Here is a 56,389-nt window from a genome sequence, read left to right as displayed (position 1 = left end):
CTTCGCCTGATGCGCGACCGCCTGAACCAGATCTTCGCCGAGGCGACCGGCCAGCCGGTCGAGAAAATCGCCGCGGATACGGAGCGTGACTTCTGGCTGAACACCCAGGAGGCGATCGACTACGGCCTGCTGAACAAGGTCATCCGCAGCGTGGACGATCTGAACTGAGCCGAGGGGCGGCTCCGCCCGACGCTCAGGTTTTCCCGCCCCAGCCGCGCCGCTGGGGCTAATAAGGAAAATCTTCCCGGTCCGCCCGCCTCGCGGGGGACCGGATTTCCCTCCGGCCCCGCGAACGCGTGGAACTTTCCGGCCCCTCCTCCACTTCCAGAAAACCCGTCCGGCTGCCCTTTACGGGGATCACGGGGCGTTCCTTGTTGCCCTGCACCCGCGTCGCTAGATCGTGCCGCGAAGAACTGGAAGAGGCCCCATGACCATCGAAATCGCGCAGATGTACAAGAGCTTCGGCCGGACCGAGGTGCTGCGCGGGATCGACCTCACCGTCGCGAACGGAGAGCTTGTGGCCCTGCTCGGGCCCTCCGGCTCGGGCAAGACGACGCTGCTCAAGATCATCGCCGGGCTGGACTGGCCCGATCGCGGCGGCCTTGCCTTCGACGGGCAGGACTGGCTGCAACTCTCGCCGCAGGATCGCCGCATCGGCTTCGTGTTCCAGAACTATGCGCTGTTCCCGCAGATGACCGTGCGCGACAACATCGCATTCGGCTTGACGGTCCGCCCCCGCGGCGAACGGCCGGCCAAGGCGCAGATCGCCAGCCGCGTCAACGAACTGCTGGGCTTTCTACAGATCGACGCGCTTGGCGATCGCTACCCGGCACAGCTTTCCGGCGGCCAGCGACAGCGCGTCGCCCTTGGCCGGGCGCTGGCGATCGAGCCGACGGTGCTGCTGCTGGACGAGCCGTTCGGCGCGCTGGACGCCGCCGTGCGCCGCGACCTGCGCCGCTGGCTGCGGGGCGTGCATGACGCGATGGGCACGACGACGATCTTCGTGACCCACGATCAGGAAGAGGCGTTCGAGCTGGCCGACCGGGTGGTGGTGATGAACCACGGCCGGATCGAGCAGATCGGCAACGCCGCGACCATCCACGACGCGCCCGCCACGCCCTTCATCGCCGATTTCATGGGCGCGACCATCCACCTGCCCGTGGCGGTCCGCGAGGGCCGGATCGGCGGCGCGGGCATCGACGCGGCCCACCTTCCAACGGCAGACCTGCCCAATGGCCCCGCGCAGCTTTTCGTCCGCCCCGAGGATCTGCTGCCCATCCCCGACCCCTCCGGCCCGTGGTCCGTCTCGTCCGTCACCAACACCGGCTCGCAGCTGCGGCTGATCCTGTCGGACGCGTCCGGCACCGAGATTCCCGCCGACCTGCGCCGCCGCTCTCCCGGCGCGCAGGGGCTCACCCCCGGCGTCAGGGTGCATCTGCGCCCCGAGGCCGGCTCCGTCTTTCCCGCTGAAACCGTCTGAAAGGGATCATCATGAAACTGTCCGTCTTCAAGGCCGCCGCCGTGGCGCTGGTGCTGGGCGCCACCCCGGCCATGGCGCAGGACCGGCTGCTGAACGTCAGCTACGACATTGCCCGCGAGCTGTTCGAGGCCCTGAACCCCGTCTTCGTCGAGAAATGGAAGGCCGACACCGGCCGCGACGTCACCATCGAGCAGTCGCACGCAGGTTCCTCCAAGCAGGCCCGCTCGATCCTCGAAGGGCTGCCGGCGGATGTCGTGACCTTCAACCAGGAAACCGACGTGATGGCGCTGGCCGATGGCGGCATGGTGGCCGAGAACTGGCGCGAGGCGTTCCCCAACGGCGCCTCGCCCTGGTATTCGATGCCCGCCTTCCTCGTCCGCGAGGGCAACCCCAAGAATATTCAGGACTGGTCGGACCTCGCCCGCGACGATGTGCAGGCGGTGTTCCCCAACCCGCGCACCTCGGGCAACGGCCGCTACACCTATCTGGCCGCCTATGCCTACGGCCTGCGCGCCAATAACGGCGACGAGGCGGCGGCGCAGGACTTCGTGCGCGAGATCCTGTCCAACGTGCCGGTCTTCGACACCGGCGGCCGCGCCGCGACCCAGACCTTCGTCGAGCGGGACATCGGCGACGTGCTCATCACCTTCGAGGCCGAAACCCGCCAGATCGCCGCGCAATACGCCGATCGCGGGCTGGTGGCGATCACTCCGCCGGTCAGCCTGTTCGCCGCCTTCCCCGTCGCCGTGGTCGAGGAAAACACCGACCGCAACGGCACGACCGAACTGGCGAACGCCTATCTGAACTGGCTCTACTCGCCCGAGGCGCAGCGCATCCTGGCCGAAAGCCACAACCGCGTCATCGACGAGACCGTGAAAGCCGAGTTCGCAGGCGAGTTCCCCGAAGTCGAGCTGCTGACCGTCGAGGACGTGTTCGGCGGTTGGGAGCAGGTCATGGAACAGCACTTCGGCAGCGGCGGCATCCTCGACCAGGTGTTCGTCAACTGATGAGTGCCGCCGCCGCCCCCAGCGTCAGGGCGCGCCGCGTCCTTCCCGGCTTCCGGCTGACGCTGGGGACGACGGTGCTGTACCTGTCGGTCATCGTGCTGATCCCGATCATCGCCCTTGTGCTCAAGGGCGCCGGGATCGGTCCGGGGCGGTTCTGGGACATGGTGACGGCGCCGCGCACGCTGGCGTCGTTCCGCATCACCATCGTGGCGGCGGCCATCGCCACCACCATCAACGCCGTTTACGGGCTGCTGATGGCGTGGGTGCTGGTCCGCTACGAGTTTCCGGGCAAGCGGCTGCTGGACGCGCTGATGGACATTCCCTTCGCGCTGCCCACCGCCGTCGCCGGCCTGTCGCTGACCGCGCTCTATTCCGCGAACGGCTGGTTCGGCGCGCTGCTGGACCCGCTGGGGCTTCAGGTCGTCTATTCGCTGGGCGGGATCGTGCTGGCGATGAGCTTCACCTCGATTCCTTTCGTGGTCCGCGCCGTCCAGCCGGTGCTGGAGGAGCTGGACCCCGCCTATGAGCAGGCGGCCGCCACGCTGGGCGCGGGAAGCTGGACCACCTTCCGCCGCGTCGTCTTTCCCGCGATCATGCCGGCCTGGCTGGGCGGGGTGTCCACCTCCTTCGCCCGCTCGCTGGGCGAGTTCGGCGCAGTCGTGTTCATCGCGGGCAACCTGCCGTTCCAGACCGAGGTCGCGTCGCTGCTCGCCTATATCCGCATCGAGGAATACGACTACGAGGGCGCGGCGGCGATCGCGCTGGTGCTGATGGTGCTGGCGCTGGTGGTGCTGCTCGCCTCGAACATCGTCCAGTTCCGCGCGACCCGGCACGGGGGGCGTTCGCTGTGATGCGCCGCGTCCTCATCGGCACGGCGGCGCTGCTGTCGGCGGTCTTCATCGTGGTGCCGCTGGTCTATATCTTCGTGCAGGCGTTTTCCGCGGGCTGGGGCGCCTATGTCGCCAACATCCTCGACCCGAACACGCTGCACGCGATCTGGCTGACGACGCTGGTCGCGATCATCGTCGTGCCGGTGACGATCGCCTTCGGCATCGCCGCCTCGTGGCTGCTGTCGAAATTCGTCTTTCCCGGCCGCGGCCTGCTGACCACCGCCATCGAGCTGCCGTTCTCGATCTCGCCCATCATCGCCGGCATCTGCTATCTGCTGCTCTACGGGCGGCAGGGGCTGCTGGGCGGCTGGCTGTCGCAGAACGACATCACCATCCTGTTCGCGCTGCCCGGCATCATCATGGTGACGATGTTCGTGACCACCCCCTTCGTGGTGCGCGAGGTGCTGCCGCTGATGCAGGCGCAAGGCCCCGATCAGGAACAGGCCGCCGTCACGCTGGGCGCGGGCGGCTGGCAGGTGTTCCGCCGCGTGACCCTGCCCAACATCCGCTGGGCGCTGCTTTACGGCGCGGTGCTGTGCACGGCGCGTGCGGTGGGCGAGTTCGGCGGCGTCGCCATCGTCTCGGGCAGCATCCGCGGCAAGACCAACACCCTGCCGCTGCATGTCGAACTGCTGTTCAACGACCTGAACGTGGTCGGGGCCTTCGCCGCCTCGACCGTGCTGACGATGATTGCGCTGGTGGTGCTGATCGTGAAGACCGTGCTGGAGCGGCGCGGCTGACAGATTGCCGCGCCCCGCATCATTTCGACAGGATTTCCACCCTCTCCACCTGCCTTGGGCGCAGTTTGCCGATTGAGCAAGCGGGGTCGCTGCGCTATCGCGTCACCGGATAATGCGAAGAAAGGGCCAGAATGCCGCATCTCGACGAACGACTCGAAACCATCCTGGCTGACGTGACCCGCCGCAACGCCGGCGAGCCGGAATTCCACCAGGCCGTCCGCGAGGTGCTGGAAAGCCTCGGTCGCGTGGTCGCCAAGCGGCCCGAATATGCAGACGAGGCGCTGATCGAGCGCATCTGCGAGCCCGAGCGGCAGATCATCTTCCGCGTGCCGTGGATCGACGACGACAACAAGGTCCAGATCAACCGGGCCTTCCGGGTCCAGTTCAACAGCGCCCTCGGCCCCTACAAGGGCGGCATCCGCTTTCACCCGTCGGTCAATGTCGGGATCATCAAGTTCCTCGGCTTCGAGCAGACCTTCAAGAACGCCCTGACCGGAATGCCCATCGGCGGCGCCAAGGGCGGCTCGGACTTCGATCCCAAGGGCCGTTCGGACCGCGAGATCATGCGCTTCTGCCAGTCGTTCATGACCGAGCTGTGGCGCCATATCGGCGAATACACCGACGTTCCCGCCGGTGACATCGGCGTGGGCGGGCGCGAGATCGGCTACATGTTCGGCCATTACAAGCGCCTGACCAACCGCTACGAAGCCGGGGTGCTGACCGGCAAGGGCCTCAGCTACGGCGGCTCGCGCGCGCGCAAGGAAGCGACCGGCTACGGCAACACCTATTTCATCGAGGCGATGCTGGCCACGCGCGGGCAATCCTATGACGGCAAGCGGGTGGTCGTGTCCGGCTCGGGCAACGTGGCGGTCTATACGATGGAAAAAGTGCAGGAACTCGGCGGAATCATCGTCGGCTGCTCGGATTCCAACGGCTACGTCTTCGACGAGAACGGCATCGACCTCGATCTGGTCAAGGAGATCAAGGAAGTCCGGCGCGAGCGGATCTCGGAATATGCCCGCGCCAAGGGCACCGGGGCGCATTACGTCTGCGGCGGGTCGATCTGGGATCTGCCCTGCGACGTCGCCATGCCGTCCGCGACGCAGAACGAGCTGACCGGCCGCGACGCACGGACGCTGGTCAAGAACGGTGTGGTCGCCGTGGGCGAGGGCGCGAACATGCCCACCACCCCCGAGGCGATCCGCATCTTCCAGGAGGCGGGCATCCTGTTCGCGCCGGGCAAGGCCGCCAACGCGGGCGGCGTCGCCACCTCGGCGCTGGAGATGCAGCAGAACGCCAGCCGCGACAGCTGGACCTTCGAGCAGACCGAGGAGCGGCTCGCCGCGATCATGCGCAACATCCACGACACCTGCGCAGAAACCGCCGAGGAATACGGCGCGCCGGGCGACTACGTTCTGGGCGCCAACATCGCGGGTTTCGTGCGCGTGGCCGATGCGATGCGCTCGCTCGGGGTGATCTGAGCCCTTCGGCTGGGCAGGCGGTCAACGCCAGCCCAGCCCCGGCGCGACATGCTGGATGATCGATTCCAGGATATGGGCGTTATACTCCACGCCCAGCTGGTTCGGGATGGTCAGCAGCAGCGTGTCGGCCTCGCGGATGGCCTCGTCTTGTGCCAGTTGCTCGATCAGTACGTCCGGCTCGGCGGCATAGCTGCGGCCGAAGACCGAGCGGGTGTTGTCGATGACGCCGATCTGGTCGTGCTCGTCGGTCTGCCTGCCGAAAAACCGCCGATCGGTGTCGTTCACGATCGGGAAGATACTGCGGCTGACCGACGCGCGCGGAGCCCATGAGTGGCCGGCCGCTTTCCACGCCTCGCGAAAGGCGCGGATCTGCCGGGCCTGCTGCACATGCAGCGGCTCGCCCGACTCGTCGGTCTTCAGCGTCGAGCTTTGCAGATGCATCCCCAGCTCCGCCGCCCGGATGGCGGTTGCGTCCGACGCCGCCCCCCACCAGATCCGCCGCCGCAGCCCGTCCGAGAACGGCTCCAGCCGCAGAAGGCCGGGCGGGTTCGGGAACATCGGGTTGGGCGACGGTCTGGCGAAGCCTGCACCGTCCAGAAGTTCAAGGAACTGTGCGGTGCGGCGGCGGGCCATGTCGGCATCGCTCTCGCCCGGTTCCGGGGTATGGCCGAAATAGCGCCAGCCATCCTCGACCTGCTCGGGCGAGCCGCGGCTGAGCCCCAGTTGCAGCCGCCCCTGCGAGATCAGGTCCGCCGCCCCGGCATCCTCGGCCATGTAGAAGGGGTTCTCGTAGCGCATGTCGATGACGCCGGTGCCGATCTCGATCCGTCGTGTGCGGGCCCCGATGGCGGCCAGCAGCGGAAACGGCGAGGCATGCTGGCGGGCGAAGTGGTGGACGCGGAAATAAGCGCCGTCGATGCCGATGTCCTCGGCGGCTTCGGCCAGTTCGATGGATTGCAGCAGGTTGTCGCCCGCGCTGCGGGTCATCGACTGCGGCGAGGGCGTCCAGTGGCCGAACGACAGGAAGCCGATCTTCTTCATGCGAGGTTCCTTTCAGCGTTCGGGCCGATGAAGGAGGGAACGGCCCGCGCCCACAAGAGTTTCCTCAGACAAATGCGTGACGTAGCGAAAGCGACGCGGTAGTCTTGGCGGACAGCGCCGTCGGGCCAGCATAAGGAAGCCAACTCGATGCCCAAGATCCTTCCCCATATTCTTGCGGGCTTCGTCCTGCTCGCCAGCCCGGCCTTCGCGCAGACCGCGACCGCGCCGGTCCAGATTCCCACCGCAAACGATCCCGCGCCGCCGCCGGCCGATCCGGTGACCGGGATCGTGCCGCCGCAGACGCCTCCCGGTCCGGTGACCGTCACCGAGCAGGGGGTATCCTCGACCGCCGGGGATACCGGGACGCCCGCCCCGGCCCAGCCCGATCCCGCCCTGATGGAGCCGGCCCAGACGACGACCCCCGCGACCACGCAGGAGGCGCTCGCCACGCCCACCGAAACCGATCCCGAAGCCGCCGCTGCCGACGTCGGCCCGCAGGAAGGCGCGGCACAGACCGCCAGCCCGGCGGAGACGGCACCGGAAGGCGAGGCGCAAGCCGCGACCGAGCCGACCCAGGGAACGGAGGCGCAGCCCGGCACCGCCCCCGCCGCCGGAACTGCGGCTCCGACGACCGCACCGGCAGCCGCCGCCACGGCCGATGCGCCGGCCACTGAGCCGGCGCAGCCCGATCCCGCGGCGCTTGCCGCGGCTCAGCAAGAGGCGGCGCGTGCCTTTGCCCAGACCTTGCAGGCCAAGTCCCAGGCCGGGGTGCCGCTGGCGCCGGAAGAGGTGACCGCCATCGCGGAGCAGCCTGCGATCACGCCGGTCTATGCGGCCCGCGTGCCCGAGGGCGATCCCGCCTCGGCGCAATCGCTCGAACCCCCGGCGGGTCAGGTGGAGGTGGTCGAGCCGGGCGACAGCGACAGCGTCGCCACTCCCGCGACCGCGCCGAAGCCGCCGGTTCCCGATGGGACCGCGCCCGGCAACGAAGGCTCGTCCGGCTGGTCCGGTGGACTGGGCGGCTCGTTCATCGGCACGAACCCCGCGGGTGCGCTGCCCGCCTCGAAGACCTGGCAGCCGCCGACCGCGCGCGGCCTGGACCTGCTCGGCTAAGTGCGAGGGGGCGGCAGGACCGCCCCTTTCCCGTCGCTGGCAAGAGGGGTGGCGGAGGAGAATGGGAGTCGAACCCACCCGGGACAGGCGCGCTGCCCCAACCGGATTTGAAGTCCGGCCGCCCCACCAGGGACGATTCTCCTCCCCGGTCCGGGGTCAGCCGGCGAACATGTCCGCCCGATGTGGATTGATACGCCGCAGATCGCCCCGCCGCAATGTTACGCCCTGCCGGTCGAAGAAGTCGAGAATCTCGATCGCGACCTTGCGCCCGTTCTGAACCCGGTCGCGGAATGCGGCCGCCGTCACCCAGCCATCCGGCGCGGCGGCCTGAACATCGGCGATGATCCCCACCATCTCGGCTGTCGTGGACCGCAGGAAGAAGTGATCGGGCCGGATCTGGTCGATCCGCCCCTGCCGCGCCGCCATCCGCAGGACGCGGCGCACATCGCCCTCGTCCTCGCCCATCTCGCTCGCGAAATCCCGCACGCGCGGCGGGCGGAAGCGGTCCTTGCCGGCAAGACGGGGCAGGATCCGGGCCAGCAGCGCCTCATCCTCGGGCGACAGCTTCGCCTCGTGCCCCGGCAGGCGCAGGAAGCCGCCCTCGGCCACGACCGCGCCCGTGCGGGCCCGCGCGGCCAGGAAGGCGTCGAAGCCGGGCTTCGGCAGGCGCGGCGTCAGGGCCAGCCGCAGCCGCTCGCGCCCCAGCCCCTGCATCGCGGGGTTCTGCTCGTGGAAATCCTGGAGCGTGGCATCCAGCCCCGCATCCAGCCCGCGCAGCGTTGCTTGGGCCAGCGCCAGCGTCGCGCTGCCGGTGCTCAGCGTCGCGACCCCGGCGGCAAGCCGCGTTGCGGCCTCCGCGGGCAGCGCCCGGTCGCGCGCGAAGCTGTCCAGATCGACGAACCACGGCGGCAGCTCCAGCAGCGCGGCCAGCGCCTCGGACGGCTCGCCGTGGCCCTGCGCGGCAATGACGGCCAGCCGCTCAGGCGTCCTACGGCGGCGGGCCGGGGCGCGGAGGTCGCGAAAATCGCCGCCGCCGATGGTGCGCCGGGCCGAGACGTCGCGCAGGATGAAACGTTCCCCCACGACCGCCGCGATGGGGCGTTCCAGCACCAGCTGCACCGGCCCCGCCGCGCCGGGATGCAGCGCATCGGCCAGCGGAACGATCCGCGCGCCCACCTCGACCGCGCCGACATGCAGCCGGGCCGGGAACCACGTCGTCAGCGGCTTCGGCTCGGACGGCAGGGCGTGAAGCTGCGCGTCGATCCGGTCGGTCGGGGCGTGGAGCGTCGGATCGCCCAGCACGTCGCCGCGATGGATGCTCTCGCGGCTGATCTGCTCGCCCGAAAGGTTCACCGCGCAGCGTTGCCCGGCAAGGCCGACCTGCGCAGGCCGGTTCTGCGCGTGGATCGCCCGCACCCGCCCCGAAAGGCCCGAGGGCGAGACCGTCACCTGGTCGCCCACCGCGACCTGCCCGGTCTGAACGGTTCCGGTCATGACCGTTCCCGCGCCCTTCAGCGTGAAGCTGCGGTCGATCGCCATGCGGAACTGCCCCGCCGCGCTGCGGGCCGCGGTCGCGGCTTCCTCGGACGACAGCGCCGCGCGCAGCGCCGCAATGCCTTCGCCGGTCAGCGCCGAAACCGGGATCACCTCCGCCCCGGCAAGGGCCGTCGGGGCGAGCAGGGCGGCGATCTGCGCCGTCACCTCGGCCCGGCGGTTGGGCCCGGCAAGGTCGGCTTTGGTCAGTGCAACGATGCCCCGGTGGATGCCGAGCAGGTTCAGAATCGCCAGATGCTCGCGCGTCTGCGGCATGATCCCGTCATCGGCGGCCACGACGAGCAGCGCGAGGTCGATCCCGCCGGCGCCCGCAAGCATGGTATGAACGAACCGCTCGTGCCCCGGCACGTCCACGAAACCGGTGACGCTACCACTGCCGAGATCGGCATAGGCGAAGCCCAGCTCGATGGTGATCCCGCGCGTCTTCTCCTCGGCCAGCCGGTCCGCATCGACGCCGGTCAGGGCGCGGACCAGCGCGGTCTTGCCGTGGTCGATATGACCGGCGGTCCCGACGATCATGGATGCGACAGGCTGCCCAGCAGCGCCCCGTCATTCGGCAGGCAGCGCAGGTCGAGGATCAGCGCGCCGTCACGGATGCGTCCGATCACCGGAACGGGCAGGGCGCGCAGCCGCGCCGCCAGCCGTTCGGGCGCGTCGCCCCCCTGTCCCGAGATCGCCAGCCCCGCCGAAGGCAGCGTCTCGACCGGCAACGCGCCGGAGCCGATCTGACTCGCGCAGTCGATCACCTGCACGGTGTAATCCGGCAGCATGGCCGCGACCGGCGCGAGCAGCCGCGCCGCCTGCGCGGCGATGTCGTCGCGGCTGCGGGTCAGCATGCGCAGGGTCGGCAGCCGCTCGGTGAGCCGGTCGGGGTCGCGGTAAAGCCGCAGCGTCGCCTCGATGGCGGCAAGGCGGATCTTGTCCAGCCGCAGCGCGCGTTTCAACGGGTTGCGGTTGATCCGGGCGATCAGATCGGCGCGGCCGACGATGAAGCCCGCCTGCGGCCCGCCCAGCAGCTTGTCGCCCGAGAAGGTGACGATGTCCGCCCCCTCGGCCACGGCCTGCCGGACGGTCGGCTCTGCCGGAAGGCCCCAGCGGGTCATGTCCACCAGCGTGCCCGAGCCGAGGTCGTTCATCAGCGGCACACCCGCGTCAGTGGCAATCGCCGCAAGCTCGGGCGCGGAGACCGCAGCGGTGAAGCCCTCGATCCGGTAGTTCGACGGATGCACCTTCATCATCAGTCCGGTGCGGTCGGTGACGGCGCCCCGGTAGTCGCGCGGATGGGTGCGGTTGGTGGTCCCGACCTCGACCAGCCGGACTCCGGCGCGGGCCATGATGTCGGGGATGCGGAAGGCGCCGCCGATCTCGACCAGTTCGCCGCGCGAGACGACGGCTTCGCGCCCCTCGGCCAGCGCGTTCAGCACCAGCAGCACGGCGGCGGCGTTGTTGTTGACGACCGTGGCGGCTTCGGCCCCGGTCAGTTCGCAGATCAGTGCCCGCACATGGTCGTCACGCTCGCCGCGCGCGCCGGTCGTCAGGTCGTATTCCAGCGCGGCGGGGTGGCGCATCGCCTCGGCCGCCGCCTCGATGGCCGCTTCGGCCAGCAGGGCGCGGCCGAGATTGGTGTGCAGGACGGTGCCGGTGAGGTTCAGGACCGGGCGCAAGGCGCTTTCACTCCCCGCCTCCAACTGGCGCGCAGCGGCGGCGACCAGCGTGTCGGCATCGGGCACCTCGCCGCCATCCTTCGCCGCCGTTCGCGCCGCCGCCAGCGCCTGGCGCAGGGCATCGGTCGCCGTAACCCGGCCGAAGCGCTCGGCCAGCGCCGCACCGGGCCCGGCCAGCAGGCGATCCACCGAGGGCAGATCCCGCAGCGCGCGCATCAGTAGCCGATGAGAAACGGATTGAGCCCGCCGCGCCGCCACTTGCCGCTCTTCATCAGCGCGTCGAGCCCAAGGCTCGCGACGTCATCCGCAATCGGGTCCAGCGCGGGGTTTTTGGTTTGCAGCACCTGCTTGACCCAGGACTCGCATTCGTCGCAGGTCTCGGCCTGCACCGTGGCGCTGCCGCTGCCGTCATCGACGGACTGGAAGCCGATGCCCTTGGTCGAGCCGCAGCAGAGGCACTTCACGCGCACCTCGTTCCACAGCGTCTGGCAGCAGGAGCAGGCGGCATAGCGGGTGCCCTCGGCCCCCTGAATACCCGTCACGACCGAAGAGGACGGACGCCCGCCGCAGGCAGGGCAGACGCCGGTGCGGATCGCCACCAGATGATCGGCGTTCAGTGTGGCGGCGAGACGCGCCAGATGGACCTGAACGGCGGCGGCCACGAACAGATGCGGCGCGGCGCTGTCTTCGGGGATTGTGTCGTCCAGCGCGTTGCCGAGCAGCCAACGCCGGTCCTCGCCCTTGGCGGCGGTCACGGCCTCCAGCGCGAGGCGGGCAGGGGCGGGCATCTCGATCCCGGCGGCTTCGCGGCAGAGCGCGTCGAGGGTCGCGCCAAGGGCGGGATCGTCGATCAGCTCGTGCCGGTCGATGGGCGGCATGCGGGAGGAGCGGGCAAGCTGGATGCGGGCCTGCGGCAGCGGTTCGGGCGTGGGCAGATCCGCGACCAGTCGGGCCTGAATGCGCGAAAGCTCCGCCAGAAAGCGCAGATAGGGGCCGAGGTTCGAGCCGTCGGCCAGCACGTCGAAGCGGGTGGTGCGGTCCGTGAACAGCCGGTCGGGTTTCGGCAGAATGGCAAGCGGCGGCGTCGGAACGCCGCCGATCATGTCGGGTCTGGGCTGCTGGTCCTGCGTCATCTTCCCCTCTGGCCGGGCCGGAACGGCCACGAGGGGTTACTTTGCAGTATCGCTTCCCTGGCGTCCAGCCAGCTCGCGCAGCCACTTGCGGTGGTGCCGCCAAGCCCAGCCGCCGCTGACCGTGCCGCGGGTCATCGCCGACAGGGTGCCGCGGGTCCAGAGCGCCGCGAAGATGTGCAGGATCAGCGTCAGCATGATGAGCACGGCCGAGATCGAGTGCACCCAGATCGCGATGCGGCGGGTTTCCACCGACACGAGATCGGGGAAGAACTGGTACCACATCATCACGCCCGAGACGATCAGGATCACGATCAGGAAGAACATCGCCCAGAACACCGTCTTCTGGCCGAAGTTGTATTTCCCGAGTTCCGGCAGGTTGTGCTCCTGCCCCTTGACGAGGTCGTCGAGGTTCCTGAGCCAGACGAGATCCTCGCGCCGCAGAATGTTCAGCCGGACAAGCTGGACGAACAGCAGCATGAAGCTGAAGAACAGCCCGATCCCGATGAACGGGTGGACCCAGCGCGTCGCCTGACCGCCGCCGAACAGGCCGGTCAGCCAAAACAGCGACGGGGTGAACAGGGCAAAACCCGACAGCGCCAGCAGGATCAGCGTGGCCGCGGTGAACCAGTGGTTCAGGCGTGTCCATCCGGCATAGCGGCGGACCGTGACGGGGTCCCGGGCGACGATCTTGTCGCCCGGCTCCGAATAGTATCGTCCCGCCATCAGGCCTGCTCCCTTCCCGATGCCGCCGGATCAGCCGCACGGTCGACCATGTCCTCGGCCCGCTGCTCATCCTCGGGGGCCACTTCGCTGCGGCTGAACAGGCCCATGACGACGCTGCCGACCGCGGCAAGCCCGATCGCGGCAAGGCCGACGGTCTTGGTCGGACCTTTCCAGTTCTGGACCACCCCGGCGATCTTCGGATCTTCCGGCAGATCGTTGTAGATGCCCGGCTTGTCGGCGTGATGCAGCACATACATCACATGCGTGCCGTTCACCCCCTGCGGGTCGTAAAGCCCCGCATTCTCGTAGCCGCGCGACTTCAGATCCTCGATCCGCTCTTCGGCATAGGTCTTCATGTCGTCCTTGGTGCCGAACACGATCGCCTGCGTGGGGCAGGCTTTCGCGCAGGCCGGACCCTGACCCACCGCAACCCGGTCGGAACACAGCGTGCATTTATAGACGGTGTGGTCCACCTGGCTGAGCCGCGGGATGTCGAACGGACAGCCCGAGATGCAGTAGCCGCAGCCGATGCAGTTCTCGTGGATGAAATCCACGATGCCGTTGGAATACTGCACGATTGCGCCGGGGGCCGGGCAGGCCGTGAGGCAGCCCGGATCGGCGCAATGCATGCAGCCATCCTTGCGGATCAGCCATTCGAAGTCGCCCGTCTCCGGGTTGTCGTATTCGGCGAACCGCATCAGCGTGAACATGTCGGGAGTCAGGTCGAGGGGGTTTTCATAGATCCCCACGTTGACCCCGATATCGGGATGCGTGTCGTTCCATTCGACGCAGGCCGTCTGGCACGCCTTGCAGCCGATGCATTTGCTGACGTCGATCAGCTTGGCGACGGCGGGCAGGGCGACCGGGTTCTCGGCCACCGGCCCGCCGGCCGATGACCTGACGACGTTATGCTGGCCCAGGTTGCCCTGGACCGGCTGCACCGGCGGGTTGGCCACGGCGGTGCGAGGGCTTTCATTCGCTCCGAGAGTCACGACACGGCCTCCCCAACTGCGGGTTCGATATTGACGAGGAAGGCCTTGAACTCCGGCGTTTCCACGTTGGCGTCACCGACGAACGGCGTGAGGGTGTTCGGCCCCCAGCCCTTCTTGGCGGCGCCGACAAAGCCCCAGTGCAGCGGGATGCCGATCACGTGGACGGTCTTGCCGTCGCAGATCATCGGCTTGATCCGCTTGGTGACCAGCGCCTTGGCCCAGACCTCGCCGCGCTTCGACCAGACGCGGACGCGTCCGCCCCGTTCAATGCCCTTCTCGGCGGCCAGCTGCTCGCTGATTTCCACGAAGAACTCCGGCTGCATCGCGGCGTTCACCACGTTGTGTTTGGTCCAGTAGTGGAAATGCTCGGTCAGCCGGTAGCTGGTGGCGACGAACGGGAACTCGGCGCTGTCGCCCAGCCGGGCCACGTCGCTGTCGAAGAACCGCGCCACCGGGTTGCCCCGCATGTTCGGGTTGAACACGTTGGCGACCGGGCTTTCGAACGGCTCCATGTGGGTCGGGAACGGCCCGTCGCGCATCATCCCCCGCGTGAACAGCCGCGAGGATCCTTCGGGGTTCATGATGAACGGCATCACCTCTTCCGGCCGTGCGGTCGGCGAGATGTCGGGCACGTCGTAGCCTTCCCAGCGCTCGCCGTTCCACCAGAGCAGCGGGCGCGTCTCGTCCCACGGGTTGCCCTGAAGATCGGCCGAGGCCCGGTTGTAGAGGATGCGCCGGTTGAGCGGCCAGCTCCACGCCCAGTTGCCGAAGGCGCCGGTATTGTCGCGATCGTTGTTGTCCCGGCGCGCCATGTTGTTGCCGTCCTCGTTCCACGAGCCGGAATAGATCCAGCACGCGCAGGCGGTCGATCCGTCGTCCCGCAGCTGCGAGAAGTTCAGCACCTGCTGCCCCGCCGACACGAGCGTCCGCGAAGGATCGTTCGGGTCGGTCAGGTCGGCCAGGGCCCTGCCGTTCATTTCCTTCGCGAGTTCCTCGGGCGTGGGCTCGTTCGGGTCGGCATAGTCCCAGGTCAGGTTGACGATCGGATCGGGGAACACCCCGCCTTCCGTCAGATACAGATCGCGCACCCGCAGGAAGATCTGCGCCATGATCCAGGTGTCGAGCTTCGCCTCGCCCGGAGGCTCGGCCCCCGGCCAGTGCCATTGCAGCCACCGGCCCGAGTTCACCAGCGCGCCTTCGTCCTCGGCAAAGCAGGACGAGGGAAGCTGGATCACCTCGGTCTGGATCGACGCGGTGTCCACCGCGTTGTAGTCGCCATGGTTTTCCCAGAAACGCGAGGTTTCGGTTTCCAGCGGGTCGATCGTCACCAGCATCTTCAGCTTGCTGAAGGCCTGCGTCGTCTTGTTGCGGTCAGGCGACGCGAGCAGCGGGTTGAAGCCCTGACAGAAATAGAGGTTGACCTTCCCCTGATCCATCAGCTCGTACATGCGCAGCATGTCGTAGGACGGCACGTCGAGCTTGGGCAGATAGTGGAATGCCCAGTCGTTCTCGGCCGTGGCGGCATCGCCCCACATGGACTTCATGAAGCTGACCATGAACTTGGGATAGTTCTGCCAATAGCTGGTCTGCCCCGGCCGCAGCGGCTTGAACGCCCGGCTTTTCATGTAGGAGGTCCAGTCGGGCTCCTGCTCCGTCGGGATGTTCAGGTATCCGGGGATCAGGTTCGACATCAGCCCGATATCGGTCAGGCCCTGGATGTTGGAATGCCCGCGCAGCGCGTTCATCCCGCCCCCGCGCACCCCGATATTGCCCAGGATCAGCTGCAGCATCGCCATGCCGCGGATGTTCTGGGCACCCTTGGAGTGCTGCGTCCAGCCGAGCGCATACATCGAGGTCATGGTCTTCGTGGGCGAAGAACATTCCCCGATCATCTCGGCGATGTGCAGGAACCGGTCGGCGGGCGTGCCGCAGACGCGTTCCACCATTTCCGGCGTATAGGCGTCCACATGGGCTTTCAGCAGGTTCCAGACGCAGCGCGGGTTTTCGAGCGTCGGATCGACCTGCGCGAACCCGTCGTCGCCGATGACGTAATCCCAGCTGGTCTTGTCGTAGTCCCGCTTTTCTTCGTCATATCCGGTGAACAGCCCGTCGCTCCACCCGAACTCGTCCTTCACGATGAGCGAGGCGTTCGTGTAGTTGCGGACATAGTCCCACTGCACCTTGTCGTTCTCGATCATGTAGCGGATCAGCGCCATGAGGAAGACGATGTCGGTGCCCGGACGGATCGGGGCGTAGTAGTCGGACACCGATGCCGTGCGCGTGAACCGGGGGTCCACGACGATCAGCTTGGCGCCGCGATGGTGCTTGGCCTCGGTCACCCATTTGAAGCCGCACGGATGCGCTTCGGCGGCGTTGCCGCCCATGACGATCACGAGGTCGGTGTTCTTGATGTCGGTCCAGGAGTTGGTCATCGCTCCACGGCCAAATGTCGGGCCCAAACTGGACACCGTGGGGCCGTGTCAGACGCGCGCCTGGTTGTCGAATCCTACAATTCCCATCGACCGGACGACCTTGTAGGTCAGCCAGGCCGTTTCGTTGGTGGTGGCCGATGCGGCAAGAAAGCCCATCGTCGTCCAGCGGTTCACCGGGACGCCCGTCTCGTTCAGCGACATGAAGTTCGCGTCGCGGTCGTCCTTGACCGCGCGGGCGATCTTGTCCAGCGCCTCGTCCCAGCTGATCGGCTCGAACTCGGCGGCGCCGGGGCGGCGGACGCGCGGCTCGGTCAGGCGCGTGGGGGCGTTGACGAAATCCTTGAGCGCCGAGCCTTTCGGGCACAGCGTGCCGCGGTTGGTCGGATGGTCGGCGTCGCCTTCGATGTGGAAGATGCGCTTCTTGCCCGTCTGCTCATCGACGCGCGAATACAGGATGACCCCGCAGGCGACAGAACAGTAAGGACAGGTGTTGCGTGCCTCGGTCGTGGCGGTCAGCTTGAAGTCGCGCACATGCGCAAGTTCCGCCGCCTCTGCCTCGCCGAAGCCAAGCGCTCCGAGCGAAGTTGCCGCGACACCCGCACCCGCCAGCCTCAGAAAGCCGCGGCGTGTGAGGTCGATGTTCATCCGATCCTCCTTTGCCTGTCGAATAGATAGGTCCATCCACCTTCAGGCGGATCGTGCCGCAAGTCAATGATCGTTGGGAATTGTGGACCGGGTCGCGGGGGTGGCCGGGAACGCCGGGCGGGTTCGGGTGTTGGGTTCCGGGGCGCGCGGAGTGTCAGCCATGTGGACGTCGCGGTGGACGAGACCGGGGATCGTGCTGGGCTTCGCCCTTGGCGGGTTCTTCGACGGCATCCTGTTGCATCAGATCCTGCAATGGCACCACTTGCTGAGCCTCGTTCCGGGAATCGGCGACCTGCGCTTGCAGGTGCTGTGGGACGGCTGGTTCCATGCGCTGATGTATGTGATCGCCGCGGCGGGGCTGTGCGGCTTGTGGCGCGCGCAGCGGCGCGGCGCCGCCCTGCCGGGGCGGCAGCTTTCCGGCGCGCTGCTGGTCGGATTCGGGCTGTGGCACATGACCGACGGCATTCTGTCGCACTGGCTGCTGGGCATCCACCGCATCCGGCTGGACAGTCCGAACCCGCTCGCCTGGGATCTGCTGTTCTTCATCGGCGCGGGGATCATGCCCGCGCTGGCCGGATGGCTGATGATCCGGGGCGGCGGCGCGCCACGGCTTCCGGCCCCTGCGGCGCTGGCGGTGCTGACGATCCTCACCGGCGGCATGGCCGCGTGGACGCTCCGCGCCCCGCCGGATCGGCCCTTCACCACGGTCGTCTTCCGCCCCGGCGCCTCGTCGCAACAGGTCATGGCGGCGCTGGTAGCGCAGGACGCCCGGCTGGTCTGGTCGGACACGGCAGGGGGCGTGATCGTGGTGGATGTCGCCCCCGCGGACCGCTGGGGGTTCTATGCCCGCGGCGCGCTTCTCGTCAGCGGCTCGGGCGTGCCGGCGGGCTGCATCGACTGGAGCAGGGCCTGAGCCGCCCGGTTGACAATCCGGGTGGATCGGCCCTCCCTAGTTCGGAAAGCACGAGGAATGACCCGATGAACGCACCCGAGCTGCGCCTTTCGCAGCTTTCCCACGGCGGCGGCTGCGGCTGCAAGCTGGCCCCGGCGGTCCTGCGCGAGTTGCTGCACGGCCAGCCGGCCGGCCAGATGTTCCCGCAGCTTCTGGTCGGCAACGAGACCGCCGACGATGCCGCCGTCTGGCAGATCGACGACGAGACGGCGGTGATCGCCACCACGGATTTCTTCGTGCCGATGGTGGACGACCCCCACGCCTTCGGCCGCATCGCCGCGGCGAACGCGATCTCCGACATCTACGCGATGGGCGGCCGGCCGATCATGGCGCTGGCGATCCTCGGCATGCCGATCGACCGGCTTCCGGCCGAAACGATCCGCCAGGTGCTGCAGGGCGGCCAGTCGATCTGCGCCGAAGCCGGCATCCCCGTGGCCGGCGGCCATTCCATCGACTCGGTCGAGCCGATCTACGGCCTCGCGGTGATCGGGCTGGTCCATCCGGGCAAGATGCGGCGCAATGCCGATGCGCGGGTCGGGGATTCGCTGATCCTGACCAAGGGCCTCGGCGTCGGCCACTATTCCTCGGCCATCAAGAAGGGGGCGCTGGACGAGGCTGGAATCGCCGAGATGATCGCCTCGACCACGCTCCTCAACCGCATCGGCGTGGAACTGGCGGACGATCCGGCGGTCCACGCGATCACCGACGTGACCGGGTTCGGCATCCTCGGTCACGGGCTGGAGGTCGCGCGGGCCTCGAACGCGAAGCTGATGATCGAGGCGCGCGCCCTGCCGCGCCTGAGCCGCGCGGACGAGCTCGCGCAGGCGGGATTCGTCACCGGCGCCTCGATGCGCAACTGGGCCGCCTACGGCCACGAGGTGACACTGCCCGAGGGCTGCCCCGACTGGCAGCGGGCGCTGCTCTGCGATCCGCAGACCTCGGGCGGGCTGCTGGTGTCGGTAGCCCCCGAGGAAGCCGACGCCTGGGTGCAGCGCATCCGCGACGGGGGTTATCCGCTGGCGAGTATCGTTGGCCGGGTGGAGGAAGGCAGCGGCGTCACCATCGTCTGAACCGCCGCGCCCGCGTCGCCGTCCAGTGGGTATTTGGGCCAGAAAGAAGCCCCGGTGTGCAGACCGCACCTCCGGGGCGACTTCGCGGCTGTCTTCTTTCTGGTGTAAATACCCATGCGGCAGTCCCGCCGGGCGAGACCGGGCCGGTGAGGGCGCGTCAGTCCTTCGCGCGCTCGACGTAGCTGTTGTCTTCGGTGTTGATGACGATGCGCGTGCCCACGCCGATATGCGGCGGCACCATCACGCGCAGGCCGTTATCCACCGTCGCCGGCTTGTAGGACGAGGAGGCCGTCTGCCCCTTCACCACGGGTTCGGTCTCGGTGATCTCGACGGTGATCTTCTGCGGCAGTTCCATCGCGATCGGAACGCCGTTGTAGATCTGCAGGAAGACCCGCATGCCTTCCTGAAGATAGGCCTTCTGATCGCCGATCATGTCGGCCGAGGCGACGACCTGATCGTAGCTTTCCGGCTCCATGAAGTGGTAGCCCTCGCCGTCCTCGTAGAGGAAGTCGTAGCTGCGTTCGTCCACATGCGCGCGTTCGACCTGCTCGGTCGTGCGCCAGCGTTCGCTGACCTTGGTGCCGTCGGAGATGCGGCGCATGTCCACCTGGGTCACGGGCGTGCCCTTGCCGGGGTGGAAGTTCTGGGCGGTCAGCACGACATACAGTCTGTCGTCGATCTCGACCACGTTGCCCTTGCGGAGGCTGGAGGCGATGACTTTCACGGGCGACTTTCTTGCGATCTGGGGATACGTGGCATAATCGGCGCCTTTCCTAGCGCAGCTTGACGGAAATCGCCAGAGATGACTGAAACCCCCTGGTGGGACGCCGCCCGTCATGCCGACCGCCGCCCGCTGCTGCTGGCGCGGGGCCGTATCCGGCGGCGGATCGAGGGCTGGCTGGACGATCAGGGCTTCACGCTGGTCGATCCCGCCGCGCTGGCGATCAGTCCGGGGAACGAGGCGCATCTGCACGGTTTTTCCACCGAGGCCATCGGCAATGACGGGCTGGCGCGGCGTATGTATCTGCACACCTCGCCGGAATTTGCGATGAAGAAGCTGCTGGCGGCCGGGGAAACCCGCATCGCCGCCTTCGCCCATGTCTGGCGCAACCGCGAGCGCGGGCCGCTGCACAGCCCCGAGTTCACCATGCTGGAATGGTATCGGACGGGCGAGCCCTATGACGTGCTGATCGGCGATTGCATGGCGTTCCTGCGGCTGGCGGCGGAAGAAGCGGGGGCGGCGGAAGAAGCGGGGGCGGCGGCGCTACGCTTCCGGGCGGCCACCTGCGATCCCTTTGCCGAACCCGAGCGGCTGTCGGTGGCGGATGCCTTCATGCGCCACGCCGGCATTGACTTGCTGGCGACGGTCGGAACGGACGGCGGCACTGACCGGGACGGGCTTGCGGCTCAACTCGCCGCGTCCGGCATCCGCCATGCCCCGGATGACACCTGGTCCGACCTGATGAGCCGGGTGCTCGTCGAGCGGGTCGAGCCGCATCTCGGCCATGGCCGCGCCACGGTGCTGGACCGCTACCCCGCGCCCGAGGCGGCGCTTGCCCGTCGGGCGGCAGACGATCCGCGCGTGGCCGAGCGGTTCGAGCTTTACGCCTGCGGGGTGGAACTGGCGAACGGCTTCGGCGAGCTCACCAACCCCGCCGAGCAGCGCCGCCGCTTCACGGCCGAGATGGACGAGAAGCAGCGCGTCCATGGCGAGCGCTATCCGGTGGACGAGGATTTCCTTGCCGCGCTGGCCCATATGCCGCCCGCCAGCGGGATCGCGCTGGGTTTCGACCGGCTGGTGATGCTGGCGACCGGCGCGCCCCGGATCGACGACGTGATGTGGACGCCGGTGCCCTGAACGGCCCGTCCACCGCCCCGTTCCGAGCATCCTCACCAGCAGACGCCCCGGCCCATTTCCGGGACAACGGCTGACGGCTTTTCGACCGCCGCCCGCCGCGCTAGAACCGGCGCATGATCGATTATCCCGAACTCGCCGCCCGCATCCGCTCGCTCACCCACGGCGAGACCGACGAGGTCGCGCTGATGGCGACGCTCGCCTGCGAGATCCATCACGCCGACGAGCGCTTCGACTGGACCGGCTTCTACCGCGTCACCGCGCCCGCGCTGCTGAAGATCGGCCCCTATCAGGGCGGGCACGGCTGTCTGGTGATCCCGTTCTCGCGCGGGGTCTGCGGGGCGGCGGCGCGCACCGGGCGGACGCAGCTTGTCCCCCATGTGGACGCATTTCCGGGGCATATCGCCTGCGCCAGCTCGACGAGGTCCGAACTGGTGATCCCCGTCTTCGGCGCGGAGCGCAGGCTGATCGGGGTGCTGGACATCGACAGCAATCGGCCCGACGCTTTCACTGCGGGCGACGCCGCGGCGCTGGAGGCGATTCTGGCCGAGGTCTTCGCCGCCTGCTGACCCGGCGCCATCACGAGCGAGGTTCGCCATGACCCTGACCGCCCAATGCCTCTGCGGCGCGATCCTCGCCACCATCGGGGAAACCTTGCGCCAGCCGACCGCCTGCCATTGCGGTCAGTGCCGGCGCTGGTCGGGCCATGCGTGGGCTTCGGTGTCGGTTCCGCAGGACCGGATCGCCGTCGAGGGAGAGGAGAACCTGCGCTGGTTCCGTTCCTCGGACTCCGCGCAACGGGGGTTCTGCGGTGTCTGCGGCTCGTCCCTGTTCTGGAAAGGCGACGACGGGGACAAGATCGAGATCGCCGCCGGCGCCATCGCCAACCCGACCGGGCTGCGGCTGGAAAGCCATATCTACGTTGCCGACAAGGGCGACTACTACGACATCGCCGATGGTCTTCCGCAATATCCACAGAGTTCCGCCACATGATCTGGGAAACGCTCGCCAATATCCCCGCCGCCCAGCTTCTCGCCTTCGTGACGGCCGGGCTGGTGCTGAATGTCGCGCCGGGGCAGGACGTGTTCTTCGCCAGCGCCTGCGGGGTGCAGGGCGGCCCTCGGGCCGGGGCGCTCGCGGGCGTCGGGGTGGGCCTGGGCGTGGTGTTCCACGTCCTGCTGGCGACGGTGGGCCTTGGCGCGGTGATCGCCCCGCATCCCGAGGCGCTGCGCTTCGTCAAATGGGCCGGTGCGGCCTATCTGCTGTGGCTGGCGTGGAAAAGCTGGACCGCGCCGCCGCCGACCCCCGAGGCGCGGGCGAGCGTGCGGCCGTGGAACATCGTCCGGCGCGGGATGCTGTCGAACCTACTCAACCCCAAGCCGGTGCTGTTCCTGCTGGCCTTCCTGCCGCAGTTCACCAAGCTCGCCTATGGGCCGCTCTGGCAGCAGTTCCTCGGGCTGGGACTGATCTTTGCGTTCACCGGGACGCTGGTGACGATCGGCTATGGCGTGGTCGCCGGGCAGCTCGGGCATATGCTGGGGCGGCATCTGGGCATCCTCAACAAGCTCGCTGCGGTCATGTTCGGGGCGCTGGCCGTGCGGCTGGTTGCGCGCTGAAACCGTGAGCTTCGTCTATCGCCCGACCGAGGCGCAGCCGCGCATCATCCACGACGACGAGCAGATCCTGATCGTGGACAAGCCCGAGGGGCTGCTATCCGTGCCGGGCCGGGGCGAGGACCGCGCCGACTGCCTGATCTCGCGCCTGCGCGCGGCGTTCCCGACCGTGCTGCTGGTGCACCGGCTGGATCTGGACACCTCGGGCGTGATGGTCTTCGCGCTGACGCCCCACGCGCAGCGGCATCTGGGCCAGCAGTTCGAGCGGCGGCAGACCAAGAAATCCTACATCGCCCGGCTGGCGGGGCGGCTGGAGCCGAAAACGGGAACCGTGGACCTGCCGCTGATCGTGGACTGGCCCAACCGGCCCCGGCAGAAGGTGGACCACGATCAGGGCCGCCCGGCGCAGACCGACTGGCGCGTGGTCCGGGCGAGCGATCAGGAAACGCGGGTGCGGCTGTTCCCGCTGACCGGGCGCAGCCATCAGCTGCGGGTGCACATGGCGGCGCTGGGCCATCCGATCCTCGGCGATACGCTTTATGCGGAGGGTCCGGCAGCCGATCATCCCCGGCTGATGCTGCACGCGGAAACGCTGCGGCTGCGGCATCCCGACAGCAACGTCACGATGACGTTTTCCGCCCCCGCGCCGTTCTGAGCGGCGTTGCCAGCGCCGGGCTTCGGGTGCTGTAGTCCGGCTTTCAGCAGGCGAGGCGCTCATGCCGGTCATTCTTTCCCGTCGCGCGATGTTGCAGGGCGCAGCCGCCGCGCTGCTGCCCGTGGGCGCGGCCGCCCAGCCCATGCCGGACTGGGCCGAAACCGCAGCCGGGCTGGAGCAGCTTCACGCGCTGGTCGTGAACCGGGGCGGCAGCCAGCTTTTCGGCCGGGCGTTCCGCGGCCCGCCGCTGGACCGGCCGGTGAACGTCAAGTCGGTGTCCAAGACCATCCTCGCGCTGCTGACCGGCATCGCCATCGACAAGGGCATCCTCACCGGGACGGACCAGCTTGTGCTGCCGCTGTTGGGGCGCTCGCCGACAGGGGATGCTCGCAACGGCCTCACCGTCGGGCATCTGCTGTCGATGCAGACCGGCCTCGCCAGCACCTCGGGGGCGAATTACGGTGCCTGGGTCGCCAGCCGCGACTGGGTCGAAGCCGCGCTGTCCGAGCCCGAGGGCCAGCCCGGCGGGCGCTTCATCTATTCCACCGGCGGCTGGCACGTCCTTGGCGCGGCGCTGTCCCGCGCCAGCGGCGAAAGCCTGCTGGCGCTGGCGCGGGAATGGCTGGGAGAGCCGCTGGACATCCGGATCCCGCCCTGGGTGCAGGACCCGCAGGGCCGCTATCTCGGCGGCAACGAGATGGCGCTGAGCCCGCTGGCGCTGGCGCGGATCGGCGACATGGTGCTGGCCGGCGGGCAGATCGACGGGCGGCGCGTGGTCAGCACGGCATGGCTGCAAACCTCGTGGCAGTCTCGTGCGCGCTCGCCTTTCTCGGGCGATCAATATGGCTATGGCTGGTTCCTGACCCGCTTCGCCGGGCATCAGGCCGCTTACGCGCGCGGCTATGGCGGGCAGATGCTGGTGGTCATCCCCGACCTCGGCGCCAGCATCGCCATCACCTCGGACCCGACCGAGCCTGCCCGCTCCGAAGGGCATTTCGGCGATCTTCGGACGCTGGTGCAGGAGATCGCGGCAGGGCTCAAGCGGGAGTGAATCCCGCTGCTCTGGCCGTTCCGCGGGGTTTGTGGTTGAACAGGCCGCATTTCCCGGAAGGATTCCCGATGCACAGCCCCGCGCCGCTGAAAACGCTTGCCTTCGTGGTGGTCGCAACGACCGCGATCGTCTGCGGCGACACCGCCGGCAAGCTGCTGACGCAGGCCGGGGTGCAGCCGCTGTTCGTGGCGTGGTCGCGCTTCGCGCTGGCGGCGCTGGTGCTGGCGCCGCTGCTGCGCCCCTCGCGGGCAGAGTGGCGCAGCCTGCTCGACTGGCGGCTGATCCTGCGGGCGGCGCTGATCGTCGGCGGCATCTCGTCGATCCTGACGGCGCTGCGGACCGAGCCCATCGCCAACGTCTTCGGCGCGTTCTTCGTCGGCCCGATGGTGGCCTATCTGCTGTCGGCGCTGCTGCTGGGCGAGCGGATCACATGGGTCCGCACCGCGATGCTGGTGCTGGGCTTCGCCGGCGTGCTGCTGGTGGTCCGGCCGGGCGCCGATGTCGGCGGCGGCATGATCTTCGCGCTGCTGGCCGGGACGCTGTATGGCGCCTATCTGACCGCGACGCGCTGGCTGGCGCCGGTCCACCGCTCGTCCTTTCTGCTGGTCTCGCAGCTGGTCATCGGCGGGGTGCTGTTGCTGCCCTTCGGGATCGTCTCGGTCCCGGCCGGGGCGGGCGCGGGCATCTGGGCGCTGGTCGTCGCAAGCTCGGCGGCGTCGGCCTTCGGCAACTACCTGCTGGTGGTGGTGAACCGGACGACGCCCGCCACCGTGTCCGCGCCGCTGATCTATTTCCAGCTCATCTCGGCCACGGTGATCGGGTTTCTCGTCTTCGGCGACTGGCCCGCGCCGGTCGCCTTCGCCGGGTTGGCGCTGATCTTCGCCTCTGGTATCGGCGGCCTCGCGCTCGCGCATCGGCGCGGCGGAGACGCGACACGCCCCCTACCATCCCGCCAGAAGCCTGCCTAAGGTTCCGCCATCTTCATTCCGGGCGGCGGGCACCAGATGGCTGAATTCAAGAAGATCCTGATCGCGAACCGTGGCGAGATCGCCATCCGCGTGCTGCGGGCGGCGAACGAACTCGGCAAGCGCACCGTCGCCGTCTACGCGGAAGAGGACAAGCTGGGCCTGCACCGCTTCAAGGCCGACGAGGCGTATTGCATCGGTCAGGGCCTCGGCCCCGTCGCGGCCTATCTGTCGATCCCCGAGATCATCCGGGTGGCGAAGGAATCCGGCGCCGATGCGGTCCATCCGGGCTATGGCCTCCTGTCCGAGAACCCCGATTTCGTCGATGCCTGCCGCGAGGCCGGGATCACCTTCATCGGCCCGCGCGCCGAGACGATGCGCGCTTTGGGCGACAAGGCCAGCGCCCGGCGCGTGGCCATCGCGGCGGGCGTGCCGGTCATCCCCGCGACCGAGGTGCTGGGAGAGGACTTCGACCTGATCCGCGCCCAGGCCGCCGAGGTCGGCTATCCGCTGATGCTGAAGGCCTCATGGGGCGGCGGCGGGCGCGGGATGCGGCCCATCAACTCGGAAGACGAGCTGGCCGCCAAGGTCCGCGAGGGAAGGCGCGAGGCCGAGGCGGCCTTCGGCAATGGCGAGGGCTATCTGGAAAAGATGATCCTGCGCGCACGCCATGTCGAGGTGCAGCTGCTGGGCGACAACCACGGCGGGCTCTATCACCTTTATGAGCGCGACTGCACCGTGCAGCGGCGCAACCAGAAGGTCGTCGAGCGCGCCCCGGCGCCCTATCTGACGCCCGAGCAGCGGGCCGAGGTCTGCGCGCTGGCGCTGAAGATCGGGCAGGCGGTCGGCTATCAGAACGCCGGCACGGTCGAGTTCCTGATGGATATGGACTCGGACCGGTTCTACTTCATCGAGGTGAACCCCCGTGTTCAGGTCGAGCATACCGTGACCGAGGAGGTCACCGGCATCGACATCGTGCAGAGCCAGATCCTGATCGCCGAAGGTGCGACCCTGGCCAAGGCCACCGGCACCCCCCGGCAGGAGGAGGTCCCCCTTCAGGGCCACGCGCTGCAATGCCGGGTCACGACCGAGGATCCGCTGAACAACTTCATCCCCGATTACGGCCGCATTACCGCCTATCGCTCGGCCACCGGGAACGGCATCCGGCTGGACGGCGGCACGGCTTACGCGGGCGGGGTCATCACCCGCTATTACGATTCGCTGCTGGTGAAGGTGACGGCCCACGCGCAGACGCCGGAAAAGGCGATCGCGCGGATGGACCGGGCCTTGCGCGAGTTCCGGGTGCGGGGCGTTTCGACGAATATCGACTTCGTCATCAACTTGCTCAAGCACCCGACCTTCCTGAACGACACCTACACGACCAAGTTCATCGACACGACGCCGGACCTCTTCACCTTCGGCAAGCGCCGCGATCGGGCGACGCGGATTCTGACCTATCTCGCCGACATCAGCGTGAACGGCCACCCGGAGACCGCCGGCCGCCCGCTGCCCCCCGCGCAGGCCCGCCCGCCGGTCCCGCCCGCGCCGAAGGCCGATCCCGCCCCCGGCACCCGGCAGATGCTGGAGGAGAAGGGCCCGCAGGCGGTGGCCGACTGGATGGCGGCGCAGACGCGGCTGCTTGTCACCGACACCACCATGCGGGACGGGCACCAGTCGCTGCTGGCGACGCGGATGCGGTCGATCGACATGATCCGGGTCGCGCCGACCTATGCCGCGAACCTGCCGCAGCTTTTCAGCGTCGAATGCTGGGGCGGGGCGACCTTCGACGTGGCTTACCGCTTCCTGCAGGAATGCCCGTGGCAGCGGCTGCGCGACATCCGCGCGGCGATGCCGAACATCATGACGCAGATGCTGCTGCGGGCCTCGAACGGGGTCGGCTACACCAACTATCCCGACAATGTGGTGCAGTCCTTCGTGGGCCAGGCGGCGAAATCCGGCGTGGATGTGTTCCGGGTCTTCGACAGCCTGAACTGGGTCGAGAACATGCGCGTCGCCATGGACGCGGTGATCGAGTCGGGCAAGATCTGCGAGGGCGCGGTCTGCTATACCGGCGACATGCTGGACCCGGACAGGGCCAAGTATGACCTGAAATACTACATCCGCACCGCGAAGGAGCTTCGGGACGCGGGGGCGCATGTGCTCGGCCTCAAGGACATGGCCGGGCTGCTGAAGCCCGCGGCGGCGGGGGCGCTGGTCCGGGCGCTGAAGGACGAGGTCGGCCTGCCGATCCATCTGCACACGCACGACACCTCGGGGATGGGCGGGGCGACGATCCTTGCCGCCGCGAGCGCGGGGGTCGATGCCGTGGACTGCGCGATGGATGCGCTGTCGGGCAATACCTCGCAGCCGACGCTGGGCAGCGTGGTCGAGGCGCTGGCGCGGAGCGAGCGGGACACCGGCCTCGCCATCGCCGCGATCCGCGAAATCAGCAATTACTGGGAACGGGTGCGCGAAAACTACGCCGCCTTTGAATCCGGCATGCAGGCCCCCGCGTCCGAGGTCTATCTGCACGAGATGCCGGGCGGCCAGTTCACCAACCTCAAGTCGCAGGCCCGCAGCATGGGGCTGGAGGATCGCTGGCACGAGGTGGCGCAGGCCTATGCCGACGTGAACCGGATGTTCGGGGATATCGTCAAGGTCACGCCGTCGTCCAAGGTCGTGGGCGACATGGCGCTGATGATGGTGGCGCAGGGACTGACGCCCGCGCAGGTGACGGACCCGGCGGTCGAGGTCAGCTTCCCCGATTCCGTCTTGGACATGATGCGCGGCAATCTCGGCCAGCCCCCCGGCGGCTGGCCCGAGGCGTTGCAGCGCAAGGTGCTGAAGGGCGAGCCGCCGATCACGGACCGGCCCGGCGCGCATCTGGAGCCGGTGGACATCGAGGCGGCCCGCGCGAAGCTTTCCGACGAGCTGGAAGGCCGCCGCGTCGATGACGAGGACCTGAACGGCTATCTGATGTATCCCAAGGTCTTCCTCGACTACATGGGCCGGCACCGCACCTATGGCCCGGTCCGCACCCTGCCGACCCGCAACTTCTTCTACGGGATGGAGCCGGGCGACGAGATCACCGCCGAGATCGGTCCCGGCAAGACGCTGGAAATCCGCCTTCAGGCCATCGGCGACACCGACGAGGCGGGCGAGGTCAAGGTGTTCTTCGACCTGAACGGCCAGCCCCGCATCATCCGGGTGCCGAACCGCAAGGCCCGCTCGGCCACCGCCGCGCGGCCCAAGGCGGATGCGGGCAATCCCGACCATGTCGGCGCGCCGATGCCGGGCGTCGTCGCCTCGGTCGCCGTGACGGCGGGGCAGGGGGTGCGGCAGGGAGATTTGCTGCTGACAATCGAGGCGATGAAGATGGAAACCGGCATCCACGCCGACCGCGATGGCACCGTGAAGGCCCTTCACGTCACGCCGGGGGCGCAGATCGACGCCAAGGACCTGATGGTCGAAATCGGGTGAGGGGCTGAATCGGCGGGGCGGTGAAGCCTTTTTACCGCGCGGCGCGTTGGGGGGCGAAACAGACAGGACGCCCTCTCATGCTTCAGATCAGAACGCTTGCCGTGATCCTCGCCTCTGCCGCCGCCGCGACCGCCGCGGCGCGGGCGCTGATGACCCGCACCCCGGTCGGAGTCCAGCCCGTCACCGGCTTCGACGTGAACCGCTACATGGGCGACTGGTTCGAGATCGCCCGCCTGAACCACCGCTTCGAGCGCGGGCTGAGCCACGTCTCGGCCAGCTACAGCCTGAATGACGATGGCACGGTGAAGGTGGTCAACCGGGGCCGGAAGGCCGGGCAGTGGAAGGACATCAAGGGCACCGCGCGTTTTCAGGGCGAACCGGACGTTGCCAGCCTTGCGGTCACGTTCTTCCCCGGATTTCCGGGCGGCTATCACGTGTTCGAGCTGTCGCCGGATTACCGCTGGGCGATGATCGCGGGGCCGAACCGGGGCTATCTGTGGATTCTCTCGCGCGGGAAGACGATGGACGAGGCGACGTATCAGCGGCTCGTCGGGATCGCCCGCGACAAAGGCTATGACGTGGACGGGCTGATCCGCGTCGATCACGGCTGACGGCCTACCAGGCACCCCGGTCGCGCTCCTGATGGGCCCAGAGGAAGCCGACGAAGATCCCCTTGATGAGCCGCAGCAGCGCCAGCGTGATGATGGTGGTGACCCCGCACAGCACCAGCATCAGCGTCAGCGGGTCGGACCGGAACAGCAGCCAGCCGAAGCCGATCAGCGGGATCAGCAGCAGCATGACGATGGTGATGGTGAAGAACGCCGGCCCGTCGGCCGAGCGGAACTCGCCCAGCCTCTCGCCGCAGTTCTCGCACCGGTCCACGACCTTCAGATAACCCGTGAAGACCCGCCCCTCGCCGCAATTGGGGCAGCGGTTCGCGAGGCCGCGCAGCACGGCGGACTTCAGGTCTCGTGCGGGTTGGCTCATGGTCGCGGCCTTTCATGTTCAAGATAGCGGCAGGCGCTGGTCCTTTCGCCCCGGCCTCCATGCGCGGGGCGCGTCAGCGTCGATAGTTGGCCTTTGGCCCGGCGAAGAACCAGGCAATGAGACCCAGCACCGGGAGGATGACGACGATGGCGATCCACAGCAGTTTCCTGCCGCCGGTCGCGTCCGAGTTGATGATCGACGCGATCGCCCACACGTCGAGGGCAAAGACGATCAGGCCGAACAGGCCGCCGAAGAAACTCATGGCAGGGACTCCGGTAAGGGTTCCCTGTTCAACCGGCGGGCGGGATGGCGGTTCCGCCCGGCGCTACAGCACGTAGCGCGACAGGTCCGCCGACCGGGCCAGATCGCCGAGCTGCGATTCGACGAAGGCCGCATCGACGCGCACCTGATCGCCGCCCTTGTCGGGGGCGGTGAAGGACAGTTCCTCGAACACCCGCTCCATCACGGTGTAAAGCCGCCGTGCGCCGATATTCTCGATCGAGGCGTTCACCTCGGCGGCGATCCGGGCCAGCGCCTTGATGCCGTTCTCGGTGAAGGTGACGTCCACCCCCTCGGTCCCCATCAGCGCCGCGTATTGCCGGGTCAGCGCGTTGTCGGGTTCGGACAGGATGCGGACGAAGTCGTCCTCGGTCAGGGCCTTCAGCTCGACCCGGATCGGCAACCGGCCCTGAAGCTCGGGCAGCAGGTCGCTGGGCTTGGCCACGTGGAACGCGCCCGAGGCGATGAAGAGCACGTGGTCGGTGCGGACCGGGCCGTATTTCGTGCTGACGGTCGTGCCCTCGATCAGCGGCAGCAGGTCGCGCTGCACCCCTTCCCGGCTGACCTCGCCGCCGCGGTTGTCGGAGCGGGCGCAGACCTTGTCGATCTCGTCGATGAAGACGATGCCGGACTGTTCCACCGCCGAGATGGCGGCGGCGCGGATCGCCTCGTCGTCCAGCAGCTTGTCGGCTTCCTCGGCGAGCAGCAGGTCGTGGCTGTCGCGCACGGTGGTCTTGCGCCGCACCTTGCGCCCGCCGAATGCCTTCATCAGCCCCGACAGGTCCATCATCCCGCCCATGCCCGGCTGGCCCGGAATCTCCATCCCCAGCGGGTTCGAGTTGTCCTGCACCTCGATCTCGATCACCGTGTCATCCAGCTCGCCGCGCTTCAGCTTGCCGCGGAACATCTCGCGCGTCTGCTCGCGGGCCTGATCTCCGGCCAGCGCGGCGATAACGCGGTCCTCGGCGGCGGCGCGGGCGCGGGCGCGGACCTCGCCGCGCATCCGCTCGCGCGTGTCCACGATGGCGCTGTCCACGAGGTCGCGGATGATCTGTTCCACGTCGCGGCCGACATAGCCGACCTCGGTGAACTTGGTCGCCTCGACCTTGACGAACGGCGCGTTGGCGAGCTTGGCGAGGCGCCGGCTGATCTCGGTCTTGCCGACGCCGGTCGGGCCGATCATCAGGATGTTCTTGGGATAGACCTCGTCGCGCAGGTCATCGGCAAGCTGCTGGCGCCGCCAGCGGTTGCGCATGGCGACGGCGACGGCGCGCTTGGCATCGTCCTGGCCGATGATGAAACGGTCCAGCTCGCTGACGATTTCGCGGGGGGTGAGGTCGGTCATGTCTCGCTCTCTCGGTAATGGCGCATCAGCAGGCAGTCCGGGGTCCGGCCGGGATGCTCGAGGTCCGGGCGGAAGGCGATCTCAGCCATCGATGGTTTCCACGGTCAGGTTGCCGTTGGTGTAGACGCAGATGTCCGCCGCGATCGCCATGGCGCGGCGCGCGACGGTTTCGGCGTCGAGCTCCGTCTCCATCAGCCCCCGTGCGGCGGCGAGCGCGAAGTTCCCGCCCGAGCCGATGGCGGCCACGTCATGCTCCGGCTCCAGCACGTCGCCGGCGCCGGTCACGACATAGACCTGCGCGCCGTCGGTGACGATCAGCATCGCTTCCAGGTTGCGGAGGTATTTGTCCGTGCGCCAGTCCTTCGCCAGCTCGACGCAGGCGCGCTGCAACTGGCCGGGGGCGGATTCGAGCTTCTTCTCCAGCCGCTCCAGCAGGGTGAAGGCGTCGGCGGTCGAGCCGGCGAAGCCCACCACCACGTCGCGCCCGCCGGGCGACAGGCGGCGCACCTTGCGGGCCGTGCCCTTCATCACCGTCTGCCCGACGCTCACCTGCCCGTCGCCCGCAACCACCACGCGGCCGCCGCGGCGCACCGCGAGGATGGTGGTGCCGTGCCAGCCGGGAAACCTGTCGTCAGCCATGAAAACCTCCGTGTTGGGGTCCAGATAGGCGCGGCCCCGGCCTTCCGCAACTGCGCTGGCGGGGCTAGCTTGCGCGCCATGACGGCCCGTCACCTGCGCATCTACCTGGAAGATCCGATGCTTGCGGATTCGCGGGCCGGGCGGTTCAATTTCATGAACGTGCTGGCGGCGGCGGTGCGCGAGGCGGGCTGGACGGTCGAGTTCCTGCCCACCGGCCCCATGGCCCGCGCGGCCGCGCCGCTGCGGGGCGGCTACGCGCTGTTTCACATGGAGCAACCGACCCACGACCGCGCCCTGACCTTCCGCCGCGCCTATCACTATCCGTTCTGGTCCATCGAGCCGGTGGCCGAACGCTGGCGCTTCGCAGTGGCGCAGGCGCGGTTCGATCCCGATGAGGTGCAGGCCGGGCAGGCGGCGTCCTTCGCCGATCGCCTGCGCGCACGCGTGCTGCCCGGCCCCGCGCCGGCGCGGGGCGAAATCGTGCTGGTGCCGCTGCAAGGCCATATCCGCCGCCGCCGGTCCTTTCAGACGATGAGCCCGCTGGACATGCTGGACCGCGTCTGCGCCACCGGCCGTCCGGTCGTGGCAACACTGCACCCGCGCGAACGGCTGGACTATGCCGACCATGCCGCGCTGGAGCGGCTGGCCGGACGGCACCCGAACCTGATCATCGGCGGCGACACGGCGGCGATCCTGAGGGATTGCGCCTTCGTCGCCACACAGAACAGTTCGGTCGCCTTCGACGGCTATTTGCTCGGCAAGCCCGCCGTGCTGTTCGGACAGATCGACTTCCACCACATCGCGCTGAACGTTGCAGAGCTCGGCGCCGAGGCGGCGCTCGCCGCCGCGCCGGATCACGCGCCGGATTTCGACCGCTACCTGTTCTGGTTCCTGCAGATGCAGGCGATCAACGCCACCCGCCCGGACGCGCCGGACCGCATCCGCGCGGCCATGAGAAAGGGCGGCTGGCCGATCTGACCGCCGCCCTTTCGTCGCAATCCGAAGGGATCAGACGTTCTCGTCGATCCAGGCCTTCAGCGAGGCTTTCGGCGCCGCGCCGGTCTTGTTCGACACGACCTGCCCGTCCTTGAACAGGAACAGCGCCGGGATGCCGCGCACGCCAAGCTGGGCGGGGGCGTCGGGGTTCTCGTCCACATTGACCTTCACGATCTTCACCTTCCCGGCATATTCGTCGGAAAGCTCTTCCAGCGCCGGGCCGATCTGGCGGCAGGGGCCGCACCATTCGGCCCAAAAATCGACGATGACGGGGGTGTCGGACTGGCGCACGACGCTGTCGAAATCGGCGTCGGAGGCTTTCAGCGTTGCCATGGGGGGCTCCTGTCTTGGAATGGGATGTTGCCCAACAGCTATGGACCGGCCCCCGCGGGGTCAAGACCGCCAGCCCGGCGCAAGGCCCCATCCAGCAGCGGCGCGGGCAGGTCCATGAGCGAGCGGGTGCGGGTCCACAGCACCGCCGCCTCGATCCGCCGCCCCGGATAGATCAGCGCCAGCGCGGCGCGATAGGCGGCCATCTGGCGCAGGATGCCATCCGGGACGTCCTCGGGGCGGGCGGGCACCTGCGCGTTCGACTTGTAGTCGATGGCGAGCACCCGGTCCGGCTGCACCACCAGCCGGTCGATCGTCCCGGCCAGGGGACCGATGCCGGGCAGGTCGGCGGCCAGCGGCACCTCGCGCAGCACGGTCGCGCCTGCGGGGGTGACGACGGCGGCCAGATCCTCTGCGCCGATGATCGCGCCCGCCTCGTCCAGCAGCGCGGCGAGCGCCTGGTTGTCCGGCAACCCGCCCTCGGCCCCGGCGAGCGCCGCCCGCGCGACCGAGGGCCAGGTGGCAGGATCGCGTCCCGGCAGTTCCTCCAGCAGCAGATGCAGCCGCGTTCCGGCCAGCATCGCGGCCTGCCGGTCGGCGTCGTCCATCGACCCCAGCGCCTTCGCCCCGCCAAGCGCCGTCGCCGCCACCCGCGCGGCGGGGCGGTCGGGCTTCGCGGGCGTGGCCGTCGCCCAGCCGGGCAGGGCGGGCGGCTCGGCCCTGGGCTTGCCCTCACTGGCAACCGCCACCGCGGGCCAGTCGCCGAAGGACAGCCGCCGCGCGGTGCCGACGCCGTCGATCTCCACGTCGGCCGAGGCCAGCCCCTCGGCCCGCCCCATCCCCGTGTCCATCATCGCGTGCCAGCTGTCGTCGCCGATGCCGGTATTCCCGGCCGCCGCCACGATCAGCCAGCTTTCCGCCCGCGTCAGCGCCACATAGAGCAGGCGCCGGTTCTCCTCCTCGCGCCGCTCGGCCTCGGCGCCGATCCAGTCCGCGACGAATTCCGGCCGTTCGTCCTTGCGCCCGCGCCAGATGGCGGGCGGCCCTTCGGGCGGCGTCAGCGCGGCGGAATCGTCGCGAGGGGAGCGCTTGGCCGTGTCGGGCAGGATCACGATCGGGCTTTCCAGCCCCTTAGAGCCGTGAACCGTCATCACCCGGATCAGCCCCTCGCCCTCGCCCGCCGCGCCCGGCTGGCGGCGCACCTCGGCGTCGTCCTCGGCCAGCCAGACGAGGAAGCCGGTGAGCGAGGGCACCTCGGCCTGCTCGTAGGTCAGCGCCTGCGACATCAGCGCGTCGATCCCGTCCTCGGCCTCGTGCCCCAGCCGGGCGATCAGCCGCATACGCCCGCCGTGGCGGATCAGCAGCCGCGCCATCAGATCATGCGGGCGCAGGAAATCGGCCTGCCCCTGCAGGTCGGCCAGCAGATCGACGGCGGCGCGGTGTTCCGGCGCATCCCGCAGCGCGGGCCAGAGCCGCCCCTTGCGCGGCGCGGCGAGGCGGTAAAGCTGATCCTCGGTCAGCCCGAACAGCGGCGAGCGCAGGGCGGTCGCCAGCGACAGGTCATCCTCGGGCGTCGCCAGGAAGGACAGCACGGCGCGGATGTCGCGCACGGCCATCTCGGCGGCCAGCTTCAGCCGGTCGGCCCCCGCGACCGGCAGGCCATGCGCCTTGAGCGCCCGGATCAGTTCGGGGAACAGTGCGCTGCGCCGCTGGACGAGGATCAGGATGTCGCCCGCGCGGATCGGGCGAACCCTGGCCTCGCGCACCGCAAAGATCGGCTGCCCGCGCATCGCCGCGATCTGCCGCGCGACCGCTTCGGCCAGCACGGTTTCCGCCGAGTTCGGCGCGGGCGCATCGACCGGCGCGCGCCAGTCGCCCGGTTCGGCCTTTTCGGGCTGTGGCACGGCGGGCCACAGATCGACGCGGCCCGGCAGATCGCGCTGGAAGGGGATATGGTGCGGCGACACGCCCAGACCCCGCGCCGCATCGCCCGAAAACACCGCATCCACCACCGACAGGATCGCGGGCGAGGACCGGAACGAATGCTCCAGCGCCGCCCGCTGCATCGGTGGGTCCAGCACCGAGAACGCCGCCTCGAACCCCTCGCGCCGCTTCTCGAACACGGCGATGTCGGCCCCCTGGAAGGAATAGATCGACTGCTTGGGATCGCCCACCACGAACAGCGTCCGCTGGTCGCCCCGCGCCCCCGCGCCGGCCGTGAATTCGTCCGTCAGCCGCTGGATCACCTGCCACTGGCCGGGCGAGGTGTCCTGCGCCTCGTCCACGAGGATATGGTCGATGCCGCCATCCAGCCGGAACAGCACCCATTGCGCCATCGTGGAATCCGACAGCAGCCGCGCGGTGCGGGTGATGAGGTCGTCGAAATCCAGCCAGCCATGCGCCTGCTTGGCGGATTCGTAGCGGGCGCAGAAGTCGTGCCCGAAGTCCTGCAACGCCAGCGTGCGGCGGGCGTGTTCCAGCGCGATCCGCGTGGTCCGGGTGGATTCGACACGGCCCATCAGGTCGATGAGGTCGTCCATCAGGTCGGCGCAGTGGCCCTTTTGCAGCGCCTTCGTCGGGAACGAATCGATCTTGGCCGTGAACGGCTCCTTCGCGCTGCTGCCGGTCAGAAGCGTGGCTTCCAGAATCGCGATCTCGGCCAGTCCGGGCGAATCCCAGCGCCCCGCTTCCAGCTTCTTCGCGGCCTTCAGGTCGTTCGCGCTGCTCCCCAGCAGATGCGGGATCATCGCCGCGATCACGGTGCAGTCGCCATCCGGGAACACCCGCGCCAGCAGGTCGTCGGCGCAGAAGCCGTCCGTCAGCCCCGCCTGCGTCCAGATCGTGTTCGAGCAGGGCGGGTGGTCGAAATCGCGTAGCCCGGCGAGGAAACGGTCCAGCCGGTCCTCGCTCAGCAGCATGGCGAGACCCGCAAGGCTGGCGACCCCGTCCTGCGCCATCGTCTCCAGTATCTCGGCCCGGAGGTTGGCGCCCGAGCGTTCGTCGAGTTCGGAAAACCCGTGCGGCACCCCGGCTTCCAGCGGAAAGCGGCGCAGGACGGCGGCGCAGAAGCTGTGGATGGTCTGGACCTTCAGCCCGCCCGGCGTCTCGATCGCCTGCGCGAACAGCCGCCGCGCCGCCCGCAGATCGGGGGCGATGACGCCGAGCTGGTGCAGTTCCTTCGTCAGCTCGGCATCGGGCAGCATCGCCCAGCCCCCCAGCCGCGACAGCAGCCGGTTCTGCATCTCGGACGCGGCGGCCTTGGTGTAGGTCAGGCACAGGATGCGTTCGGGGCGGGTGCCGTCCAGCAGCAGTCGCGCCACCCGGTCGGTCAGCACGCGCGTCTTGCCGGAGCCCGCGTTGGCGGTCAGCCAGGTCGAGCGTCCCGGATCGGCCGCCTTGCGCTGGGCGCGGGTGGCGTCGTCGATGCCGGCATCCGGCTTGCCCATGTCATCCATCGCCGCCGACCTTCTCTGGCTGCCCCGCATCGGCCAGCGTCCATTCGCCGTAGCGGGAAATCCCGTCGTAATCGCTCGCGTCCGTCCGGTTCTGCATCGCCGCGCGGGCGGTGAAGCCCTTGCCGCCGGCCAGATAGGCCGAGATCAGCGCCACGAAGCCGTCCCATGTCTCGGCGATCAGCTCGGGCGAGCAGTTGCGCGCCTTCGTCTCGCCTTCGCCGCCGAGCCGGATATAGCTCATGCCCGACACGTCGCGCTTGTCGCCAAGGGCACCGCGCTGGACCAGCGCCGCTTCCAGCGGCAACTGCTTGTCGAACTGCCTGATCTGCGGGTCGGTCGGCAGCGAGCCGGACTTGTAGTCATAGACATGCGCCGTGCCATCCTTGAGGTGGTCGATGCGGTCGGGTTTCGCCGTCAGGCGGAAGCCCAATCCGGCAATTTCATGGCTGTGCCGCTCCTCCATCACGGCCGGGGTGCCGTCCTTCAGCCGCGCATGCTCGTCGGCGGCCAGCCGGTCCGCGATCCGGGCGATCCGCGCCCGCCAGAACAGCCGCATGGCAGGCCAGGGCACGTCGCGGGCCAGCACCTTGTCGGTCGCGGCCAGCAGCCGCTCGCGCAGCATCTCGGGGCTTTCCAGCGGCGAGGGGAGCGGGCTCAGGAAGCTGCGCACGATCTCGTGCAGGACGTTGCCGCGCTCCGCCGCGTCGGGTTCTGGCCGCAGCGGGTCGAGCGCGCGCAGCCGCAGGATCTTGTCGGCATAGATCGCATAAGGATCGCGGATCAGCCGCGAGACGCCCGTGACCGACAGATCCTTCAGCGACCGCGGCGGCGGGATGGGCGAGGGGCGCGGCTGCGGCGGCACCGGTTCGGGCGGCGTGCGGAGCTGCCGGGCGAGGTCCAGCCAGACCTGTCCTCGGGCCAGCATTGCCGCCAGCGCCTCGGGGCCGTGCTGGTCGCCTGAAAGCCCCCGGATCAGGTTCACCAGCCGGTTGAGCCAGCGCGAGGGCACCGTTTCGGCTTCTGCATTGCGGCGGGCGCGGGTCAGGATCACTTGGGTAGCCGACAGTCCGATCTGGAAGTCGTGCGCGCCAAGGCCGATCCGCCGTTCCGGCAGGGTCAGCCCCGCCTGCGCCCGCATCTGCCGGCTGAGCCACGGATCGGGCGCCAGCGCCTGCGGCCACGCGCCCTCGTTGAGTCCGGCGAGAATGACGAGGCCCACCGCCTCGGTCCGCGCCTCGCGCGGGCCGCGGAACCGGATCAGCGAATGAGCGGCCACGTCCTGCCGCACCGCCTGCGCCTGCATCTGATCGGTCAGCAGGTCGGCGTAGTCGCGCGCCGTCGCCGCGGGTCCCAGCGGCGCGTGTTCGGCCATGTGGTCCATGACGGCGCGGGCAAGCTCGCCCGGCCGTTCGGCCCATAGTTCCGACGCCGCCGCGTCGCCCTGCGGCCCGGCGGCCAGGGCCTCGGCCAACGCGCGATGGTCGGCAAGCCTGCCCTCCAGCGGACGCGGCGCGCGGTCGGTGGCAAGCGGGGCCATCCGGTCCAGCATCGCGGCGACCCAGCCCGACCAGATCAGCCGGTCCGGGTCGGGTGCGTCGGTGCCGCGCCTGTTGCGCTCGCCCCATTTGAGCAGGCTGGCGCCATCGGGAAAGGCGGGCCCGTTGCGGCGCAGCTCAAGCTCCAGCTCGCGGGTCTGCAGCAGATGCCGGTTGCGCGGGATGACGGTGCTACCCGTGGCGGTCAGCGGATGCTTCAGGATCACCAGCAGCCGGTCGATCGTCAGCGGCTGCCCGAACAGCGCCGCGACATGGCGCAGGAACAGCCCCGCGGCGGTCAGCGGCAGCGGCTGGCCGGCGCTGTCGTCGGGGATCAGCCGCCAGCGGTCCAGCGCCGCCTGCACCCGCCGCGTCAGGCTGCGGTCCGAGGCGATCAGCGTCACCGGCTCGCCCCGCTCGACCGCGCCCCGGATCAGCAGGGCGATGGCGTCGGCCTCGTCGGCGGGCTGGTCGGCCTCGATCAGCGTCAGCCGCTCGGTGGCGGGAAGCAGATCGCCCAGCGAGGGCCCCTCCGCCACCCATTGGTCCGTGACCGGCGCGGGGCGGAGCGCGAGCGAGATCAGCCTTTCCCGCGCCGGGTCCGGCGCCGGCGCATCGGCCCACGGGCGCGGCATCCCGAACTGACGCACCAGCGGCGCGAAGCGGGCCTGCGGGTGGTCGTCGGCGGGCTCGGCCGTGTCCAGCCGGTCCCAGATCGCGGCGGGGGTTGCGAAATCGAAGCCCGGCACCACCACCGCGCCGTTCGGCAGCCCCGCGACCGCCTGCATGAACAGCCGCGTTCCCCCGTGCGAGCCGGTGGAGCCTGCGACGATCACCGGCCCGTCCGGCAGGTTGCGGCCCGCCGCCCAGCCAGCGGCCAGCCGCTCGGCGGCGCGGCGCTGGCGGGCTTCGCGGTCCACCGTCGGGCCGGAGAGGTGAAACCCCGCCGCGATCCGCAGGAAGGCCAGCGCGCGCTGCCAGTGGATCGCGTGGTCCCCCGTCTCGATCCGGTCCAGCGCGTCCGCGCCCAGCCCTTCGGACTGCATCTCGGCCATCAGGTCTGACAGCGAGGCGGCGAGTTCCGGCACGCTCTGACCGGGGCGGGCCTCGGGCGGCACCGCCTCAATCAGCCGCGCAAGCTGCATCCGGCGGGCGAGCGGGGCGGCAAGCGGCTTCTCGGCCCCCTCGGCGCCCAGATCGGCCAGCAGCCGCAGCCGGGGCAGCAGCAGCGGCCCGCGCACCTCGAACGCGGCGCGAAGTGCGGTCAGGGTGCGGCCGGAATTTGCGTAAATGGTGACGCGCGCCAGCGCCTCGGGCGGCTGGTCCGCCATCCGCGCCAGCAGGCCACCCGCGAAGGCGGAAGCGAAGTCGGCGCCGGGCGGGACGGCGTAGAGGCCCGAGAACTCAGCCATGGGCCAGCAGCGCCTCGGCCAAGGGGATGCAGTCGGGGCGGCCCACGTCGCACCAGCCGCCCGGATGGACGATGCCGTAGGCGCGCCCGTCCGCGATCAGCAGATTCCAGAGAAGGTTGAGCGAGAACACCTCGGCCTCGATCCCGGCCAGCCGGTCGGTGCGGATGATCTGCGCGCCGCCATAGACGAAATCGCCCTGCCGGGCGATCCGGCCCGCATGGTCCAGCGAGAAATCCCCGCCGCCGACCCGCCCATGCGCGGCGCCCACCGGCACCAGCATCAGCAGCGTGTCCATGCGCCCGCCGTCCCATGCCGCGCGCAGGGCCGCGACCGGGTTCGGCCCGGTCCAGACCACATCGGGGTTGAGCGTGATCACAGGCCCGTCCCCCAGCAGCGGCAGCGCCTTGCGCAGGCCGCCGCCGGTTTCCAGCAGGGCGGGCTCGTCCGAAATGGCGATGTCGCGCCCGTCCAGATGGGCGGCGATCTGCCCGCCCAGATGATGCGTGTTCACCACGATCCGCCGCGCGCCGCCCGCGCGGCCCAGATCCAGCGCCCGGTCCAGCAGGGTGCGGCCCGCGACGGGGATCAGCGGCTTGGGGGTCGTGTCGGTCAGGGGGGCCATCCGCGTCCCCTTTCCGGCGGCGAACAGCATCATGGCGTCGGGCTGGCGCATCGGGCACGGATCCTTTCGATGATGGCCTCGGACGGGCCGGGGATGCCGTCCAGCGCCGCCCGCAACGGTTCCAGCGCCGGGTGCGAGACGTCGCGCTGTATCGCGGCCCAGACGCGGGGCATGAAGTCGAGATAGCGGGGCTTGCCGTCCCGGATGCAGAGGCGGGTGAAGATGCCCATGATCCGCAAGCCCCGCTGCGCCCCCAGCAGCGCATAGGCGGCGGCGAAGCGGTCCGGGTCCGCCCCGGTCGCTGCCGCGTAGCGGGCGAGGCAGGCGGCCTCGGTCGCCGCGTCGATGTCGCGGCGAGCGTCCTGCAGCAGCGACACGAGATCGTAGGCCGGATGCACCGCCACCGCGTCCTGGAAATCCAGCAGGCCGAGGCTGCCATCGTCCAGCAGGACGATATTCTCGGCATGAAAGTCCCGTAGCCCGGTCACAGGCGGCGTGTCGGCGCAGAGCCGGTCCCACAGCGCGGCGATGGCGGGGGCGCCGCCCGCGCCGCCCTGCCGGCCTGTCGCCGGGACATACCAGTCGGCGAACAGCCCGACCTGCGCCGCCAGTTCCGGCCCGTCGAGCGGAGGGGCGAAGCCGGGCGGCGGATGCTGGCCCAGTCCGGCCAGCAGGTCGGTGATCCGCGCGTAAAGCGCGCCGGTCCGGTCAGGATCGTCCCGCAACACCCGCGCGATCAGCCGGTCGCCCAGATCTTCCATCAGCAGCAGCCCGTCGGCGATATCCTGCGCGAGGATCTCGGGCGCGTGAAGGCCGCGCGTCCGCAGCCAGTCGGTCATCGCGAGATAGCGCGGCACGCTGCCCGGCGGCGGGTCGTCCATCAGCACCGCGCGGCGCCCCACGTCCGACAGTCGGAAATAGCGGCGGGTCGAGGCATCGCCCGCCAGCGGGGCCAGCCGGGCCGTGGACCAGCCGGCGCCATGCAGGAAGGTAGCGATCTGCACGATCCGGGCGATGCTCGGCCATCGGGCCGGATCGCCGGCCAGCACGATTTCGCGGCGCTCCGACGCAGTCTCGCGCAGGGCGACGGTCAGCGCACCGGGCGGCGGCGCGCCCAGCCGGTCGGGCCATTCGATCAGCGTGATCGCGTCCGGCAGCGCCTCGTCGAGGCCAAGCTCGACCAGTTCCGAGGGGTCGGTCAGGCGGTAGAGATCGGCATGCCAGATCTCGGTGCCCGCCGCGTCGGCATAGGTCTGGACGATGGTGAAGGTCGGGCTGGGCACGTCCTCGGCCAGATCGCCCTGCCGGGCGCGGATCAGGGCGCGGGCGAAATGGGTCTTGCCGGCGCCCACCGGACCATCCAGCAACAGACAGTCGCCCGCTCGCAGGACGGCGGCGAGGGTCCGGGCGAGGCCAGCGGTCAGCGCCTCGTCGGCGTCGGGGATGCGGGCCAGGACGGGGTGGGCGGAGGGCATGGTCATCGGGGTGCAACCTAGCCGCTGGCCGCTGTCCGGGGAAGGGGCGGGCGCCCGAAGCGGTCGCTGGATTCCACGAAACGGTCGGACGCGGCTCACATGGGACGCCGTCCGGCCTGTCAGCCGCCGAGCGCCTGCCCCAGCGCCTTCGCCGCCGCGATGATCCGCGGCGACAGCGCCTCCATCCGCGCGGGGGTCAGCCGGGCCGAGGGGCCGGCGAGCGCGAGGGCGGCCACCGGATCGCCGAGGCCGCCGAAGACCGGTGCGGCGATCGCGGACAGCCCGGCGGCGGATTCGTCGATGTCGCGTGCGAAGCCCGTGTGGCGGATCGTCGCCAGGTCGGCGGTCAGGGCGCCCTGATCGGTCAGCGTCGCGTCGGTCAGCGTCGGCAGCGGCCCGCGGCCCAGCAGCGCCTGCACGCGGTGCAGCGGCAGATGGGCGATCAGCGCCTTGCCGGGGGCCGAGGCGTGCAGTGCGATGCGCGAGCCGTCGGGCAATTCGGCCCGGACCGGATGGTCCGGTGCGACGCACGCCACGATCAACGCCGCGTCGCCATCGGCCACGGCCAGCAGCGCCGTCTCTCCCGCTTCGGCCGCGAGGCCGCGCAGGATCGGCGCCGCCCGCTGGCCAAGCGAGCCGCGCCGCAGGAAGGCCGCGCCCAGCCGGAATGCCGCCGGTCCCACGGACCAGCGTTGTGTCGCCGGGTCCATCTCGGTCAGCCGCCGCGCAGCAAGTGTCGTCAGCAGGCGCAGCACGGTCGTCGCGGGCAGGCCGAGGCGGGCGGCGAGTTCGGCCCGCGTCAACCCGTCCGCATCCGCCAGCGCCAGCAGCACATCGGCGGCGCGGGCAACGACACGGGAGGTATCGGGTTCGGCGGGCTTGCTGATGCTCATCGGAGTCGGGCCATGGCGGGGGACTGGCGGACATGGAACTGGTTTCGCCTTGTGCAGGCGGTGAGCCAGTCGCTCGGGCAAGCTGGGGGCGGGTCGGGCGCGTGGCGCGGGCGGCAGATCACCCACTCAGGGTTTCGGGGCCCCGAGCAGTGGTGAGCGGATGCGCGCGTCAGCCGGTCCATCAGCGCCCCTCCTCCTGCGGCGTCGCCCAGCCCTTGACAGCGCGTGCCCGCCTTTTCCTCGCGCTCGTCCAGATCGCCCGGCAGGTCGATGGGATTGCCCTCCGCCGCCGCTTCGGCGGCAAGCTCGCGAGCTGTCTCGGCCAGCGCCTCTGCCGCGGTATGCACGGGCGGGTCGGCTTTCCGGGTCCGGGCCGTCCGGGCAGGCTTCGTCATGGCGGGTCCTCGGCAACTGAGGAGTGCAATCTTGGCCGGCGCGGCGGCGCGGTCAACTGGGCGCTCGTGCCAGGGAATGAGGCGGCGGCGCGCATGCAATGTGGCGCGCCGCCGCGTTTCTGTTCCCGTCTATCCTTCGGGGAAGAACACGAAGCGGATCACGAACAGGCCCGCCACGATCCAGGTGGCCGGATGCACCTCGCGCGCGCGGCCGGTCAGCAGCTTGATGACCGCGTAGCTGACGAAGCCGAAGGCGAGGCCGTTCGCGATCGAATAGGTGAACGGCATCGCGATGGCGGTCAGCACCGCGGGCGCGGCCTCGGTCGAATCGTCCCAGTGAACCTCGGCGAATTCGCGCAGCATCAGCGTCGCGACATAGAGCAGCGCGGGTGCCGTGGCGTGGGCGGGCACCGATCCGGCCAGCGGGGCGAGGAACATCGCCAGCAGGAACAGCACCGCGACCGTGAGCGCGGTCAGCCCCGTGCGTCCGCCCGCCTGCACGCCCGACGCGCTTTCGACATAGGCGGTGGTGGAGGACGTGCCCAGCATCGATCCCGCGACGATCGCCGTCGAATCCGCCATCAGCGCCCGGCTGAGGCCCTTGTTGGTGTGCTGCGGGCCCTCGATCAGCAGCCCGGCGCGCTTGGCGACGCCGATCAGCGTGCCGGTGGCGTCGAACACCTCGACCAGCACCAGCACCAGGATGACGTGGAACAGTCCGGTCTGCAGCGCGCCCAGCACGTCGAGCTGCATGAAGGTCGGCGCGATGGCCGGCGGGGCCGAGAAGATGCCGCCGAACTGGCTGACGCCCAGCAGGATCGAGGCGACCGTGATGACAAGGATGCCGATCAGGATCGCCCCCGGCACCTTCAGGTGATCCAGCGCCGCGATGATGAAGAACCCGGCGATGGTCAGCAGCGGCGCCGTCTGGGTCAGATCGCCGAGCGCGACGAAGGTGGCCGGGTTGGCGACGACGATGCCCGAGGATTTCAGCGCGATGATGGCAAGGAACATCCCGATCCCCGCGGCGATGGCGCTGCGCATCGAATGGGGAATCCCCTCGATCAGCCAGCGGCGGATGCCGGTGACGGACAGGATCAGGAAGATCACGCCGGAAATGAACACTGCGCCAAGCGCCTCCTGCCAGGAATAACCCAGCGCGCCGACCACGGTGAAGGCGAAGAAGGCGTTCAGCCCCATGCCGGGCGCCATCCCGATGGGCCAGTTCGCCCACAGCGCCATGATCAGCGAGCCGAGCGCCGCGGCAAGGCAGGTCGCCACGAAGACGGCGTTCCGGTCCATCCCCGTGGTCGAGAGGATGTCGGGGTTGACGAAGATGATGTAGGCCATCGTCAGGAAGGTGGTCAGCCCGGCGAGCAGTTCGACCCGCACGCTGGTGCCCTTTTCCCGCAGGCCGAAGTATTGTTCGAGCATTGTTGTCCCTCGGGCGGTTATTCCGCGCCGGTCAGCCTATGACAGGAAAGCCCTGCGAAACCATTAGCAAAGCCGAGCGACAGTTTCTCGATCATCGGAAATTTCCAAGAATGTCGCAAAGCTGCATCAGCATCGGGCACCCTTGGCGCGGCCCCGGCTTTTGCTAGTCTGCGCGCCAGCAGAAAGGATCGCCCATGCGTTACAGCCGCGACTTGCGCGGATACGGCCAGCACGCGCCCGACCCGAAATGGCCGGGCGGCGCGCGGATCGCCGTCCAGATCGTCGTCAACTATGAGGAGGGGGGCGAGAACAGCATCGAGCACGGCGACGCCGCCTCCGAGGCGTTCCTGTCGGAAATCACCGGCGCCCAGCCCTGGCCGGGCCAGCGGCACTGGAACATGGAATCGATCTACGACTACGGCGCCCGCGCCGGGTTCTGGCGGCTCTACCGGATGCTCGAAGGCATCCCCGTCACCTGCTACGGCGTGGCGACGGCGCTGGCCCGCAGCCCGGAACAGACCCGCGCGATGATCGACGCCGGGTGGGAGATGGCGACCCACGGGCTGAAATGGATCGACTACAGGGACGTGCCGCGCGAGGTCGAGGCGGAGCATATCCGGCAGGCCGTGGAGCTGCACAGGCACGTCACCGGCTCGCGGCCGCTGGGCTTCTATCAGGGCCGGACCTCCATGAACACGGTGGCGCTGGGCTGCGAGGAGGGGGGCTTCGAATATCTGGCCGATTCCTACGCCGACGAGCTGCCCTACTGGCACGTCCACGCCGGCAAGCCGCAGTTGATCGTGCCCTACACGCTCGACGCCAACGACATGCGCTTCGCCAATGGCGGGTTCACCAATGGCGAGGAGTTCTTCCTGTATCTGCGCGACGCCTTCGACTGCCTTTATCGCGAGGGCGCGGAGGGGCGGCCGCGGATGCTGTCGATCGGGCTGCATAACCGGCTCGCCGGGCGGCCGGGCCGGGCCGAGGGGCTGAAGCGGTTCCTCGACCACGCCCGCGCGCATGAGGGCGTCTGGTTCGCGACCCGGCTGGACATCGCCCGGCACTGGGCGGCGACCCATCCTCATGTCGCCATCGAGCGCCCGTCGCAGATGGAGCGGGACGCCTTCGCGGACCGCTTCGGCTCGATCTACGAACACTCGCCCTGGGTGGCCGAGCGGGTCTGGGACGGCGAGATGGGGGCGGCGCATGACGGTGCGGCGGGCCTGTCGGCGGCGATGGCGCGGCAGTTCCGCGCCGCATCCGACGGCGAGCGGCTGGCGGTCCTGCGCGCGCACCCGGATCTGGCGGGCAAGCTCGCCGCGGCGAGGCGGCTGACGGCGGACAGCACCGCCGAACAGGCCAGCGCCGGGCTGGACGCGTTGACCGACGCCGAACGGGCCGAGTTCACGCGCCTGAACGACGCCTATACGGACAGGCACGGCTTTCCCTTCATCATCGCCGTGCGCGACCACGACAAGGCCGGGATCATGGCGGCGATGGCCCGGCGTGTGCAGAACGACACCGCCACCGAGCGGATCGAGGCCGAGCGGCAGGTGATGCGGATCGCGGAACTGCGGCTGAAAGCGGCGCTGGAGTAGGGGGCGCTGCCCCCGTCGCGCCTCGCGCGACTCCCCCGGGATATTTTCAGCCGCCCGATGACAGGAGAGACGGATGATCGACGAGACGACCCCCACCGGCAACCCGGCCACGATCCCCGGCGAGATGCCGGACCAGCCGACCGTCCGACCGGGCAGCTATGCCGGGCCCGTTGCCGGGCTGCCGCCGCAGGCCGGGCTGACCACCGATACGGCCGTGTTCACCGATGCCTATGCGGTCATCCCCCGCAGCGTCATGCGCGATATCGTCACCAGCTTTCTTCCTGGCTGGACGGGGATGCGGATGTGGATTCTCGCCCGGCCGCTGACCGGCTTTGCCGAGACGTTCAGCCAGTATGTCGTCGAACTGGCCGAGGGCGGCGGGTCGGACAGGCCAGAGGACGACCCGGAGGTGCAATCGGCGATCTTCGTCACCGGCGGCGAGGTGGACGTGACCATCGCGGGCGTGTGTCACCGCCTGACGCCGGGCGGGTTCGCCTATGTGCCGCCGGGAACCGACTGGGCGATCCGCAATGCAACGCCGGGGAATGCGGGCTTTCACTGGTTCCGAAAGCGCTGGCAGCCGGCGGCGGGGGTGACGCCGCCCGATCCGGTCATCGCCAATGAGCGCGATATCGCTCCCTCGCCCATGCCCGACACCGAGGGCGCCTGGGCGACCACCCGCTTCGTGGACCCGGCGGACCTGCGCCACGACATGCACATCACCGTGGTGACCTTCGGGCCGGGCGGCTCCATCCCCTTTGCCGAGACGCATGTGATGGAGCACGGGCTGTTCGTGCTGGAGGGCAAGGCCGTCTATCGCCTGAACCGCGACTGGGTCGAGGTGGGCCCCGGCGACTTCATGTGGCTGCGCGCCTTCTGCCCGCAGGCCTGCTATGCGGGCGGGCCGGGGCGGTTCCGCTACCTGCTCTACAAGGACGTGAACCGTCACGCGCCGCTTTGGCCGATGCGGGGGTAATCGGCGGGGCAGTGCGCTGAAGCGCACCCTACGATCGACGGGGTGCGCTTCAGCGCAGCTTGTCGCCCACCCCCATCGGCTTCCCGGCCACATAGGTCTGCGCCACCGCCCGGTCGTCGCCCATGATCTGCAGGATGAACAGCTCCTCGGCCAGCGTCCGGGCCGCCTCGGCGCGCAGCGCCATTGCGGGGGTGGCGCGGGGGTCCAGCACGACGAGGTCGGCATGGCGGCCGGGCTCGATCGCGCCGATCTCGTCCTCCATCCCCAAGGCGATGGCGTTGCCGCGAGTCGCCCAGTGGAAGGCCTGCAAGGGGTGCATCCTGCGGCCGTTGAGCTGGGCGATCTTGTAGGCCTCGCTCAGCGTCGCGAGCATGGAATAGCTGGTGCCGCCGCCCACATCGGTGGCAACGCCGGTGACGACGCTCGCCTCCCGCATCGCGTGATCGTCGAAAAGGCCCGAGCCGAGGAACAGGTTCGAGGTCGGGCAGTGGATCGCGCGCGCGCCGGTTTCAGCCATGCGGGCGATCTCGCGGTCGCTCAGGTGGATCGCGTGGCCCATCAGGCTGCGCGGGCCGAGCAGGCCGTGGCGGTCGTAGATGTCCAGATAGTCGCGGGCTTCCGGGTAAAGCTCGCGGGTGAAGTCGATCTCGGCGAGGTTTTCGCTCAGATGGGTCTGGATGTGGAGGTCGGGGAACTCGGCCGCCAGCGCGCCCGCCGCCTGAAGCTGCTCGGGCGTCGAGGTGATCGCAAAGCGCGGGGTGATCGCGTAGCGCAGGCGGCCGCGCCCGTGCCAGCGGTCGATCAGCGCGCGGCTGTCGTCGTACCCCTGCTGCGCCGTGTCGCGCAGCCCGTCCGGGGCGTTGCGGTCCATCATCACCTTGCCGGCGACCATCGCCATGCCGCGCGCGTCCGCCGCCGCGAACAGCGCCTCGGCGCTGGCGGGGTGGACCGAGCAGAAGGTGCTCGCCGTGGTCGTGCCGTGCGCCAGCAGCAAGCCGAGGAATCTATCCGCCATGTGGGCGGCGTGTTCGGGCGAGGCGAACTTCAGCTCGGCGGGAAAGGTGTAGGTGTTCAGCCAGTCCAGCAGTTGCTCGCCCCAGCTGGCGATCACCTGCACCTGCGGGAAATGGATATGCGGGTCGATGAAGCCCGGCAGGATCAGGTTCGGGCGGTGGTCGATCTCGGTCGCGTCGTGGTGGCGCAGGTCGGCGTGGTCGCCGACCGCCTCGATGCGGCCGTCTTCGATCAGGATCGCGCCGTCTTCCCAGAAGCGGTGGTTGTCGGCGGTGTCGGCCGGGTCGGCGTGAAACGTCAGCACGCGGCCGCGCAGAAGGGTTTTCATGGGGCGGTCCTTGGCTGGCTCAGGGGGTGGTCAGCGCCGGCTGGGTGGCGGGCGCCAGCAGCCGCGTCATGATCTCGGCGGCGGTGAAGGCGGCGATCACCTCGGGGCGCTTGTCGCGAGGGAAGCCCGCGCCGATGGGGCAGGTGAGGGGCGACGGGTCCACCCCCTGCGAACGGGCGAAGCGGGCGAAGGTCGCGCGCTTGGTGCGGCTGCCGATCATGCCGATATAGGCGGCGTCCTGCCGCGCCAGCGCCTCGACGCCGAGCAGAAAATCCAGCGCGTGATCGTGGGTGAGGATGACATAGGCGGCACCGGGCGGGGCGGCGCGGATCTCCGCCTCGGGCAGCGGCGTCAGTTTTGTGATCACACCGGGCGCGGCCAGTGCCAGTTCCGCCGCGCGCTGGTCGATCAGCCGGGGCGAAAGCGGCAGCGGCATCAGCGCCCGCGACAGCGCCCGGCCGACATGGCCCGCGCCGAAGATCAGCACCGGCGGGCCGGGCGGGCGCGGGGTCGCCGGTTCGCGGTCGAGCCGCAGTTCCACCCGGCCGCCGCAGCACTGGCCGATTTCCGGGCCGAGCGGCACGTCCATCACCGCCGAAGCCTCTCCCTTCGCCAGCATCTGCCGGGCCCGGTCGATGGCGAGGTATTCCAGCTGCCCGCCGCCGATGGTGCCGGTGAGGGCATCGGGGCCGACCATCATCTCGGCCCCTTCCTCGCGCGGGGTGGAGCCGCGGGCGCGGGTGATGCGGACGCGGATCATGGCCGCGCCCGCAGCCGTTCCACCGCCATCAGCACCTGCTCGGGCGTCGCCGGTGCGTCAAGGCGCGGGCATTCGCGGTAATCCACGACTGACGCCACCGCCTGACCGATGGCTTCGAAGACCGAGATTCCCAGCATGAAGGGCGGCTCGCCCACGGCCTTGGAGCGCTTGATCGTCCGCTCCTTGTTCACCGACCAGTCGGCCAGCTTCACGTTGAAGATCTTGGGCCGGTCGGACGCCAGCGGGATCTTGTAGGTGGACGGCGCGTGCGTCCGCAGCCGGCCTTTCGCGTCCCACCACAGTTCCTCGCTGGTCAGCCAGCCGGTGCCCTGCACGAAGGCGCCCTCGACCTGGCCCTTGTCGATGGCCGGGTTGATGGACCGGCCCACGTCATGCAGCACGTCGGCGCGCTCGATCACGTATTCGCCGGTCAGCGTGTCCACCGACACCTCCGCGCAGGCGGCGCCGTAGGCGTAGTAGTAGAACGGTCGCCCGCGCCCCTCGGCCCGGTTCCAGTGGATCTTCGGCGTGGCATAGAAGCCTGCCGCCGAAAGCTGCACGCGGGCGAGATAGGCGGTCTGGATCACCTCGGAGAACGGGATCAGCTCGTCGCGGACGCGGATGTGATCACGCACGAAGGCGATCTCCTCGGGCTCGGCGTCCTTCGCCTTGCACAGGAACTCGACCAGCCGCGCCTTGATCTGGTTGCAGGCGTCCAGCGCCGCCATGCCGTTCAGGTCGGTGCCCGAGGATGCAGCGGTGGCCGAGGTGTTCGGCACCTTCTCGGTCGTGGTCTTGGTGATCCGCACCCGCTCGACCCCGACATGGAAGGCGTCGGCCACCACCTGCACGATCTTGGTGTGCAGCCCCTGTCCCATCTCGCAGCCGCCGTGGTTCAGCTGGATCGAGCCGTCGGTATAGATATGGACCAGCGCGCCCGCCTGGTTGAAATGCGTGGCGGTGAAGCTGATGCCGAACTTGACCGGCGTCAGCGCGATGCCCTTGCGGATCACGCCGCCTTTCGCGTTCCAGTCCAGCACCGCCTTGCGCCGGGCCGCGTAGTCGCACGACCCCTCCAGCTCCTCGATGAGCTGCGGCAGGATCATGTCCTCCACCGGCTGGTGATAGGGGGTGAGCTGGCCGTTCTGGTAGAGGTTCGCCTTGCGCACGGCCAGCGTGTCCTGCCCGGTCGCGTAGGCGATTTCTTCGACGATCCGCTCGGCCACGATCACGCCTTGCGGGCCGCCGAAGCCGCGGAAGGCGGTGTTCGAGACGGTGTTGGTCTTCAGCGGATGACTGCGGATCTCGACGTTCGGGTAGAAATAGGCGTTGTCGGCGTGGAACAGGGCTCGGTCGGTGACGGCCATGCTGAGATCGGCGGAAAAGCCGCAGCGGGCATACCAGTCTCCGCTCACCGCCGTGATCCGGCCATCGTCGTCGAAGCCGACGCTGTAATCCACGACGAAATCATGCCGCTTGCCGGTGGCGATCATGTCGTCGTCGCGGTCGGGGCGCAGCTTGACGGCGCGGTGCCATTTCTTCGCGGCGATGGCGGCGACGCAGCAGAACAGGTTCATCTGCGTTTCCTTGCCGCCGAAGCCCCCGCCCATGCGGCGGACGTTCACGACGACGGCGTTGGCCGGAACCCCCAGCGCATGTGCCACCATGTGCTGCACCTCGGTCGGGTGCTGGGTCGAGGTGAAGATCGTCACCTCCTCATCCTCGCCGGGGATCGCCAGCGCGATCTGGCCTTCAAGGTAGAAGTGGTCCTGCCCGCCGATCACGAAGCGGCCGTCGATCCGGCGGGGCGCGTCCGCGAGGGCGGCTTCCGGCTCGCCCCGGCGCAGGGTCATGCCGGGCTGCACCAGCGCCCCGCCCGAGTCCCTGGCAGCGATCGGGTCCAGCACGAAGGGCAGTTCCTCATATTCGACCCTCGCCAGCGCCGCTGCGCGGCGGGCCTGATCGCGGGTTTCGGCGATCACGGCGAAGATCGGCTGACCGTGGAACTGCACGATTTGCGCGAAGATCGGGTCGTCTTCCTTCTGGACCGGGCTTACGTCATTCGCGCCGGGGATGTCGGCGGCGGTCAGCACGTCGATGACGCCCGGCGCGGCCAGAACCGCGGCGAGATCCATGGAGCGGATGCGGCCATGCGCCACCGACGACAACCCCAGATAGGCGTGCAGCGTTCCCTGCGGCACCACCAGATCGTCGGTGTAGTCCGCGCGGCCGGTCACGTGCTTTATGGCCGATTCATGCGGCGTCTCGGCCAGCGTTTCGGCGGGGGCGACGGCGATGTGATCGTGCTTCATCTTACTCTCCCACGGCGCGGTTGAGGCGGACGGGCCGGGCGGCTTCCGACTGCTCCAGCCAGAAGCGGCGGAAGAAATTGGCAGCGACCGCGGTGCGATACTCGGCGCTGGCCCGCCAGTCCGAAAGCGGCGAGAAATCCCCGGTGACGGTCAGCGCCGCGTCCTCGAACGTCTCGGCGGTGAAGGGCTGGCCGCCCAGCGCCGCCTCGGCCTCGAACGCGCGGCGGGGGATGCCGGCCATCCCGCCGAAGGCGATGCGGGCGTCTGCGATCACATCGCCTTCCACGACCACCCGGAACCCTGCCGCGACGGCCGAGATATCGGCGTTCGCACGTTTGGAGACCTTGTAGGCCGCGATCAGCGCCTCGCCCTTTTTCGGGATCACGATGGTTTCCACGAACTCGCCGGGCGCGCGGTCCTGCTTGCCGTATTCGATGAAGAAATCCTCCAGCGCGATCTGCCGCCGCGAACCGCCCTTCCTCAGCACGGTCCTTGCCCCCAGCGCGATCAGTAGCGGCGGCATTTCCCCGATGGGAGAGCCGTTGGCGATGTTGCCGCCGATCGTGCCGGCGTTGCGGACCTGCCAGCCGCCGATGCGGAGGATGTAATCCTCGACCTCGGGGAAATGCTCGGCCACCAGCGGCACGAACTCGGAATAGGTCACGCCCGCGCCGATGCGGAGCGCGTCGTCCGTGACTTCGATCTCCTTCATCAGATGGCCGGTGAACACGGCGGGGCTGATGGGGCGCAGGAACTTCGTCACCCACAGCCCCACATCGGTCGCCCCGGCGACGATGGTGGCGGTCGGATGCTCTTCCAGCACCTGCGCCAGATCGTCGGTATCGGCGGGCAGGATCGCCCGTTCCTCGCCCCGGCGCACATCGGCGCGGGCCGCCATGGCGGAAAGCCTGGCCGTCACCTCGGCCCGCTCGACGTTCAGCGCATCCCGCGCCTGCCCGCCCGCGCGGCCCGCCGCGAGGGCGGCCTTCACGATCGGCTCGTATCCCGTGCAGCGGCACAGATTGCCCTGCAACGCCGTCTCGATCTGCACCACGGTCGGGTCGTCATGGGTCATCCACAGACCATACATCGCCATCACGAAGCCCGGCGTGCAGAAGCCGCACTGGCTGCCGTGATGCTCCACCATCGCCGCCTGGATGGGGTGCAGCCCGCCATCGGCAGCTTTCAGATGCTCGATCGTCACCACATGACAGCCGTGGCACGAGGCGAGGAAACGGATGCAGGCGTTGATCGGCTCATAGACCAGCCGCCCTTCGTGCAGCCGCCCGACCATCAACGTGCAGGCGCCGCAGTCCCCCTCGGCGCAGCCTTCCTTGGTGCCGGTCAGGCGCCGCCCCAGCCGGATGAAGTCCAGCAGCGTGTCTGCCGGTCCCGCCTCGGTCAGCACGATCTCGGTGTCGTTCAGCAGAAAGCGGATGGGCTGGCTCATGCGCGGTCCTTTCGTGCGGCGAGTCAGACGTAGGACACCCTGCAGGGTTGCCGAATGCCTTTCGATGGTGAACAGTTTACACCCGTTCTTGAAAATGGACCCCCTGAATGTCGTATCTGGACAGTCTGCGCGTGTTCGTCCGCGTGGTCGAGAAGGGCTCGATCACCGCCGGCGGGCGCGAGATGCGGCTGTCGCCGGCGGGCGCGTCGAACCGCATCAAGGAGCTGGAGAACCATTTCGGCGTCCGGCTGCTGAACCGCACCACCCGCAGCCTGACCACGACCGAGATCGGCCAGCTTCTCTATGACAGCGCCCGCAAGATCCTGGAGGCGGTGGACGAGACCGAGGCGCTGGTCGCCAGCCATTCCGGCTCGCCCCAGGGGGCGATCCGGGTGGTGGCGCCGCTGGGGATCGGGCGGCGGCTGATCGCCCCGCTGATCCCGCGTTTCTGCGAACGCTGGCCGGATGTGCAGGTGCGGCTGCGCCTGACCGACCGCAACGTGAACCTGATCGAGGATTCCGCCGACCTGGCCTTCTTCCTCGGCGAGCCGCAGGATTCCACCTTCGCCTGGCGCAGGATCGACGACTTCGCGCGGGTGCTGGTCGCCGCGCCTTCGTATCTGGCGGCGCAGGGCACACCCGCCGTGCCCGACGATCTGATGGCGCATAACTGCCTGCTGCTGCGCTTTCCGCGCTCGCCCGAATATTTCTGGGTGCTGGAGACGCCCGAGGGCCGCCGCAAGCTTGCCGTAAGCGGGCGGTTCGACGCGGATTCCGGCGACGTGCTGACCGAATGGGCGCTGGCCGGGGCGGGGATCGCCAACCGGCCGCGCTACGAGGTCGCGGCGCATCTGGCCGATGGATCGCTGGTCGAGGTGCTGCCCGACACGCCCCCGATATCGGCGCAGTTCGGCATCCTGATGCCGCATCGCCAGCTTCAGGACCCCAAGGTGCGGCTGTTCGTGGACTTCGCGGCGCAGGAGCTGCGGGGTGTCGGAGAGGCCGTCAGGCCCCCGGCTGCGGCCCGTAAAGATAATCCCGAGTGATCGGCGCTGCGTCCGTCCTGCGGGAAAGCTGGAACTGCCAGACATCGTTGCGGCCGCAGCGGAAGGTCGCCTCGCAGGCGGCGAGATAGAATTTCCACATCCGCACGAAACGGGCGTCATGGATGGCCTGGGCTTCGGCGGCGCGGGCGGTGAACCGGTCGAACCAGTGGCGCAGCGTCATCGCGTAGTGAAGCCGCCAGCACTCGATATCCGCGACCCGCAGCCCCGTCCTTTCGATGGCGGGCGTCACCTCGGACATCGAGGGGACGTGGCCGCCCGGAAAGATGTGCTTGCGGATCCAGGCGTTGGACGGCGCCGAGGGGGCGGCATGGCCGATGGTGTGGATCAGGGCGATGCCGTCCTCGGTCAGCCGGTCGCGGACCACCCGGAAATAGGCACCATAATTGGGCCGCCCCACATGCTCGAACATGCCGACCGACACCACCCGGTCGAACGACTCGCTCACGTTGCGGTAGTCCTGAAGCCGGAACTCCACCTGTCCGGCCAGCCCCGCCCGATGGGCGCGGGTCCGGGCGATGGCAAGCTGCTCTTCGGACAGCGTGATGCCGACCACCTTCGCGCCGTAATCGCGCGCGAGCGTCAGGGCCATTCCGCCCCAGCCGCAGCCGATATCCAGGACCCGCATCCCCGGCTGGATGCACAGCTTCCGCGCGATGTGGTGCTTCTTGTCGGACTGCGCCTTTTCCAGCGTGTTGCCGGGATCGCGGAAATAGGCGCAGGAATACTGCTTGTCCGCGTCGAGGAACAGGTCGTAGAGCGCCGGCGTCAGATCGTAGTGATGCGCCACGTTGGCGCGCGATCGCCGCAGCCCGTTGAGTTGCCGCAGCGGCGAGACGACGCTGCCCGCCGCCTCCCGCAGCCGATACCACCTTGCCGGATCGGGCGCCGCGGTGTTCCTGACTGCCGTCTCGAGGAAGCCGTGGAGGTCGTCACCGTCAATTGTGAGCGTGCCGTCCATATAGGCCTCGCCCACCGCCAGTTGCGGGTCGAGCGCGATGCGCCGCAGCGTGGCGTCGTCCCGGATCGCCACGCACGGACCCTCGCCCGATCCGTATTGCACGATCCGCCCATCGGGGTAACGGATCGTCAGCGCGCCATGGCGCAGGAAGGACCGGAGCATCCGGTCGAGAACCGACTGCCACATCCGCGAAGCCCCCCTCTTTCCCCCTCGTCGCAGCATCCGGGCAGGATCGGTCCGGTTTCCGGGCAAAGTCAACGGCGCGGGTGGGGCGGGGCGGCGCGAACCCGCCTGCCGGTCTGGCCGGCGCGAACCCGGATCAGTTGGACGCGAGCCGTCCGCCATTCACCGCCCGGAACCAGTCGCGCAGAACGGCGCGTTCCTCCGGCTCGATGAAGCTGACATTGGCGGGCGGCATGGCGTCGGTCAGCCCGGCCTGCAGGTAGATCTCGCGTGCGGCGCGGGCGATCTGGGCGTCGGTCTCGAACGCGAAGCCCTTGGGCGCGGCGGCGATGCCGGGCCAGCCCGGCTCGGCCGCGTGGCACATCGAGCAGCGGCCCATCACGATGTCGCGCACCTGCTCGAAATGCGGATCGGCGGCGAAGCGCGCCTCGCGGGCCGTCAGCCGCGTTTCCTCATCCGGCAGGCGCTGGGTGCCGAGCGTGGACAGCCACACGCAGGCGAGGAACAGCAGCGCCGTGACGCCCCATGTCCACCACGGCCATTTGCGGCGCGCATGCATGGTGTTGAAGAAATGCCGGATGGTGACGCCCATCAGGAACACCAGCGCCGCGATCAGCCAGTTGTATTCGCTGGCGAAGGCGAGCGGGTAGTGGTTCGACAGCATCAGGAAGATGACCGGCAGCGTCAGGTAGTTGTTGTGGGTGCTGCGGAGCTTGGCGATCTTGCCGTATTTCGGGTCCGGCTTGCGGCCCGTCTTCAGGTCCTGCACCACGATCCGCTGGTTCGGCATGATGATGAAGAAGACGTTGGCCGACATGATCGTCGCCGTGAACGCACCCAGATGCAGCAGCGCGGCGCGGCCCGTGAACACCTGGTTGTAGCCCCACGCCATCACCACCAGCAGCACGAACAGCAGCAGCATCAGCTGGATCGGCCGCTCGGCCAGCCCGCTTTTGCAGAGTCGGTCATAGATCAGCCAGCCGATGCTGAGCGACGCGGCCGAGATCAGGATCGCCGCCCAGACCGACAGTTCCATCTTGGCCGGGTCGATCAGGAACAGCTCGGCCTGCGCCCAGTAGAGCACCATCAGCAGCGCCGCTCCGGAAAGCCAGGTGGAATAGCTTTCCCACTTGAACCAGGTCAGATGCTCGGGCAGCCGGGCCGGGGCGACCAGATACTTGGTGATGTGGTAGAAGCCGCCGCCGTGGACCTGCCATTCCTCGCCATGCGCCCCTCCTGGCAGGCCGGGGGCCTTCTGCAGCGCAAGGTCCAGCGCGATGAAGTAGAAGGACGAGCCGATCCACGCGATGGCCGTGATGACATGCACCCAGCGGATTGCGAAGGCGGCCCAGTCGTGAAGGATGACGAGGTCCATCAGCTTCCCCGATAGGTCGAATAGCCATAGGGCGA

49 protein-coding genes and 1 tRNA gene (2 of these 50 cut by a window edge) are annotated in these 56,389 nt (G+C 69.2%); 22 read left to right on the top strand and 28 right to left on the bottom strand.

Going from position 1 to position 56,389, the window contains the following annotated elements; translation table 11 throughout:
- The 6 genes from KTN05_RS04595 to gdhA form a co-directional block, all read left to right on the top strand.
- Positions 1-168: the end of an ATP-dependent Clp protease proteolytic subunit gene (locus tag KTN05_RS04595; RefSeq protein ID WP_217328207.1), read on the top strand. 462 nt of this gene lie to the left of the window's left edge; 168 of the gene's 630 nt are visible here — the last part of the coding sequence; its start codon lies off the left edge, out of view; it ends in the stop codon at positions 166-168.
- A 259-nt stretch (positions 169-427) separates the two neighbouring features.
- A complete protein-coding gene (locus KTN05_RS04590; RefSeq protein ID WP_217328206.1) occupies positions 428-1,480 on the top strand; it encodes a sulfate/molybdate ABC transporter ATP-binding protein in 1,053 nt (350 codons plus the stop codon).
- An 11-nt stretch (positions 1,481-1,491) separates the two neighbouring features.
- On the top strand, positions 1,492-2,487 hold the full coding sequence (cysP, locus tag KTN05_RS04585; protein ID WP_217328205.1) for a thiosulfate ABC transporter substrate-binding protein CysP: 996 nt from the start codon (positions 1,492-1,494) through the stop codon (positions 2,485-2,487).
- Complete coding sequence (cysT, locus tag KTN05_RS04580; protein ID WP_217328204.1) at positions 2,487-3,338, top strand: sulfate ABC transporter permease subunit CysT; 852 nt, start codon at positions 2,487-2,489, stop codon at positions 3,336-3,338. The genes cysP and cysT overlap by 1 nt, the downstream gene beginning before the upstream one ends.
- Positions 3,338-4,117 (top strand): sulfate ABC transporter permease subunit CysW, encoded by a 780-nt coding sequence (gene cysW, locus KTN05_RS04575; RefSeq protein ID WP_217328203.1) that lies wholly within the window; start codon positions 3,338-3,340, stop codon positions 4,115-4,117. The genes cysT and cysW overlap by 1 nt, the downstream gene beginning before the upstream one ends.
- A gap of 131 nt (positions 4,118-4,248) precedes the next feature.
- Positions 4,249-5,598, top strand: a complete 1,350-nt coding sequence (gdhA, locus tag KTN05_RS04570; RefSeq protein WP_217328202.1) for an NADP-specific glutamate dehydrogenase — start codon at positions 4,249-4,251, stop codon at positions 5,596-5,598.
- Positions 5,599-5,619: 21 nt separating this feature from the next.
- On the opposite strand, the gene KTN05_RS04565 is transcribed toward gdhA, so the two are convergent.
- Complete coding sequence (locus KTN05_RS04565) at positions 5,620-6,639, bottom strand: LLM class flavin-dependent oxidoreductase (RefSeq protein ID WP_217328201.1); 1,020 nt, start codon at positions 6,637-6,639, stop codon at positions 5,620-5,622.
- Between the two features lie 147 nt (positions 6,640-6,786).
- Between KTN05_RS04565 and KTN05_RS04560 the strand changes: the two genes are divergently transcribed.
- Entirely contained in the window at positions 6,787-7,752 is a 966-nt protein-coding gene (locus KTN05_RS04560; protein ID WP_217328340.1) for a hypothetical protein, read from the top strand.
- A 49-nt stretch (positions 7,753-7,801) separates the two neighbouring features.
- On the opposite strand, the gene KTN05_RS04555 is transcribed toward KTN05_RS04560, so the two are convergent.
- The 7 genes from KTN05_RS04555 to fdnG form a co-directional block, all read right to left on the bottom strand.
- A tRNA-Sec gene (locus KTN05_RS04555) sits at positions 7,802-7,897 on the bottom strand.
- 11 nt (positions 7,898-7,908) lie between these two features.
- A complete protein-coding gene (gene selB, locus KTN05_RS04550; protein ID WP_217328200.1) occupies positions 7,909-9,825 on the bottom strand; it encodes a selenocysteine-specific translation elongation factor in 1,917 nt (638 codons plus the stop codon).
- The gene (gene selA / locus KTN05_RS04545; RefSeq protein WP_217328199.1) at positions 9,822-11,186 is read right to left on the bottom strand and encodes an L-seryl-tRNA(Sec) selenium transferase; all 1,365 of its coding nucleotides are present in this window, start codon (positions 11,184-11,186) and stop codon (positions 9,822-9,824) included. The genes selB and selA overlap by 4 nt, the downstream gene beginning before the upstream one ends.
- Entirely contained in the window at positions 11,186-12,103 is a 918-nt protein-coding gene (fdhE, locus tag KTN05_RS04540) for a formate dehydrogenase accessory protein FdhE (protein ID WP_217328198.1), read from the bottom strand. The genes selA and fdhE overlap by 1 nt, the downstream gene beginning before the upstream one ends.
- Before the next feature lie 36 nt (positions 12,104-12,139).
- Positions 12,140-12,826: a formate dehydrogenase subunit gamma gene (locus KTN05_RS04535; RefSeq protein WP_217328197.1), complete on the bottom strand. Its 687-nt coding sequence runs from the start codon at positions 12,824-12,826 to the stop codon at positions 12,140-12,142.
- Positions 12,826-13,782, bottom strand: a complete 957-nt coding sequence (gene fdxH / locus KTN05_RS04530) for a formate dehydrogenase subunit beta (protein ID WP_371823273.1) — start codon at positions 13,780-13,782, stop codon at positions 12,826-12,828. Before fdxH ends, KTN05_RS04535 begins: the two co-directional genes overlap by 1 nt.
- Positions 13,783-13,814: 32 nt before the next feature.
- A complete protein-coding gene (fdnG, locus tag KTN05_RS04525; RefSeq protein ID WP_254367985.1) occupies positions 13,815-16,895 on the bottom strand; it encodes a formate dehydrogenase-N subunit alpha in 3,081 nt (1,026 codons plus the stop codon).
- A gap of 160 nt (positions 16,896-17,055) precedes the next feature.
- Between fdnG and KTN05_RS04515 the strand changes: the two genes are divergently transcribed.
- Positions 17,056-17,808: a DUF2243 domain-containing protein gene (locus KTN05_RS04515; RefSeq protein ID WP_217328193.1), complete on the top strand. Its 753-nt coding sequence runs from the start codon at positions 17,056-17,058 to the stop codon at positions 17,806-17,808.
- A 65-nt stretch (positions 17,809-17,873) separates the two neighbouring features.
- Positions 17,874-18,917 carry a selenide, water dikinase SelD gene (selD, locus tag KTN05_RS04510; RefSeq protein ID WP_217328192.1) on the top strand — a complete coding sequence of 348 codons (1,044 nt, stop codon included), beginning with the start codon at positions 17,874-17,876 and terminating at the stop codon, positions 18,915-18,917.
- Between the two features lie 157 nt (positions 18,918-19,074).
- On the opposite strand, the gene efp is transcribed toward selD, so the two are convergent.
- Positions 19,075-19,641: an elongation factor P gene (efp, locus tag KTN05_RS04505; protein WP_217328191.1), complete on the bottom strand. Its 567-nt coding sequence runs from the start codon at positions 19,639-19,641 to the stop codon at positions 19,075-19,077.
- A gap of 78 nt (positions 19,642-19,719) precedes the next feature.
- On the opposite strand from efp, the gene epmA reads away from it, so the two are divergent.
- The 9 genes from epmA (at position 19,720) to KTN05_RS04460 (ending at position 29,147) form a co-directional block, all read left to right on the top strand.
- Positions 19,720-20,775, top strand: a complete 1,056-nt coding sequence (gene epmA, locus KTN05_RS04500; RefSeq protein WP_217328190.1) for an EF-P lysine aminoacylase EpmA — start codon at positions 19,720-19,722, stop codon at positions 20,773-20,775.
- A 113-nt stretch (positions 20,776-20,888) separates the two neighbouring features.
- The gene (locus KTN05_RS04495) at positions 20,889-21,341 is read left to right on the top strand and encodes a GAF domain-containing protein (protein WP_217328189.1); all 453 of its coding nucleotides are present in this window, start codon (positions 20,889-20,891) and stop codon (positions 21,339-21,341) included.
- Between the two features lie 28 nt (positions 21,342-21,369).
- Positions 21,370-21,765 (top strand): GFA family protein, encoded by a 396-nt coding sequence (locus KTN05_RS04490; RefSeq protein ID WP_217328188.1) that lies wholly within the window; start codon positions 21,370-21,372, stop codon positions 21,763-21,765.
- The gene (locus KTN05_RS04485) at positions 21,762-22,388 is read left to right on the top strand and encodes a LysE family translocator (protein ID WP_217328187.1); all 627 of its coding nucleotides are present in this window, start codon (positions 21,762-21,764) and stop codon (positions 22,386-22,388) included. Before KTN05_RS04490 ends, KTN05_RS04485 begins: the two co-directional genes overlap by 4 nt.
- A gap of 4 nt (positions 22,389-22,392) precedes the next feature.
- On the top strand, positions 22,393-23,040 hold the full coding sequence (locus KTN05_RS04480; RefSeq protein WP_371823272.1) for an RluA family pseudouridine synthase: 648 nt from the start codon (positions 22,393-22,395) through the stop codon (positions 23,038-23,040).
- A gap of 61 nt (positions 23,041-23,101) precedes the next feature.
- Positions 23,102-24,091: a serine hydrolase gene (locus KTN05_RS04475; RefSeq protein WP_217328185.1), complete on the top strand. Its 990-nt coding sequence runs from the start codon at positions 23,102-23,104 to the stop codon at positions 24,089-24,091.
- Positions 24,092-24,159: 68 nt separating this feature from the next.
- The gene (locus KTN05_RS04470) at positions 24,160-25,059 is read left to right on the top strand and encodes a DMT family transporter (RefSeq protein ID WP_217328184.1); all 900 of its coding nucleotides are present in this window, start codon (positions 24,160-24,162) and stop codon (positions 25,057-25,059) included.
- A 36-nt stretch (positions 25,060-25,095) separates the two neighbouring features.
- Positions 25,096-28,536, top strand: coding sequence for a pyruvate carboxylase (locus KTN05_RS04465; protein ID WP_217328183.1), 3,441 nt, complete (start codon positions 25,096-25,098; stop codon positions 28,534-28,536).
- Between the two features lie 77 nt (positions 28,537-28,613).
- On the top strand, positions 28,614-29,147 hold the full coding sequence (locus KTN05_RS04460) for a lipocalin family protein (RefSeq protein WP_217328182.1): 534 nt from the start codon (positions 28,614-28,616) through the stop codon (positions 29,145-29,147).
- A 4-nt stretch (positions 29,148-29,151) separates the two neighbouring features.
- Here the strand turns inward: KTN05_RS04460 and KTN05_RS04455 are convergent, their stop codons facing one another.
- From KTN05_RS04455 to hslV, 4 genes are all read right to left on the bottom strand, one after another.
- The gene (locus tag KTN05_RS04455; protein ID WP_217328181.1) at positions 29,152-29,523 is read right to left on the bottom strand and encodes a DUF983 domain-containing protein; all 372 of its coding nucleotides are present in this window, start codon (positions 29,521-29,523) and stop codon (positions 29,152-29,154) included.
- Positions 29,524-29,596: 73 nt separating this feature from the next.
- Entirely contained in the window at positions 29,597-29,785 is a 189-nt protein-coding gene (locus tag KTN05_RS04450) for a PLD nuclease N-terminal domain-containing protein (RefSeq protein WP_217328180.1), read from the bottom strand.
- Positions 29,786-29,848: 63 nt separating this feature from the next.
- Positions 29,849-31,147 carry an ATP-dependent protease ATPase subunit HslU gene (gene hslU, locus KTN05_RS04445; RefSeq protein ID WP_217328179.1) on the bottom strand — a complete coding sequence of 433 codons (1,299 nt, stop codon included), beginning with the start codon at positions 31,145-31,147 and terminating at the stop codon, positions 29,849-29,851.
- A gap of 81 nt (positions 31,148-31,228) precedes the next feature.
- The gene (gene hslV, locus KTN05_RS04440; protein ID WP_217328178.1) at positions 31,229-31,786 is read right to left on the bottom strand and encodes an ATP-dependent protease subunit HslV; all 558 of its coding nucleotides are present in this window, start codon (positions 31,784-31,786) and stop codon (positions 31,229-31,231) included.
- 78 nt (positions 31,787-31,864) lie between these two features.
- On the opposite strand from hslV, the gene KTN05_RS04435 reads away from it, so the two are divergent.
- On the top strand, positions 31,865-32,764 hold the full coding sequence (locus tag KTN05_RS04435; RefSeq protein WP_217328177.1) for a hypothetical protein: 900 nt from the start codon (positions 31,865-31,867) through the stop codon (positions 32,762-32,764).
- A 30-nt stretch (positions 32,765-32,794) separates the two neighbouring features.
- On the opposite strand, the gene trxA is transcribed toward KTN05_RS04435, so the two are convergent.
- The 8 genes from trxA to KTN05_RS04395 form a co-directional block, all read right to left on the bottom strand.
- Positions 32,795-33,115 carry a thioredoxin gene (gene trxA / locus KTN05_RS04430; RefSeq protein ID WP_217328176.1) on the bottom strand — a complete coding sequence of 107 codons (321 nt, stop codon included), beginning with the start codon at positions 33,113-33,115 and terminating at the stop codon, positions 32,795-32,797.
- A 38-nt stretch (positions 33,116-33,153) separates the two neighbouring features.
- Positions 33,154-36,567 (bottom strand): double-strand break repair helicase AddA, encoded by a 3,414-nt coding sequence (gene addA / locus KTN05_RS04425; RefSeq protein ID WP_254367984.1) that lies wholly within the window; start codon positions 36,565-36,567, stop codon positions 33,154-33,156.
- Entirely contained in the window at positions 36,560-39,514 is a 2,955-nt protein-coding gene (gene addB / locus KTN05_RS04420; protein WP_217328175.1) for a double-strand break repair protein AddB, read from the bottom strand. The genes addA and addB overlap by 8 nt, the downstream gene beginning before the upstream one ends.
- Positions 39,507-40,187, bottom strand: coding sequence for a nucleotidyltransferase family protein (locus tag KTN05_RS04415; protein ID WP_217328174.1), 681 nt, complete (start codon positions 40,185-40,187; stop codon positions 39,507-39,509). Before KTN05_RS04415 ends, addB begins: the two co-directional genes overlap by 8 nt.
- Entirely contained in the window at positions 40,166-41,617 is a 1,452-nt protein-coding gene (gene tsaE, locus KTN05_RS04410; protein ID WP_217328173.1) for a tRNA (adenosine(37)-N6)-threonylcarbamoyltransferase complex ATPase subunit type 1 TsaE, read from the bottom strand. The genes KTN05_RS04415 and tsaE overlap by 22 nt, the downstream gene beginning before the upstream one ends.
- 113 nt (positions 41,618-41,730) lie before the next feature.
- Positions 41,731-42,504, bottom strand: a complete 774-nt coding sequence (locus KTN05_RS04405; protein WP_217328172.1) for an IclR family transcriptional regulator — start codon at positions 42,502-42,504, stop codon at positions 41,731-41,733.
- Positions 42,501-42,899, bottom strand: a complete 399-nt coding sequence (locus KTN05_RS04400; protein WP_217328171.1) for a hypothetical protein — start codon at positions 42,897-42,899, stop codon at positions 42,501-42,503. Before KTN05_RS04400 ends, KTN05_RS04405 begins: the two co-directional genes overlap by 4 nt.
- A gap of 129 nt (positions 42,900-43,028) precedes the next feature.
- On the bottom strand, positions 43,029-44,333 hold the full coding sequence (locus KTN05_RS04395) for an NCS2 family permease (RefSeq protein WP_217328170.1): 1,305 nt from the start codon (positions 44,331-44,333) through the stop codon (positions 43,029-43,031).
- Between the two features lie 194 nt (positions 44,334-44,527).
- On the opposite strand from KTN05_RS04395, the gene puuE reads away from it, so the two are divergent.
- Positions 44,528-45,931: an allantoinase PuuE gene (puuE, locus tag KTN05_RS04390; protein WP_217328169.1), complete on the top strand. Its 1,404-nt coding sequence runs from the start codon at positions 44,528-44,530 to the stop codon at positions 45,929-45,931.
- Between the two features lie 124 nt (positions 45,932-46,055).
- Positions 46,056-46,907, top strand: a complete 852-nt coding sequence (locus tag KTN05_RS04385) for a bifunctional allantoicase/(S)-ureidoglycine aminohydrolase (protein ID WP_217328325.1) — start codon at positions 46,056-46,058, stop codon at positions 46,905-46,907.
- A 49-nt stretch (positions 46,908-46,956) separates the two neighbouring features.
- Here KTN05_RS04385 and guaD read toward each other — a convergent pair whose 3' ends face one another.
- Genes guaD through xdhA form a run of 4 tightly spaced genes read right to left on the bottom strand, consistent with a single transcriptional unit; the run spans position 46,957 to position 52,771 of the window.
- Entirely contained in the window at positions 46,957-48,249 is a 1,293-nt protein-coding gene (guaD, locus tag KTN05_RS04380) for a guanine deaminase (RefSeq protein WP_217328168.1), read from the bottom strand.
- A gap of 19 nt (positions 48,250-48,268) precedes the next feature.
- On the bottom strand, positions 48,269-49,009 hold the full coding sequence (xdhC, locus tag KTN05_RS04375; protein ID WP_217328167.1) for a xanthine dehydrogenase accessory protein XdhC: 741 nt from the start codon (positions 49,007-49,009) through the stop codon (positions 48,269-48,271).
- Complete coding sequence (gene xdhB / locus KTN05_RS04370) at positions 49,006-51,321, bottom strand: xanthine dehydrogenase molybdopterin binding subunit (protein WP_217328166.1); 2,316 nt, start codon at positions 51,319-51,321, stop codon at positions 49,006-49,008. The genes xdhC and xdhB overlap by 4 nt, the downstream gene beginning before the upstream one ends.
- Position 51,322: 1 nt before the next feature.
- A complete protein-coding gene (gene xdhA, locus KTN05_RS04365; RefSeq protein ID WP_217328165.1) occupies positions 51,323-52,771 on the bottom strand; it encodes a xanthine dehydrogenase small subunit in 1,449 nt (482 codons plus the stop codon).
- Positions 52,772-52,878: 107 nt separating this feature from the next.
- On the opposite strand from xdhA, the gene KTN05_RS04360 reads away from it, so the two are divergent.
- Entirely contained in the window at positions 52,879-53,817 is a 939-nt protein-coding gene (locus KTN05_RS04360) for a LysR family transcriptional regulator (RefSeq protein ID WP_217328164.1), read from the top strand.
- On the opposite strand, the gene KTN05_RS04355 is transcribed toward KTN05_RS04360, so the two are convergent.
- From KTN05_RS04355 to uraH, 3 genes are all read right to left on the bottom strand, one after another.
- Entirely contained in the window at positions 53,777-54,982 is a 1,206-nt protein-coding gene (locus KTN05_RS04355) for a cyclopropane-fatty-acyl-phospholipid synthase family protein (protein ID WP_217328163.1), read from the bottom strand. The genes KTN05_RS04360 and KTN05_RS04355 overlap by 41 nt on opposite strands.
- A gap of 133 nt (positions 54,983-55,115) precedes the next feature.
- A complete protein-coding gene (locus KTN05_RS04350; RefSeq protein WP_305799894.1) occupies positions 55,116-56,357 on the bottom strand; it encodes a urate hydroxylase PuuD in 1,242 nt (413 codons plus the stop codon).
- Positions 56,354-56,389: the 3' end of a hydroxyisourate hydrolase gene (gene uraH / locus KTN05_RS04345; RefSeq protein WP_217328161.1), read on the bottom strand. Its footprint extends 315 nt past the window's final position; only the last 36 of its 351 coding nucleotides appear in the window; its start codon lies off the right edge, out of view; the stop codon is at positions 56,354-56,356. Before uraH ends, KTN05_RS04350 begins: the two co-directional genes overlap by 4 nt.

This window comes from Paracoccus sp. Z118, assembly GCF_019061185.1.
Lineage (GTDB): Bacteria > Pseudomonadota > Alphaproteobacteria > Rhodobacterales > Rhodobacteraceae > Paracoccus.
Note: the sequence above shows the minus strand (reverse complement) of the source record. Positions and strands in the feature narration are given on the sequence as shown.

What these genes read in the sequence shown, in the direction of transcription:
- hslV (WP_217328178.1), bottom strand. Translation starts at nt 31,786, where the DNA reads ATGGCTGACGACAGGTTTCCCGGCTGGCACGGCACCACCATCCTCGCG.
- KTN05_RS04565 (WP_217328201.1), bottom strand. Translation starts at nt 6,639, where the DNA reads ATGAAGAAGATCGGCTTCCTGTCGTTCGGCCACTGGACGCCCTCGCCG.
- KTN05_RS04455 (WP_217328181.1), bottom strand. Translation starts at nt 29,523, where the DNA reads ATGAGCCAACCCGCACGAGACCTGAAGTCCGCCGTGCTGCGCGGCCTC.
- epmA (WP_217328190.1), top strand. Translation starts at nt 19,720, where the DNA reads ATGACTGAAACCCCCTGGTGGGACGCCGCCCGTCATGCCGACCGCCGC.
- guaD (WP_217328168.1), bottom strand. Translation starts at nt 48,249, where the DNA reads ATGAAAACCCTTCTGCGCGGCCGCGTGCTGACGTTTCACGCCGACCCG.
- KTN05_RS04470 (WP_217328184.1), top strand. Translation starts at nt 24,160, where the DNA reads ATGCACAGCCCCGCGCCGCTGAAAACGCTTGCCTTCGTGGTGGTCGCA.
- KTN05_RS04395 (WP_217328170.1), bottom strand. Translation starts at nt 44,333, where the DNA reads ATGCTCGAACAATACTTCGGCCTGCGGGAAAAGGGCACCAGCGTGCGG.
- KTN05_RS04515 (WP_217328193.1), top strand. Translation starts at nt 17,056, where the DNA reads ATGTGGACGTCGCGGTGGACGAGACCGGGGATCGTGCTGGGCTTCGCC.
- KTN05_RS04590 (WP_217328206.1), top strand. Translation starts at nt 428, where the DNA reads ATGACCATCGAAATCGCGCAGATGTACAAGAGCTTCGGCCGGACCGAG.
- KTN05_RS04465 (WP_217328183.1), top strand. Translation starts at nt 25,096, where the DNA reads ATGGCTGAATTCAAGAAGATCCTGATCGCGAACCGTGGCGAGATCGCC.
- KTN05_RS04360 (WP_217328164.1), top strand. Translation starts at nt 52,879, where the DNA reads ATGTCGTATCTGGACAGTCTGCGCGTGTTCGTCCGCGTGGTCGAGAAG.
- tsaE (WP_217328173.1), bottom strand. Translation starts at nt 41,617, where the DNA reads ATGACCATGCCCTCCGCCCACCCCGTCCTGGCCCGCATCCCCGACGCC.
- KTN05_RS04535 (WP_217328197.1), bottom strand. Translation starts at nt 12,826, where the DNA reads ATGGCGGGACGATACTATTCGGAGCCGGGCGACAAGATCGTCGCCCGG.
- selB (WP_217328200.1), bottom strand. Translation starts at nt 9,825, where the DNA reads ATGATCGTCGGGACCGCCGGTCATATCGACCACGGCAAGACCGCGCTG.
- KTN05_RS04475 (WP_217328185.1), top strand. Translation starts at nt 23,102, where the DNA reads ATGCCGGTCATTCTTTCCCGTCGCGCGATGTTGCAGGGCGCAGCCGCC.
- KTN05_RS04435 (WP_217328177.1), top strand. Translation starts at nt 31,865, where the DNA reads ATGACGGCCCGTCACCTGCGCATCTACCTGGAAGATCCGATGCTTGCG.
- KTN05_RS04355 (WP_217328163.1), bottom strand. Translation starts at nt 54,982, where the DNA reads ATGTGGCAGTCGGTTCTCGACCGGATGCTCCGGTCCTTCCTGCGCCAT.
- xdhB (WP_217328166.1), bottom strand. Translation starts at nt 51,321, where the DNA reads ATGAAGCACGATCACATCGCCGTCGCCCCCGCCGAAACGCTGGCCGAG.
- cysP (WP_217328205.1), top strand. Translation starts at nt 1,492, where the DNA reads ATGAAACTGTCCGTCTTCAAGGCCGCCGCCGTGGCGCTGGTGCTGGGC.
- cysT (WP_217328204.1), top strand. Translation starts at nt 2,487, where the DNA reads ATGAGTGCCGCCGCCGCCCCCAGCGTCAGGGCGCGCCGCGTCCTTCCC.
- KTN05_RS04495 (WP_217328189.1), top strand. Translation starts at nt 20,889, where the DNA reads ATGATCGATTATCCCGAACTCGCCGCCCGCATCCGCTCGCTCACCCAC.
- xdhA (WP_217328165.1), bottom strand. Translation starts at nt 52,771, where the DNA reads ATGAGCCAGCCCATCCGCTTTCTGCTGAACGACACCGAGATCGTGCTG.
- addB (WP_217328175.1), bottom strand. Translation starts at nt 39,514, where the DNA reads ATGGCTGAGTTCTCGGGCCTCTACGCCGTCCCGCCCGGCGCCGACTTC.
- KTN05_RS04385 (WP_217328325.1), top strand. Translation starts at nt 46,056, where the DNA reads ATGCCGGACCAGCCGACCGTCCGACCGGGCAGCTATGCCGGGCCCGTT.
- xdhC (WP_217328167.1), bottom strand. Translation starts at nt 49,009, where the DNA reads ATGATCCGCGTCCGCATCACCCGCGCCCGCGGCTCCACCCCGCGCGAG.
- KTN05_RS04560 (WP_217328340.1), top strand. Translation starts at nt 6,787, where the DNA reads ATGCCCAAGATCCTTCCCCATATTCTTGCGGGCTTCGTCCTGCTCGCC.
- trxA (WP_217328176.1), bottom strand. Translation starts at nt 33,115, where the DNA reads ATGGCAACGCTGAAAGCCTCCGACGCCGATTTCGACAGCGTCGTGCGC.
- cysW (WP_217328203.1), top strand. Translation starts at nt 3,338, where the DNA reads ATGCGCCGCGTCCTCATCGGCACGGCGGCGCTGCTGTCGGCGGTCTTC.
- gdhA (WP_217328202.1), top strand. Translation starts at nt 4,249, where the DNA reads ATGCCGCATCTCGACGAACGACTCGAAACCATCCTGGCTGACGTGACC.
- selD (WP_217328192.1), top strand. Translation starts at nt 17,874, where the DNA reads ATGAACGCACCCGAGCTGCGCCTTTCGCAGCTTTCCCACGGCGGCGGC.
- KTN05_RS04490 (WP_217328188.1), top strand. Translation starts at nt 21,370, where the DNA reads ATGACCCTGACCGCCCAATGCCTCTGCGGCGCGATCCTCGCCACCATC.
- KTN05_RS04450 (WP_217328180.1), bottom strand. Translation starts at nt 29,785, where the DNA reads ATGAGTTTCTTCGGCGGCCTGTTCGGCCTGATCGTCTTTGCCCTCGAC.
- KTN05_RS04415 (WP_217328174.1), bottom strand. Translation starts at nt 40,187, where the DNA reads ATGCGCCAGCCCGACGCCATGATGCTGTTCGCCGCCGGAAAGGGGACG.
- hslU (WP_217328179.1), bottom strand. Translation starts at nt 31,147, where the DNA reads ATGACCGACCTCACCCCCCGCGAAATCGTCAGCGAGCTGGACCGTTTC.
- addA (WP_254367984.1), bottom strand. Translation starts at nt 36,567, where the DNA reads ATGGATGACATGGGCAAGCCGGATGCCGGCATCGACGACGCCACCCGC.
- KTN05_RS04400 (WP_217328171.1), bottom strand. Translation starts at nt 42,899, where the DNA reads ATGACGAAGCCTGCCCGGACGGCCCGGACCCGGAAAGCCGACCCGCCC.
- fdhE (WP_217328198.1), bottom strand. Translation starts at nt 12,103, where the DNA reads ATGACGCAGGACCAGCAGCCCAGACCCGACATGATCGGCGGCGTTCCG.
- KTN05_RS04485 (WP_217328187.1), top strand. Translation starts at nt 21,762, where the DNA reads ATGATCTGGGAAACGCTCGCCAATATCCCCGCCGCCCAGCTTCTCGCC.
- KTN05_RS04405 (WP_217328172.1), bottom strand. Translation starts at nt 42,504, where the DNA reads ATGAGCATCAGCAAGCCCGCCGAACCCGATACCTCCCGTGTCGTTGCC.
- KTN05_RS04460 (WP_217328182.1), top strand. Translation starts at nt 28,614, where the DNA reads ATGCTTCAGATCAGAACGCTTGCCGTGATCCTCGCCTCTGCCGCCGCC.
- selA (WP_217328199.1), bottom strand. Translation starts at nt 11,186, where the DNA reads ATGCGCGCGCTGCGGGATCTGCCCTCGGTGGATCGCCTGCTGGCCGGG.
- puuE (WP_217328169.1), top strand. Translation starts at nt 44,528, where the DNA reads ATGCGTTACAGCCGCGACTTGCGCGGATACGGCCAGCACGCGCCCGAC.